We start from the raw sequence: 56,840 nt of genomic DNA, 5'->3' as shown, positions 1-56,840 counted from the left end.
GCCAGGGCCGCGCCGAGGTTACCGATGCCGACGATCACCACGGGCCAGTCCTGCGTCAGGCCGAGCTCGCGCGAGATCTGGTAGACGAGGTACTCCACGTCGTAGCCGACGCCCCGGGTGCCGTAGGAGCCGAGGTACGAGAAGTCCTTCCGCAGCTTCGCGGAATTGACCCCGGCGGCGGCCGCGAGCTCCTCGGAGGAGACCGTGGGGACCGAGCGCTCGGAGAGCGCGGTCAATGCGCGCAGATACAGCGGTAGCCGGGCGACGGTGGCCTCGGGAATCCCTCGGCTTCGGGTCGCCGGTCGGTGAGTTCGGCCAGTTGCCACGGTGCTCCTGCGGGTAGAGCGGGGCTGCGGGCGGCCGTGCGTCCCAAGACCGCCCCGTCGACAGCAGGCTATGTCTTTGTGAACGCGTGCACAAAGATGGTGTCCGCTTTGTCCGACCAAAGTGACCGGTGTCACGCACGATTTCCCGCTCATCATGGAACCAGGTATCGGGCCGCGCCGTTCCCGCCGTACGCGCCAGTAAGGAAGTCGCGGGTGCGCCGACGTGAGCACGCGCTGTCACCCCTTACCGCTATGCCCCCGGACACCAACAAAACGCCCACGATGGTAGTCGAAACGGAAGCGTTTTCTCGAACACACCGTCGCAGGCGACAATGGTCCCCATGAGTCCGCTGCTGCGCCGCAACGCCCGCAAGAACCCCGCCGACAGCACGGTGACGCTGATCGGCAAGCCGGGCTGCCACCTGTGCGACGACGCGCAGACCGTCATCGAGCAGGTCTGCGGCGAGCTGGGCGCCGCGTGGGAGAAGAAGGACATCACCCAGGACCCGGAACTGCACCGGAAGTACTGGGAGCAGATCCCGGTGATCCTCGTCGACGGCGAGCAGCACGACTTCTGGCGGGTGGACCCGCAGCGGCTGCGCAAGGCGCTCGGCGGCTGACGGCGGGCCCGTACGCGGTCGACCGGCGGTGGCGCCATGAGCGGCGCCCGAGCCCGTACACGGCCGTGAAGCGTCCGTACCCGGCCCGCAAAGTGCCCGTACACGGCCCGTAAAAGTTCACACCGCCGCATCCCCGCCGACTCCGGTTCAACCGAACAGACTGGCTATGCTCGCGCCATGGGCGCACTGGGATGGTTGACCCGTAGGCGTTCCGCCACGGCACGCAGCGTGCTGGCGGGCGAAGCCGCGGCGGAGGCGGCGCGCAAGTCCGCGCTGGAGGCCCCCGCCGAGCCCAGCGCGGCCGTGCGACCGGCCGAGGAGCCGGAGTTCCCGGTGGTCGGCGACGCGCGGGCCGCCGCGTTCTTCGATCTCGACAACACCGTGATGCAGGGCGCCGCGATCTTCCACCTGGGCCGCGGCCTGTACAAGCGGCATTTCTTCCAAAAGCGCGAGCTCGCGCGGTTCGCCTGGCAGCAGACCTGGTTCCGGCTCGCGGGCGTCGAGGACCCGGCCCACATGGAGGACGCCCGCAACAGCGCGCTGTCCATCGTCAAGGGCCACCGGGTCTCGGAGCTGATGTCCATCGGCGAGGAGATCTACGACGAGTACATGGCGGAGCGGATCTGGCCGGGCACCCGCGCCCTGGCCCAGGCCCACCTCGACGCCGGGCAGAAGGTCTGGCTGGTCACCGCCGCCCCCGTCGAGACGGCGACGATCATCGCCCGGCGGCTCGGCCTGACCGGCGCGCTGGGCACGGTCGCGGAGTCCGTCGGCGGCGTCTACACCGGCCGGCTCGTCGGCGAGCCGCTGCACGGGCCCGCCAAGGCCGAGGCGGTGCGCGCGCTGGCGGCTGCCGAGCGGCTGGATCTGTCCCGCTGCGCGGCGTACAGCGACTCCTCCAACGACATCCCGATGCTGTCCATCGTCGGACACCCATACGCGATCAATCCGGACGCCCGGTTGCGCCGACACGCCCGTGAGCAAGGGTGGCGGCTGCGCGATTACCGTACGGGCCGGAAAGCGGCCAGGATCGGCATCCCGGCGGCGGCCGGAGTGGGCGCGCTGGCGGGCGGCGCGGCGGCCGCCGTGGCGGTGCACCGCCGCAGGCGCTGACGCGCCCCGCGTTCCCCCAGCCCCCGTCAGCCCGCCGCCTCACCACGCCGCCGGGCCGCCGACCTGCTGGTTCGTCGAGTTGACGACCGCCGTCGCGATCAGTTGACGCCGCATCACCGAGGTCCCGCCACCCCTGAGCGGAATCAGTCAATCTTTCCTTCATACCCCGCCACGGCCATGCCAGTCGCGCCAACGGCGGTTTACCACAACACGCCATGCATCCAGGCAGATCACGAATCGTTTCGATCAATTCCCGTTCAATTTTTGGTACTTGAACGAACGTCATTGGGTAACGGAGCGGGCGGAAACGATGATTTGAGCAACTGGGTGTAGCGTCGCCTGTACGAAGCGTTATTCTCCTCAGACGCAACCGGTACCCACACGTCCCTACGACGGGTGAACGGTCCCGCACTGCACGTGATGGAAGCTCTGCCTCTGGGAGTCCCGTGTACCCACACGTCGGGGTTGACACCTCGGGCCTGGCTACGCTCCGTGCGACAGTCTCCGGCTGTCTGCGCGCACTTGTCCCCACCGCGTACGCCGTCCCCGCCCTCGCCGCACCCGCGCCCGTCGGCGCCGCCAGCCCCTGTTACGCCCTGGCGGACGGCAGCGCGGCGGTCGGCAGACGGGCCCGCGTCACCACCACAACCACCCGCCGCCCCACCGTCGACAGCGACAGCCGCCGGATGATGGACCTGGTCGAGCGCGCCCAGTCCGGCGAGGCCGAGGCGTTCGGCCGCCTCTACGACCAGTACGCCGACACCGTCTACCGCTACATCTACTACCGCGTGGGCGGCCGGGCCACGGCCGAGGACCTCACGAGCGAGACCTTTCTGCGCGCCCTGCGCCGGATCGGCACCTTCACCTGGCAGGGCCGCGACTTCGGCGCCTGGCTGGTGACCATCGCCCGCAACCTCGTCGCCGACCACTTCAAGTCCAGCCGCTTCCGACTGGAGGTCACCACCGGGGAGATGCTCGACGCCAACGAGGTCGAGCGGAGCCCCGAGGACTCCGTCCTGGAGTCCCTGTCCAACGCCGCCCTGCTCCAGGCGGTCCGCAAGCTCAACCCCCAGCAGCAGGAGTGCGTCACCCTCCGCTTCCTCCAGGGCCTGTCGGTCGCCGAGACCGCGCGGGTCATGGGCAAGAATGAGGGCGCGATCAAGACCCTCCAGTACCGGGCCGTCCGTACACTGGCCCGACTCCTCCCGGACGACGCCCGCTGAACGGCCCCGGGTCACGCGGTCCGCTCATCCGGAGTGCGTAACCCCTGTGCTGCGCCGCTCGTTGTGCGGAATGCAGGCTCCTTGCGGTCCACGCCCTGCCCGCAGCCACTCACTCGATCGAGTGGCCACGTCCAGAGTGTGCAACCTTCCGGGTGTCCGGGGGAGTCCAGCGCCATAAGACGAGAGGAGGTGCCGCCTGTGATCGCGAAGGTATCGGCGCACCGGCGGGCGAACGCCTTCGCCCAGGCCCTGGAGGCCTTGGAGGACCAGCACCAGGACCTCCAGGACACGACGGCCGGGCGGCCCGGCGCACCGGCGGACGAAGCCGAGCGCGCACGGCTGCTGGCCCTGGCGAACGGGCTCGGCGAGTTGCCGGCACCGGAGTTGGACCCCGGCGTCAGGACCACGCAGCGGGCAGAGTTGATCGCCGCGATGGAAGCGGCATTCGCCGAACGCGGGTCGCGCGTCCCCGAGCAGCGCGACGGCAAAGGCACCCGCCGGACGAAGCCGTTCGCCAGATTCCGGCCCCGGTCCCGCTGGTCCAGAGGTCTCGCCGCGGGCGGGCTGACGGTGGGGGTGGCCGCGGGGGCCTTCGGCGGGGTCGCGGCGGCCAGTTCGGACGCCCTGCCCGGCGACACGCTCTACGGCTTCAAGCGCGGCATGGAAGACCTCAAGCTGAACCTGGCGGACGGCGACGTCGACCGCGGCCGGATCTATCTCGACCAGGCGTCGACGCGGATGAGCGAGGCCCGGCGGCTGATGGAGCGCGCCCGCTCCGGGCAGTTGGACCACGAGGAGCTGGGCGAGGTCCGCAAGGCCCTGTCCGGCATGCGGCACGACGCCGCCGAGGGCCACCGGCTGCTGTACAAGGCGTACGCACACGACGGTTCGCTCGGCCCCATCCAGTCACTGGACTCCTTCGCCAAGTCCCACCGCGACAGCTGGAGCCGACTGCGCAGCGCCCTGCCCGTGCAGCTCACGGACGTGAGCCACGAGGTGAGTTCGGTCCTCGACGCCATAGACGAGAACGTCGGCCCGCTGCGGTCGCTGCTGCCGACGGCCCCCGGCGCGGCGCGGAGCACCTCCGACGGCACGTCGGGCAGCGCAACGGCACGGAGTGGCGCGTCGGACCGCGACGGCGCGCTCCCGCCGTCGGCACCACCCGCCAGCGCGGGCCAGCCCCAGGGTGCCGCCCAGAGCCCCAGCCCGTCCCCGTCCGGCGGCGAGGAGAGACAGGGCCTGATCGCCGGCGCGGACGGCCTCCTGGACCCGCCGCGCGAGGCAGGTCTGCCACTGCCGTCGGCCGGAGGCGTCGGGGACAGCAGCGCCCAGCCGAAGCCGGATGTGACGATCCCGCCACTGCTCCCGGGACTCCTGCCGGACCTCGGCCTCGGCGGCGAGGAAACGCGCTAGCACGGACGCTGTGGGCCCGCTCCTCATGAGCAGCGGGCCCACAGCGTGCGTCCCCCATGCGTCACACGCGCACGTTGCCCGTGCGTCCTCCGCGCGCGTCCCCGCGCGGCGTCAGAAGAACACCGACCTGCGCTGCACCAGCAGCTTGTACAGCGTGTGCTGGATCGTCTCGCGCACCTGGTCCGTCAGGTTGAACATCAGCATCGGGTCGTCCGCCGCCTCCGGCGAATGCCCGTCCGTCGGGATGGGCTCGCCGAACTGGATGGTCCACTTCGTCGGCAGCGGCACCGCACCCAGCGGGCCCAGCAGCGGGAACGTCGGGGTGACCGGGAAGTACGGGAAGCCCAGCAGCCGGGCGACCGTCTTGGCGTTCCCGACCATCGGATAGATCTCCTCGGCCCCCACGATCGAGCACGGCACGATCGGCACGCCAGCCCGCAGCGCCGTCGACACGAAGCCGCCGCGCCCGAAGCGCTGGAGCTTGTACCGCTCCGCGAACGGCTTGCCCAGGCCCTTGAAGCCCTCCGGCATCACACCGACCACCTCGCCCCGCTCCAGCAGCAGCTGGGCGTCCTCGGCGCACGCCAGCGTGTGGCCGGCCTTCCGGGCCAGTTCGTTGATGACGGGCAGCATGAAGACCAGATCGGCGGCGAGCAGCCGCAGGTGGCGTTCGGCGGGGTGATGGTCGTGCACCGCCACCTGAAGCATCAGCGCGTCGAGCGGCAGCACGCCGGAGTGGTTGGCGACCACCAGCGCGCCGCCCGCGTCCGGGATGTTCTCGATGCCCTTCACCTCGACCCGGAAGTACTTCTCGTACACCGGACGGAGCAGCGACATCAGGACGTGGTCGGTCAGCTCGCGGTCGTACCCGAAGTCGTCCACCTCGTAGTCGCCGGTGACCCGGCGGCGCAGGAAGTTCAGCCCGCGCGCGAGCTTCCGCTCCCAGCCGCCCCCGGGCGCGCCGGAACCGTCCTGGCAGGGGCCCGCCTCGGGCTCCGGTTCCGCACCGGGCCTCCTGGGCGCGCCGTCGAGCACGTCCTCGTCGCGCTGCGCGGGCACCGGTTTCAGCGGGCTCTGCGTCCGTCCGCCGCTCCGCCCACCCGCCGCCAGGCCGGACCGCCGCCGGGACCGCGGTTCCTCGCCGAACGGGATGACCTTGGCATCCGCCATAGGGGTACGCTCCTCACTTCTGGCCGCGGTCGGCGGTACGGTCGGCGGGCAGCACCGAGGCGAGCCGGTCGACGGTGCGGGCGACGGCATCGGGCGGAAGCAGCCCGGGGCCCCGGCCGCGCACAAAGTCCGCGAAGGCGTCGGCGGTGCTGAACTTCGGTTCGAAACCTAGTGTCTCGCGCATCTGCCGGGTCGCCACCACACGGCCGTGGGTGAGCAGTCGGACCTGTTCGGGCGAGAAGTCGGTGATACCGACGAAGCGCAGCGCGGTACGGGCCCAGGTGAGGGCCGGGAGGGCAGCGGGAGGGTGGGGCGGCCCAGCCGCCGGGCGGCCTGGGAGAGCAGCAGCACCCCGTCGCCGGCGATGTTGAAGGTGCCGCTGTTGAGGGTGCCGCGGCGCGCCTCGGAGGCGGCGATCCGCAGCACCTCGATGGCGTCCTCCTCGTGGACGAACTGCAGCCGCGGGTCGTAGCCGACGACGGTGGGAAGGACCGGGAACGCGAAGTACTCGGCGAGCGGCGAGTCCGCGCAGGGCCCGAGGATGTTGGCGAAGCGCAGCACGCACACGGCGACGTCGGGGCGGCGGCGGGCGAAGCCGCGGACGTATCCCTCGACCTCGACGGTGTCCTTCGCGAAGCCCCCGCTGGGCAGCGACTTCGGCGGTGTGGTCTCGCCGAAGACGGCCGGGTCGCGGGGCGCGGAGCCGTACACGCTGGTGCTGGACTTGACCACCAGCCGCCGTACGGACGGCGACTTCTGGCAGGCACCGAGCAGCTGCATGGTGCCGATGACGTTGGTCTCCTTGACCGTGGTGCGGCTGCCGCGCGGGCCGAGCGGGGTGCCGTTGACGTCCATGTGGACGACCGTGTCGACGCTGGTCTCGGCGAGCAGCTTGCCGATCGTGGGCTGCCGGATGTCGGCCCGGACGAAGTCGGCGCCGCCGAGGTGGTGCTCGGGCGGGACGGTGTCCACGCCGATCACCCGGTCGACATCGGGTTCCCGCTGGATCCGGCGTACGAAACGGCCTCCGAGTTGACGTGCGACTCCGGTGACGAGCACGACCTTCCCCAAGATCAGCGCCTTCCTTCCGACCTCGCCCGAATCCCGGACCGGGCTGTGTCGATCACCGTATCGGCTGGATGTTGCGGCGCGATGACCCGGCACACCATTGGCCGTATAACACCGCAGCCCTCCCACCAGGTGCGGTGGAAGGGCTGCGAGGCGTGCTCAGTGCCGCTTACTTCTTGTTGCGACGCTGGACGCGCGTGCGCTTGAGCAGCTTGCGGTGCTTCTTCTTGGCCATCCGCTTGCGCCGCTTCTTGATAACAGAGCCCACGACTACCCTCGCTCACTTCGATTCACTCGGTGCGGGGCGTCCGAGCCCACACGACCTACATCGGGCCAGCCTACCCGGCACCGGGCGAACGACGTAATCCGAGGGGTGCCGTCAGGCGGACTCCACCCCCACATAGCTCTCGCGGAGGTAATCATGAACCGCTTGCTCCGGCACCCGGAAGGACCTCCCCACCCGGATTGCCGGCAGATGACCGCTGTGCACCAGGCGGTACACGGTCATCTTGGAGACTCGCATCACCGTGGCGACTTCCGCCACGGTCAGGAACACGACCTCGTTCAGAGGCCTCTGGTCAGCAGCCATGACACACCTGAACCTTCCGCACATGTCGGGCACCGGCTTCCCCTCCGGTGACTCCTGCTCGCATGCGCGCTCTTCCCCAGGTTAGGGGCGGGTGATGCGAGTGAGGAAGAGGAGTAGCGATCGCACGCCTACTGTGACAGACATGCCCGATTGAGTACATAGCGAGTAAGCGGCCGGTAGCAGTCGGACCGCGCTGTGTCGTCGAGCGGAACGACTACGGAGACCCGTCCCTCGGCCTGTCCGACGAACGGCGCCGGGTCGTCGCTGTCCGCCAGCCCGATGGCCTCAATGCCCAGCTGACCTGCCCCGCAGACCCATCCGTGGTCCCCGATGACCAGTCCGGGCAACGGGCTGCCGGCCTCCGCCGCACAGGCCAGGGCGATGCGGACCGGGAGCGGCGAATGGGTGTGGGCGCCGGGCTCACTCGCCGACGCACGCACGCCGGGTTCGCGCACCAGCGCGACTCCTCGTACGTAGGCGAGGCGGTGCGTACGTAGCCCGAACCGGGTCGTTATGTCGATACATCTCCCCTGCGCCGGGGTGAGGACACAGCAGCCCGCCGCCGAGAGGGCCGCCGCCAACGAGGCGTAGAACCCCAGGAGTCGGTGGGGGTGCCCGGTGCCGAGCAGCACGGGCGCGGCGGCCACCGCCGCAGCCCGCAGCCGCCCCGCGAAGGCGTCCAGCGCCTCGATCGTACGATCCGGATCGATCACATCATGGCCGGACGTCAGCCTCGGATCGACCGAGACGCCACACCGGTCGCCCATCAAATGGAGTAATTCGATAAACGACCAGTCACGTTCGGGCTCGATGCCGATCAGCGCGCGGGGGTCCCGCGCCGCGAACAGCCGATAGCGGCGCAGACTCTGCTCGCGGGTCGTCGCCACGGGCCCGGCGAGCCGCGCCGCCAGCAGATGCGCACGCAGCGCGGCCGTACTCAGCACCCCACCGATGCTGGCGGATCACCCGCCCCACACGTCGCGGAATGCCCGATTCCCCCACGGTTGGCGTAACGGCCGCACCCCGTGAGCCGTGCGGCCACGGCGGCACCCCCACGTGACGCGCCGTCGTCACGGCGGCCGGTCCGCCGATTCCACCCCGTCAGGGCAGCAGTCCGTGGTGCGGGAACACCGCCCGCCGCGTCGCCAGAATCGCCTGGTCCAGCCGGTCCCCCGGGTCGTACCCCGACTCCGCGAAGTCCCGCCACCGCGGCTGCCGCCCGTCCGTCATCCGCAGCGGCCCGGCCTGTCGCGTCCGCCGGTACACCTCCTGCCGCCACTCCTGCGGCACCTCGGACTCCGGCGCCACCGGCCGGCCCGCCGCGATCGCCACCAGATGCGTCCACGTCCGGGGTACGACCTCGACCACCGCGTATCCCCCGCCGCCGAGCGCCACCCAGCGCCCGTCGGCGTACCGGTGCGCCAGGTCGTGGCAGCTCTCCGCGACCGCCCGCTGCGCGTCCACGCTCACCGCCAGATGGGCGAGCGGGTCCTCGACGTGGGTGTCCGCGCCGTGCTGGGTGACCAGCACCTGCGGGCGGAACGCCGCCAGCAGCTCGGGCACCACCGCGTGGAAGGCCCGCAGCCACCCCTCGTCACCGGTCCCGGCGGGCAGCGCCACGTTCGCCGCCCCGCCCGGGGCCGCCTCGCCGCCGCTCTCCTCGGGCCAGCCGGTGGCCGGGAAGAGCGTGCGCGGATGCTCGTGCAGGGAGATCGTCAGCACCCGCGGGTCGTCCCAGAACGCGGCCTGCACCCCGTCGCCGTGGTGCACGTCCACGTCCACGTACGCCACGCGCTGCGCGCCCAGCTCCAGCAGCCGCGCCACCGCCAGCGACGCGTCGTTGTAGATGCAGAATCCGGACGCGCTCCCCGGCATGGCGTGGTGCAGCCCGCCCGCGAAGTTCACGGCGTGCTGGGCCGTGCCCCGCCAGACCGCCTCGGCCGCCCCGACGGACTGACCGGCGATCAGCGCCGACACCTCGTGCATGCCGGCGAACGCCGGATCGTCCGGGGTACCGAGGCCGTACGAGCCGTCCGCGCTCTTCGGATCGGCCGAGACACGCCGTACCGCCTCGATGTAGTCCGCGCGGTGCACCAGCCGCAGCGTCGACTCGCCCGCCGGCGGCGCGGCCACCACCTCCGCGGCCCGGTCGAGCCCGTACGCCCGGACCAGTCCCATGGTCAGCGCGAGCCGTACCGGGTCCATCGGGTGCCCGGCGCCGAAGTCGTAGCCGGTGACTGCCTCATCCCACATCAACTGTGCGCGGCCGCTCATGACCGCCACCGTAGCGGGCGGGCTCGGTCGTATACGAGCGCGAATACCGCAGCGTCGCCAGCACGACCACCATCGGCACGAGCATCGCGCCCCGGTAGCTCCACGCCTCGCCCAGGGCTCCCACCAGCGGGGAGCCGACGAGGAAGCCCACGTAGTTGAAGATGTTGAGACGCGCGACGGCGGCGTCGGAGGACCGCGGGAACAGCCGCCCGGCGGCGGCGAAGGTCTGCGGCACGATCACGCACAGGCCGAACCCGAGCAGTGTGAAGCCGAGCAGCCCGGCCCACGCGCCGGGAGCGACCGCCACCACCGCGAACCCGCAGGCCGCGAGCACCGCCCCGGCCCGCACCACCGTGACGGCGCCGACGCGCCGCACGGCCAGGTCGCCGAAGGCCCGCCCGACCAGCGTGGTCGCCATGTAGAGGTTGTACGGGACGGTCGCGAACTGCTCGGACCCGTGGAGGACGTCCTCCACGTACTTGGCGCTCCAGTTGGAGACCGTCGCGTCACCGATGTACGCGAACGCCATCACCAGGCACAGCGGCAGCAGGCCCTTCATCGCACCGGGCCGGGGGTCGCTGGGCATGCCGCTGCGGGGTGCGCCCTCGCTCGGACCGGACCCGTCCCTGTACCAGCGGCTGGCGGCCAGGGCGACCGGCACCAGCACGGCGACCAGCGGCGCGTACAGCACCGCAAGCGACAGGTCCTGGTGCGCCCCGACCCAGGCGAGTGACGCCCCGACGATCCCGCCCAGGCTGTACGCGGCGTGGAAGCCGAGCATGATGCTGCGCCCGTACGCCCGCTGCAGGCTCACCCCGAGCATGTTCATGGACGCGTCGAGGGCGCCGACGGACAGCCCGAACACGGCGAGGGCGACGCCGAGTTGCCAGAGCGTGCTGCCGGACCCCACGGCCAGCAGGGCGAGACCGACCACCGGCTGGATCCAGCGCAGTACGGTGCTCGGCCGAATCCGCCGTACGAGGTACTCGGTGCCGACGCTGCCCAGCCCGGCGAGTACGGGGACCGCGGCGAGGAAGACGGGCAGCGCCGCGTCGGAGACCCCGTACCGGTCCTGTAGCGCCGGAATCCGCGTCACGAGCAGAGCGAAGACCGTGCCTTGGACGAAGAAGCTGACGGCCACCGCAGCCCGGCCGTGCCGCAGCCGCGGCTCTGGCGACGTCCGTGTCATGGCTGAGGAGCGTACGGCTCTCAACAACCTGTGGGTAGAGGTTGGGTAGAGGTGCGGCAGGGTGTGACGGGGTGCTGCGGGGTGCGGCCGGGGGGCTAGGCGAGGAGCCCCGGCAGCTCCATCATGTCGGCGAAGCGGGCGCGGGCCTGGGCGAGTTCGGCGGCGGGCGTCATCGCGGTGAAGCCGTAGACGTCCATCTCGGCGGCGACGGCGGCCTGGACGCCGAGCGGGCTGTCCTCGACGACGGCACACCGGTCGGGGGCGACTCCCATGGTGCGGGCGGCGTGCTGGAACAGGTCGGGGGCGGGCTTGCCGCGTCCGACGTCCTGCGCGCTGAAGATGCGCTCCTCGTCGAAGAGTTCGTACAGACCGGTCTTGTGCAGGGCGACTCGGATCCGCTCATGGCTGCCGGAGGACGCCAGGCAGTACGGAACCCCGTCGGCCCGCAGCTTCTCCAGTACCTCGGCCACGCCGGCGACGGGCTGCAACTCCCTGCGGAAGGCGGCGAACACCCGGCCGTAGTACGTGGCGTCGAAGTCAGCCGGCAGCGACTTCCCGTAGCGCTCCTGGACGAGGTCGTGAATCCGGTGCATGGCCGAACCCATGTAGTCGCGAATCGACTCCTCGTAGGTGGTGGGATAGCCGAGTTCGGTGAGACAGGCGGCGAGGACGCGGTTGGCGATCGGCTCGCTGTCGACCAGGACACCGTCATTGTCAAAGATGATCAAGTCATAGCGCATGCGACCACCCTACAAAGCAGAAAAGCCCTGTTGGGGACCGGAGTCCCCAACAGGGCTTTCTCTAAAAATTGTTCGGCGGCGTCCTACTCTCCCACAGGGTCCCCCCTGCAGTACCATCGGCGCTGAAAGGCTTAGCTTCCGGGTTCGGAATGTAACCGGGCGTTTCCCTAACGCAATAACCACCGAAACACTATGAAGATGACACAACCGGAACCCACACAGGGGCTCAAAACGGTTCGCAACTTCAGAACCAACACAGTGGACGCGAGCAACTGAGGACAAGCCCTCGGCCTATTAGTACCAGTCAACTCCACCGGTTACCCGGCTTCCATATCTGGCCTATCAACCCAGTCGTCTACTGGGAGCCTTACCCTCTCAAGGAGGTGGGAATACTCATCTCGAAGCAGGCTTCCCGCTTAGATGCTTTCAGCGGTTATCCCTCCCGAACGTAGCCAACCAGCCATGCCCTTGGCAGAACAACTGGCACACCAGAGGTTCGTCCGTCCCGGTCCTCTCGTACTAGGGACAGCCCTTCTCAATATTCCTACGCGCACAGCGGATAGGGACCGAACTGTCTCACGACGTTCTAAACCCAGCTCGCGTACCGCTTTAATGGGCGAACAGCCCAACCCTTGGGACCGACTCCAGCCCCAGGATGCGACGAGCCGACATCGAGGTGCCAAACCATCCCGTCGATATGGACTCTTGGGGAAGATCAGCCTGTTATCCCCGGGGTACCTTTTATCCGTTGAGCGACGGCGCTTCCACAAGCCACCGCCGGATCACTAGTCCCGACTTTCGTCCCTGCTCGACCCGTCGGTCTCACAGTCAAGCTCCCTTGTGCACTTACACTCAACACCTGATTGCCAACCAGGCTGAGGGAACCTTTGGGCGCCTCCGTTACCCTTTAGGAGGCAACCGCCCCAGTTAAACTACCCACCAGACACTGTCCCTGATCCGGATCACGGACCCAGGTTAGACATCCAGCACGACCAGAGTGGTATTTCAACGACGACTCCACACACACTGGCGTGCATGCTTCACAGTCTCCCACCTATCCTACACAAGCCGAACCGAACACCAATATCAAGCTATAGTAAAGGTCCCGGGGTCTTTCCGTCCTGCTGCGCGAAACGAGCATCTTTACTCGTAATGCAATTTCACCGGGCCTATGGTTGAGACAGTCGAGAAGTCGTTACGCCATTCGTGCAGGTCGGAACTTACCCGACAAGGAATTTCGCTACCTTAGGATGGTTATAGTTACCACCGCCGTTTACTGGCGCTTAAGTTCTCAGCTTCGCCCCACCGAAATGGAGCTAACCGGTCCCCTTAACGTTCCAGCACCGGGCAGGCGTCAGTCCGTATACATCGCCTTACGGCTTCGCACGGACCTGTGTTTTTAGTAAACAGTCGCTTCTCGCTGGTCTCTGCGGCCACCCCCAGCTCAGAGTGCAAGACTCATCACCGGAAATGGCCCCCCTTCTCCCGAAGTTACGGGGGCATTTTGCCGAGTTCCTTAACCATAGTTCACCCGAACGCCTCGGTATTCTCTACCTGACCACCTGAGTCGGTTTAGGGTACGGGCCGCCATGAAACTCGCTAGAGGCTTTTCTCGACAGCATAGGATCATCCACTTCACCACAATCGGCTCGGCATCAGGTCTCACCCTGTGTGAGAGACGGATTTGCCTATCTCTCGGGCTACACCCTTACCCCGGGACAACCACCGCCCGGGCTGGACTACCTTCCTGCGTCACCCCATCACTCACCTACTACAAGTCTGGTCCGTCGGCTCCACCACTCCCCATCACTCCGAAGAGATCAAAGGCGGCTTCACGGACTTAGCATCGCCTGATTCGATGTTTGGCGCTTCAAAGCGGGTACCGGAATATCAACCGGTTGTCCATCGACTACGCCTGTCGGCCTCGCCTTAGGTCCCGACTTACCCTGGGCAGATCAGCTTGACCCAGGAACCCTTAGTCAATCGGCGCAAACGTTTCTCACGTTTGTATCGCTACTCATGCCTGCATTCTCACTCGTGAACCGTCCACAACTACCTTCCGGCGCTGCTTCACCCGGCACACGACGCTCCCCTACCCATCACAGTCCCCGTTGGGGGTATGTACTGCAATGACACGACTTCGGCGGTACGCTTGAGCCCCGCTACATTGTCGGCGCGGAATCACTTGACCAGTGAGCTATTACGCACTCTTTCAAGGGTGGCTGCTTCTAAGCCAACCTCCTGGTTGTCTCTGCGACTCCACATCCTTTCCCACTTAGCGTACGCTTAGGGCCTTAGTCGATGCTCTGGGCTGTTTCCCTCTCGACCATGGAGCTTATCCCCCACAGTCTCACTGCCGCGCTCTCACTTACCGGCATTCGGAGTTTGGCTAAGGTCAGTAACCCGGTAGGGCCCATCGCCTATCCAGTGCTCTACCTCCGGCAAGAAACACACGACGCTGCACCTAAATGCATTTCGGGGAGAACCAGCTATCACGGAGTTTGATTGGCCTTTCACCCCTAACCACAGGTCATCCCCCAGGTTTTCAACCCTGGTGGGTTCGGTCCTCCACGAAGTCTTACCTCCGCTTCAACCTGCCCATGGCTAGATCACTCCGCTTCGGGTCTTGAGCGCGCTACTAAACCGCCCTATTCGGACTCGCTTTCGCTACGGCTTCCCCACACGGGTTAACCTCGCAACACACCGCAAACTCGCAGGCTCATTCTTCAAAAGGCACGCAGTCACGACGCAAGGACAAGTCCTTGCGCGACGCTCCCACGGCTTGTAGGCACACGGTTTCAGGTACTATTTCACTCCGCTCCCGCGGTACTTTTCACCATTCCCTCACGGTACTATCCGCTATCGGTCACCAGGGAATATTTAGGCTTAGCGGGTGGTCCCGCCAGATTCACACGGGATTTCTCGGGCCCCGTGCTACTTGGGTGATTCTCAAACGAGCCGTACAGATTTCAGCTACGGGGGTCTTACCCTCTACGCCGGGCCTTTCGCATGCCCTTCGCCTATCCATACGGTTTCTGACTCGCCGACCGGCCGGCAGACCGATCAAGAGAACTCCCACGACCCCGCATGCGCAACCCCTGCCGGGTATCACACACATACGGTTTAGCCTCATCCAGTTTCGCTCGCCACTACTCCCGGAATCACGGTTGTTTTCTCTTCCTGCGGGTACTGAGATGTTTCACTTCCCCGCGTTCCCTCCACACTGCCTATGTGTTCAGCAGCGGGTGACAGCCCATGACGACTGCCGGGTTTCCCCATTCGGACACCCCCGGATCAAAGCTCGGTTGACAGCTCCCCGGGGCCTATCGCGGCCTCCCACGTCCTTCATCGGTTCCTGGTGCCAAGGCATCCACCGTGCGCCCTTAAAAACTTGGCCACAGATGCTCGCGTCCACTGTGCAGTTCTCAAGCAACGACCCGTCCCCCGTCACCCCCACACCAACGTGCAGAGTTCACCGAGGCCGGCATCGCAAAGGGACGAGCAACGCTCGCACCCTCAGACACCCAACAGCGTGCCCGACACCCCCAGCGTTCCGTCCTGTGTTCCACGCCGAAGCAGTACTAACAGTCACAACAACCGAGTGTGCCGAGTAGTCAACGTTCCACCCATGAGCTAACCGTGCGAGACATTCGCTCGCAGTCGGCCATGTGCTCCTTAGAAAGGAGGTGATCCAGCCGCACCTTCCGGTACGGCTACCTTGTTACGACTTCGTCCCAATCGCCAGTCCCACCTTCGACGACTCCCTCCCACAAGGGGTTGGGCCACCGGCTTCGGGTGTTACCGACTTTCGTGACGTGACGGGCGGTGTGTACAAGGCCCGGGAACGTATTCACCGCAGCAATGCTGATCTGCGATTACTAGCGACTCCGACTTCATGGGGTCGAGTTGCAGACCCCAATCCGAACTGAGACCGGCTTTTTGAGATTCGCTCCACCTCACGGTATCGCAGCTCATTGTACCGGCCATTGTAGCACGTGTGCAGCCCAAGACATAAGGGGCATGATGACTTGACGTCGTCCCCACCTTCCTCCGAGTTGACCCCGGCAGTCTCCTGTGAGTCCCCATCACCCCGAAAGGCATGCTGGCAACACAGAACAAGGGTTGCGCTCGTTGCGGGACTTAACCCAACATCTCACGACACGAGCTGACGACAGCCATGCACCACCTGTACACCGACCACAAGGGGGCGACCATCTCTGGCCGTTTCCGGTGTATGTCAAGCCTTGGTAAGGTTCTTCGCGTTGCGTCGAATTAAGCCACATGCTCCGCCGCTTGTGCGGGCCCCCGTCAATTCCTTTGAGTTTTAGCCTTGCGGCCGTACTCCCCAGGCGGGGAACTTAATGCGTTAGCTGCGGCACGGACAACGTGGAATGTCGCCCACACCTAGTTCCCAACGTTTACGGCGTGGACTACCAGGGTATCTAATCCTGTTCGCTCCCCACGCTTTCGCTCCTCAGCGTCAGTATCGGCCCAGAGATCCGCCTTCGCCACCGGTGTTCCTCCTGATATCTGCGCATTTCACCGCTACACCAGGAATTCCGATCTCCCCTACCGAACTCTAGCCTGCCCGTATCGAATGCAGACCCGGGGTTAAGCCCCGGGCTTTCACATCCGACGCAACAAGCCGCCTACGAGCTCTTTACGCCCAATAATTCCGGACAACGCTCGCGCCCTACGTATTACCGCGGCTGCTGGCACGTAGTTAGCCGGCGCTTCTTCTGCAGGTACCGTCACTCTCGCTTCTTCCCTGCTGAAAGAGGTTTACAACCCGAAGGCCGTCATCCCTCACGCGGCGTCGCTGCATCAGGCTTTCGCCCATTGTGCAATATTCCCCACTGCTGCCTCCCGTAGGAGTCTGGGCCGTGTCTCAGTCCCAGTGTGGCCGGTCGCCCTCTCAGGCCGGCTACCCGTCGTCGCCTTGGTAGGCCATCACCCCACCAACAAGCTGATAGGCCGCGGGCTCATCCTGCACCGCCGGAGCTTTCCACCACCATGAGATGCCTCAAGTGGTCGTATCCGGTATTAGACCCCGTTTCCAGGGCTTGTCCCAGAGTGCAGGGCAGATTGCCCACGTGTTACTCACCCGTTCGCCACTAATCCCCCACCGAAGCGGGTTCATCGTTCGACTTGCATGTGTTAAGCACGCCGCCAGCGTTCGTCCTGAGCCAGGATCAAACTCTCCGTGAATGTTTTCCCGTAATCGGGATGCACACTCGCGTTGAGCGGAACCATCGGGAGGAATAATCCCGACAGTTCACAGCGTCCTCGCTGTGTTTTGTTTCTTCAAAGGAACCTCGTCCCAGACCATCAGGCCCGGAGACGGGGTATCAACATATCTGGCGTTGACTTTTGGCACGCTGTTGAGTTCTCAAGGAACGGACGCTTCCTTCGGCTTCCCTCTCGGGCTTCCTCCGGGCGCTTCCCTTCGGTCTTGCGTTTCCAACCTTACCAGATCCGTTTCGCGTTTCCGCTCTTCGTTTCCGGCCCCCTGTTTGGAGCGGGGCGGCCTTCCTGCTTTCGCTTTCCGGCCTTTCCGACTCTATCAGACCCTTGTTCGTTCCGTTCCCGGCCCGAATTCGTTTCCGATTCCCCGTCGGAGGGGGTTGCGCCTTCCGGCGTGTTCACTACTTTAGCGGGTTTTCCTGGCGACTCATAATCAAGTCATTCGGTCCGAATTTCGGCATGCCGAAATTGATCCCGATCAGGGGCCGTGCAGTAGTGGTTTGCCGCCGGTCGCGGCGCGAGTGGCTGCCACCTCGTCCTCGCGGACTCCGTGACAACTCGGAGAACACTACATGACATGCCGACCGGCTTCAAACCCGTGGCGGTGATCTTCAAACCTGTGGCGGCGAGGTTCTTCGGGCCGTAAGGTCGGCGGCATGACGAAGCATGCGCGCACCCAGCAGTGGTGGGCCGCCTGACGGCGGCCGACCCACGACGCGCATGCGATGACACGGCCGCCGCTCCGGCGGCCGTTCGCGTTTCTCCCCTTTCGCAGCCGGCCCGCCGCAGCGGCGGCCCCTGGACCGAAGGAAGCGGGAGACTGCGATGGCAGGGACGACCCAGAGCACGGCGGCAGCGGCTGCGGCAACGGCGACGCCGACGGGGACGCGCAAGCGGATCTTCAGTGGGATCCAGCCCAGCGGGCATCTGACGCTGGGCAACTACCTGGGCGCCATGCGGCGCTGGGTCGAGGAGGACCAGCACCGTGCCGACGCGCTGTTCTGCGTCGTCGACATGCACGCGCTGACCGTGGAGCACGACCCCGCCCGGGTGCGGCGGCTCACCCGGCAGACCGCCACCCTGCTGCTGGCCGCCGGACTGGATCCGCGGCGCTGCGCCGTCTTCGTCCAGAGCCACGTGGCCGAGCACGCACGACTGTCGTACCTGATGGAGTGCACGGCGTCGGACGGCGAGATGCGGCGGATGATCCAGTACAAGGAGAAGGTCGCTCGGGAAGAGGCGCGGGGCCGCAGCGTTCGGCTGTCCCTGCTCACCTATCCGGCGCTCATGGCGGCGGACATCCTCGCCTACGGGACGGACGAGGTGCCCGTCGGTGACGACCAGGCCCAGCACATGGAGCTGACCCGGGATCTCGCGGTGCGGTTCAACCAGCGGTACGGGCCGGTCTTCACCGTTCCCCGGGCCGTTCATCCCCAGGTGGCGGCGCGGGTGATGGATCTGCGCGACCCCACGTCGAAGATGGGCAAGTCGAACGACGACACCGGCGGGATCGTCTATCTGCTGGACGAGGCGGACGTGATCCGCAAGAAGGTGATGCGGGCCGTGACGGACAGCGGCGGCACGGGGGAGGTCGGGTACGACCGGGAGGCGCAGCCGGGGGTCGCGAACCTGCTGGACGTACTCGCCGCGTGCACCGGCGGTAGGCCGCAGGTGCTGGCCGAGGAGTACACCTCGTACGGGGCGTTGAAGAAGGACACCGCCGAGGCCGTGGTCGAGATGCTCCGTCCGCTGCGCGAGCGGCACGCGGAGTTGTGCGCGGACCCGGCGTACGTCGACGAGGTGCTGCGCGCCGGGGCGGAGCGGGCGCGCGGGCTGGCCCGGCCGCGGGTCGACGCCGCGTATGCCGCGGTGGGGTTGATGCCGCCGGTGTGACGGTCGACCGGATCGGAGCTGCGCCCGACGGCGGTGGGCGCCCACTGCCGGACCAGCCGATTCGTGGGCGGGTGCCGGCCGGTGGCCGGGGTGTGCCCACCCTCCCCCGGCGCAGCGGCCGGCTACCGCGCGGCGAACGCGGCGCGGTAGCCGCGCGGGCTGGTGGCGAGGCGGGCGGCGAAGTGCTGCCGCATGGTGACCTCGCTGCCGAAGCCCGCGCGGCGGGCGACCTCGGGGATGGCCAGGTCGGTGCGTTCGAGGAGCTTCTGCGCGGCGGCCAGGCGCTGGTCCAGGAGCCAGCGCAGCGGGGTGGTGCCGGTGGTCGCGGAGAAGTGGCGGGCGAAGGTGCGGGAGGACATGCCCGCCCAGCCGGCGAGGTCGGCGACGGTGAGCGGTTCGTTGAGGTGGCGCAGGGCCTTCTCGCGTACGGACGCGAGGGCGTCGGCGTCCCGGTCGGCGGCCGGGGTCGGCCGCTCGATGAACTGCGCCTGGCCGCCGGTGCGGAAGGGCGCGGTGACCATGGAGCGGGCGATGGTCGCGGCGGTCTCGGCGCCGTGCGTCGTACGGACCAGGTGCAGGCAGAGGTCGATGCCGGCCGCCGTGCCCGCGGCGGTCCACACCCCGCCGTCCTCGATGAACAGGGCGTCCGGTTCGACGCTGACCCGGGGGTGGTGCGTACGCAGCAGGTCGACCAGGCGCCAGTGGGTGATGGCGCGGCGGCCGTCGAGGAGGCCCGCCTGGGCGAGGGTGAACGCGCCACCGCACAGCGCGGCCACGGGGATGCCCGCGGCGTGGGCCCGGCGCAGGGCCTGGAGGACGGGGGCGGGCGCGGGCGTCAGGTGGTCGTCCAGGCCGGGGACGACCACGAGGTCGGCGCGGACCAGCCAGTCGAGGCCGCGGTCCGGGGTGAGGGTGAGGCCGCCGCGCAGTGCGACGGGGGCGGCGTCGGCGGCGCAGCGGCGGAGCTCGAAGGGCGGGACGCCGCGGTCGGTGCGGTCGACGCCCCAGACCTCGGTGATGACGGAGACGTCGAAGGCGCGGATGCCGGGGATGGCTACGAGGGCGATGCGGTGGCTCCGCCGCGAGGTGTCGTGCATGGCGCTCATCCTGCCAGAGGGTGCGGCAGGAATTCATCGATCCTCGGCGTTGCCGCCACTGTGCCGGGGTGCCGTCCGGCAGCAGGATCATGGGCATGGAGATGACGCAGAGCGCGGCGCTGATTGTGGTGGACGTACAGAAGGGCTTCGACGAGGAGTCGTTCTGGGGGCGGCGGGACAACCCGGCGGCCGAGGAGAACATCGCCGCGCTGATCGACGTGTGGCAGGCGACGGGCCGCCCGGTGGCCTTCGTACGGCATGACTCGCCGAAGCCCGGGTCGCCGCTGCGGCCGGGCCAGGAGGGCAACGACTTCAAGGACGCGGTGGAGGAGCGGCGGGGCAGGGGGAGCGGGCCGGAGGTGCTCGTCACCAAGACGGTGAACTCGGCGTTCTACGGGGCGCCGGACCTGCGGGAGTGGCTCGACGCGGTGGGGGCGCGGCAGTTCGTGGTGGTGGGCATCCAGACGAACATGTGCGTCGAGACGACGGCGCGGATGGGCGGCAACCTGGGGTACGAGGTGTTCGTCCCGCTGGACGCGACGCACACGTTCGACCTGGAGGGGCCGTTCGGGTGGCGGCGGACGGCGGAGGAGTTGGCCGGGGCGACGGCGGTGTCGCTGCACGGGGGCGGGTTCGCGCGGGTGGTGACCACGGAGGAGTTGCTGGCGGCGGCCGCCGTCCGGTAGCCCTTCCCACCCGCCCGCCCTCTTCACCGGGGAGGGCTCGCCCCGGGGCGCCCGCCCTCCCTGTCACCGGGCACGCCCGGCCTGCCCTTGGGGGCGCGGGCCCGGGGGCTCGGGGCGCGGGGGCGCGGGCGTTTCCGGTGGGTCTCTCCCCTACCCCGCCCCTTCCCGCACCAGGGGGCTCCGCCCCCTGGACCCCCCTGGACCCCCGTGGTCCAGGGGGGAGGCCCCACACCCGCAGGGCGCGTGCGGGGGAGGACCCGCCGCCTGCGGCGCCATGGCCCCCCTGGACACGCGCCGGCTACGCGGTCGTGGCGCCCCCGCCACGCGAGGCGGGCGGGCACACGAGGTGCCAGAGCCGCCAGAGCCGCCAGAGCCGCCAGAGCCGAACCACTCGCCGCCGGCGGCGTTACGCGTGGCCATGAGGAGCTTGGCCCCCTGGCCCCGGGTCCGCAGCGGAGGCCCTGACACAGCGGCAACGGCGTGCCGCGGAGCGAACCACTCGGCCGCCGGAGGCTACGCGTGGCCGGAGGCCAGTTCCTGGCTGCGGTCTCGTGCCGCCTCGAGTGCGGCGATCAGTGCGGCCCGTACCCCGTGGCGCTCCAGTTCGCGGATGGCGCTGATCGTCGTGCCCGCCGGGGACGTGACCGCCTCGCGCAGCTTCACCGGGTGCTCGCCGCTGTCCCGCAGCATCACGGCCGCGCCGATCGCCGCCTGGACGATCAGGTCGTGGGCCTTGTCGCGCGGCAGCCCGAGCAGGATGCCCGCGTCCGTCATCGCCTCGACGAGGAAGTAGAAGTACGCCGGGCCGGAGCCGGAGAGCGCGGTTGCCGCGTCCTGCTGGGACTCCGGGACGCGGAGCGTCTTGCCGACCCCGCCGAAGATCTCCTCCGCGTGGGCCAGGTGCTCCTTCGTGGCGTGGCTGCCCGCGGAGATGACGGACATCGCCTCGTCCACGAGTGCGGGGGTGTTGGTCATGACCCGTACCACCGGGGTGCCCGGGGCCAGCCGTTCCTCGAAGAACGTGGTCGGGATGCCCGCCGCGCCGGAGATGACCAGCCGCTCCGGCGGGACGTGCGGGCCGAGTTCGTCGAGCAGGGCGCCCATGTCCTGGGGTTTGACGGTGAGGATGAGCGTGTCGGCGGCCTTGGCGGCCTCGGCGTTGGAGACGGCCTCGACGCCGTAGCGCGCGTGCAGTTCGGCGGCGCGCTCGGGGCGGCGGGCGGTGACCAGCAGGTCGGACGGGGACCAGCCGCCGCGGATCATTCCGCTGAGCAGCGCCTCGCCGATCTTTCCCGTGCCGAGCACGGCGACCTTCTGCGTCATGGTGCGTTCACCTCATCCGGGGCGGTACGTCGCGCTCGCGTGGCCGCGCGGCGCCTGTTCATCCTCCCATCAGGCGGCGGGGCGGGGCCGGGGCGTCCACGGATCGGTACGGGTCGCGCGGCGGCACGCCGGGCCGCCGCGCGCAAGCGGTACGGCGCATCCGGGGGAATCAGTCGCTCCGGCGTCCGCCGGAGTATTCGGACTTGACCATTCCTTTTTACTGCCTCCATGTTCACGCGTTGGTTACGTCCCGACTTGCACTTCGCCATCACCCTCTGGACAAAATGGAGTTCGGTGTCGAGACGCGTGGAGGGGGCGACATGACGACCATCCAGCGGACCGGCCGCGCGCTGGTCACTGCGGTCGTCGCCCTGTTCGCCGCGTTCCTCGCCATCGAACCGCTGGCCGCGCCTCCCGCCGGGGCCGCCGCGGACGTCTCCGCCGCCGCTCCGGTCGGCGAAGCCGACCCGGTCGGCTCGCATCGGGTGGTCAAGGACACCTGGGGCGAGCGCGGCGAGGACGCGGGCTGCGAGGGCCGCCGGGCCGGTCGCGGCCCCCTCACCGCCCCAGCCCCCTCCGGCAAGCCCAGCTGCGTCTGCGGATGCGACGCGGCCGCCACGGATTCCCCGGCCCGGGGAGTCGTGCCGCGTGCGGCGCGGCAGACCACCGTCCCGGTGTCGAGATCAGGTGAGCTGGCGGTCGCGCTCCAGACCTTCCGCTGCTGACGGACCCGCACGCCTCGTACGCCGTCGTCACACCGGCGCGCGCACGCTCCTGTGCGCCGAGCGCCCGTCACGCGCCCCGCGTACGCCGCGTGCCCTTCGCACCGCGCGGGTACCTCGCGCTCCGCGTACGCCTCGCACCTCGGGTGCGGTCCAGGACGCCGAGCGGTCCCGGTACTCCTCGTGCGTTCCGTCCTCGTCGCACGATCACCTTTCGCAGCCCACCATCCACGCAGCGATGCGCCGCATTCCCGCAGACCAGGGGCCCGGCGCGCTGGAGGCAACCCTCATGCTGAACTTCTTCGACCGATTCCGCACGGCCGGTGGCTCGCCCCACCGGGCCGCGACCGTCCGCGCCGACTTCACCGCGTCCCTCGTCGTCTTCCTCGTCGCCGTACCGCTGTGCGTCGGCGTCGCCGTGGCCAGTGGCGTACCCGCCGAGCTCGGGCTGATCACCGGCATAGTCGGCGGGCTGGTCGCCGGGCTGATGCCGGGGAGCAGCCTCCAGGTCAGCGGTCCGGCCGCCGGGCTGACCGTGCTCGTCTACGAGGCCGTGGAGGAGTACGGGCTCGGGGTGCTGGGCGTCCTCGTCCTGGCGGCCGGGGTGCTCCAGATGGCCATGGGGCTGCTGCGGCTGGGCCGCTGGTTCCGGGCGATCTCCGTGGCCGTCGTCCAGGGCATGCTGGCGGGCATCGGCCTGGTGCTGATCGCGGGCCAGCTGTACGCGCTCGCCGACGCCAAGGCGCCCAGCAGCGGGCTCGGCAAGCTCGGCGACCTCCCGAAGCTCGTGCTGGACACCGCCGGGTCCGGGGACGGGCTGCGGGCCGCCGCCGTCGGCGCCGCGACGGTGGCGGTGCTGGTGCTGTGGCCGCGGTGGCGGCCCGCCGCCCGGGTGCTGCCCGCCCCGCTGGCGGCGGTCGCGCTCGCCACGGCGGCGGTGGCGGTGCTGGACCTGCCGGTCGCGAAGGTGGAGGTCCAGGGCCTGCTGGACGCCGTGCAGCCGCCCGGCGGCGGCGACCTGGCGCGGCTCGGCGAGATCGGCGTCCTGGGGACCGTCGTGGCCTTCACGCTCATCGCGTCCGCGGAGAGCCTGTTCAGCGCGGCGGCGGTGGACCGGCTGCACGACGGGCCGCGTACGGACTACGACAAGGAGCTGATCGCGCAGGGCGCGGGCAACACGGTGTGCGGGGCCCTCGGGGCGCTGCCGATGACCGCCGTGATCGTACGGAGCGCCGCGAACGTGCAGGCGGGCGCCAAGACCAAGGTGTCGCGGGTGCTGCACGGGGGCTGGCTGCTGGTCTTCGCGGTGCTGTTCCCGGCGGCGCTGGGCGTGATCCCGGTGTGCGCGCTGGCGGGTGTGCTGGTGCACGCGGGCTGGAAGCTGATCCCGGTGCGGGACCTGGCGCCGCTGTGGCGCGAGCACCGGGGCGAGGCGGTGGTGCTCGTCGTGACCGCGGGGGCGATCGTCGTGACGAACATGTTCGAGGGTGTGCTGATCGGGCTGCTGATGGCCGTGGCCAAGTCGGCGTGGGAGACCTCGCACGTGCACGTGGAGGTCACCGGGCTGGAGAGCGACGGGCCGGTGCGGGTCCGGGTGCTGGGGAACGCGACGTTCCTGCGGCTGCCGAAGCTGCTGGACGAGCTGGAGGCGCTGCCGCGCGACCGCGCGGTGGAGCTGGACCTGTACGGCCTGCGGCACGTGGACCACGCGTGCGGGATGGCGCTGGCCGGCTGGGCGGAGCGGCACAACGCGGTGGTCGCCCCTGAGCGCATAGTGGCGTGACCCCGTCCGGGACCCCACCGCGCCAGGACCGGCGCGGCGGGGTCCGGGTCCCGCCCGCTCCGCCACCGCGGCGGCTCCGGTGCCGCCGCGGCCTTACCTGGCGGGTAATCGACGGCTTCCGCGCCGCACGAGAGGCTCTCTTCCGTACGGGAACGAGGAACCCCGGAGGGGAGCGGACCATGGCACCGAGGAACGGCACGCCGGGCGGCGACAGCGTCAGCGCGGCCACGCGCGCCACCGTGGAGGAGTACCTGAGCCGGGTCGCGGGGCGGGACCCGGAGCTCATCGCCGCGATGTACGCGGAGCGCGTCGACTGGATGGTGGCCGCCAACCCGGCGGTCCCGTGGATACGGCCCCGCTCGACGCGGGCCGACGTCGCGGGCCACTGGGCGGACCTGGACGCCCACACCGTCCCGGAGGCGGCCGAGGTCACCCTGGAGGCGTTCCTCGTCGACGGCCCTGAGGCGGTGCTGACGGGGCACGTGGCCGGGACCGTGCGCGCCACCGGGAAGACGTTCCGGTCGCCGTTCGCGCTGCGGCTCACGGTCGAGGACGGGCTGATCGTCCGGCACCACGTCTACGAGGACAGCCTGGCCGTCGCCGCGGCCTGCACCCCCGGCCCGTAGCCCGTGTGCGGCCCTCCCTCGCGGTGACCTGGGAGGTTACTGCCCGGTCACCGGACCAGCAGGCCATCCGCCTCCGGTGCCCCTTACGCTTGGCATCCGCTGAGATTTGCGTCAAGCGCCGAGGAGGACGGGACGCGGGAAGGGGTGGCCGTGCCGCTGAGTGCGGGAGATCCGGAGGTCATCGGTACCTACCGGCTGCTGGACCGGCTCGGCTCCGGTGGGATGGGCGTGGTGTACCTGGCGCGCTCGTCCTCCGGCCGGAAGGTCGCGGTGAAGGTCGTCCATGCCCAGTTCACGGCCGACGACGAGTTCCGCACCCGGTTCCGGCAGGAGGTGGCGGCCGCCCGGCGGGTCAGCGGTGCGTTCACCGCGCCCGTGGTCGACGCCGATCCGGACGCCGAGCGGCCGTGGATGGCGACCCTGTACGTGTCCGGGCCCACCCTCGCGGAGCGGCTGACGGAGGGCGGGCCGCTGGACTCGGCGGAGCTGCGGCGGCTGGCCCTGGGGCTGGCCGAGGCGCTGCACGACATCCACCGGGTGGGCGTGGTGCACCGCGACCTCAAGCCGGCGAACGTCCTGATGGCGGAGGACGGCCCGCGCGTCATCGACTTCGGCATCTCCCGGGCCGGCGACAACCAGGCGCTGACCATGACCGGCCGGGTGATGGGCACCCCGCCGTTCATGTCACCCGAACAGCTGAGCCGGCCCCGGGACGTGACCGCGGCCTCCGACGTCTTCTCGCTGGGCGCGCTGCTGGTGTACGCGGCCAGCGGGCGCGGGCCCTTCGACGCGGACAGCCCGTACATGACCGCGTACCAGGTGGTGCATGAGCCGCCCGCGCTGGAGACGCTCGCGGAGCCGCTGCGCGGGATCGTGGCGGAGTGCCTGGCCAAGGACCCCGCCGCCCGCCCGAAGCTCCCCGAGCTCATGCGGCGGCTGCGCGATCTGCCCGAGAAGGGCACGCCGCGCGTCGAGGGCGCCGCGGCGGTCACCGCCCCCACGGTGACGGACTACGAGCCGACGACCGCCGGGAAGCGGCGGCGGCGCACCTTGCTGGCGGCGGGCGCCGCGGCCCTCTGCCTCGGGATCGGCGGCTCGGCCATCGCCTACTACGCCTCCGGCAACGACGGGGTGCGGACCAGCAACGGCCCGTCGACCACGGCACGGGACATGACCATGCCCCAGGGGTGGCGGTCCTGGCAGCTGCCGCTGCCGAAGGCTGCGGGCGCGAAGCCCACCTCCTGGAACGCCAGTGATCTGAGCCCCGAATGCAAGGCGGCGGGCACCACGCTGTTCTGCGGCGGGGTCGAGCTGCCGGTCCAGCGGATCAACGCGCTCAACGGGCACGTCGACTGGCGCGCCAAGGACATGGTCATGACCAATCCGCGGGACCCGGACGACCCTCCCATGGTCAGCAGCGCCCCGTTCGGCGTCCGCGGCGGCCTGGTCTACACGCACGACGCCCCCTCCGACTCGTACCACCGGGTGGTGGCCCTGCACGCGGACTCCGGCAAGGTGGCGTGGTCGCGCAACGTGACCACCTCCGACGGCTCCCGACTGGTCGGCGACCTGGTGCTCTCCACCAATCCGGCGGACTCCGCGGTGGTCGCGCGGAACGCCGAGACCGGGGAGACCGTGTGGACCAGCCCGCTGCGCAAGGGGGACCTGTGCGAGCTCACGGCGGCCGGGGGCGTGCCCTACGCCGGCTGCTCCGACGCGGAGAGCGAGGACACCTCCAGCGTCCTCGTGCGGTTCGACAAGCGGGACGGGGAGCAGCACCGGGTCGTGGGCCTGACCGAGGACGAGCAGCTGCCGCTGGGGTCGCACGACGGGGACCTGCTGGTCCTGCCGCTCGTCGAGAACGACCTGGAGCGCAACCGCACGCTCATACGGATCGACCCGAGCACGGGAAGCCGGCGCCAGGTCAAGCTGCCCGAGCACACGATCGGCACCGGGACGCTCGTCGGCGACCGCCTGTTCTTCGTGCAGCCCAGTGGCCGCGTCACCCTGGTCGACCCGGGCACGGGAGAAGAGGTGTGGAGCACGCCGACCCCCGTGGAGCAGCTCGGCCCTCCGGTGGTCTCCCCGGACTCGCGGACGGTCTATCTGGGCACGGCGAGCGGCCGGCTGCTGGCGCTGGACCTGCGGACGGGCGACCAGCTCTGGCAGAGCCCCGCGCTGAGCGCGTCCACCGGCAGCGGGTACGGGCCACCGCCGGTGGCGCTCACGCGGAACGCTGTCGTGGGGCTGACCAGCACGGGGACGGCCTTCACGGTCGATCCGCGGAACCCGGACGTGGAGCCTTCGCCGGCGCTGACGACGCCCGCCCCCAAGCCGTCCACGTCCAAGTCCACGTCCGAGCCCGCGTCAGGGTCCAAGCCCCGAGCCGGGCTGTCTCCCCTGCGGTGACGGCCCGTCAGTCGTGACCGTCAGCCGCAGCGCACGGCCACGAAGCCGTCGCTGCCGGTCTGCACGTACGCGTCCGAGACGTACTGTCCGGGCGCGATGTTGTCCCAGATGTCGGTCGTGCCGCACGGGCCGCTGACCTTCTCCCGCGGGTCTGGCAGCGGATCGGCACCCGCACGTTGTACGCCAGGACCTTGATCAGCGGGCTGGTCGTGCTCGGCCCCCGGCGGACGTTGACCCGGTAGCCGGCGGCGACCGGATACGTCACGGCCTGCGCGGCGGTCGTGCCGACCGTGCCGTCCGCCCCCTCGGCGGCGTCCTCTCTGGCTCCTATGGCGATGTCTTCCGTGGCCATGCGGCCCCTCCCCCGTCGATCCTCATGGATATCCCGCCATGTACGGGACATGCGCAGGCTAGCAAGCCTCTCCGGGCTCGCACGTGTCATCGACTAGGCTCCGTGCGTCGCGAGTGCGGCCGAATTCACGGGGGTGGGGGAATGCCGCCGCTGCGCAACGCGGGAACGGGCCCGGAAGCGGAAGATCCGGAGTACGCCGGGCAGTACCGGCTGGAAGCGCGCCTCGGCTCCGGCGGCATGGGCGTCGTCCATCTGGCCCGCTCCGACTCGGGGCTGCGCCTCGCGGTGAAGGTCGTGCACGCGGACCACGCCGTGGACCCCGAGTTCCGGGCCCGGTTCCGGCAGGAGGTGGCGGCGGCCCGACGGGTCAGCGGGGCCTTCACCGCGCCCGTGGTGGACGCCGACCCGGACGGTGCCCGGCCCTGGATGGCGACCCTGTACATCCCCGGCCCCACCCTGGCCGAACACGTCAAGCGGAACGGCCCGTTGGAACCGGACGAGGTGCTTCAACTGGCGGCCGGGCTCGCGGAGGCGCTGCGCGACATCCACCGGGCCGGCGTGGTGCACCGCGATCTCAAGCCGAGCAACGTGCTGTTGGCCACGGACGGGCCGAAGGTCATCGACTTCGGCATCTCGCGGCCGGCCGACAGCGATCTGCGGACGGAGACCGGGAAGCTGATCGGCACCCCGCCGTTCATGGCGCCCGAGCAGTTCCAGCGGCCGCGTCAGGTGGGGCCGGCGGCCGACGTGTTCGCGCTGGGCTCGGTGCTGGTGCACGCCGCGACGGGCAGCGGCCCGTTCGACTCGGAGAGTCCGTACATCGTGGCGTACCAGGTGGTCCACGACGAGGCGGATCTGGCGGGCGTGCCGGACCGGCTCGTACCGCTGATCCGCCGCTGCCTGGCCAAGGACCCGGCCGCGCGCCCCACTCCGGACGCGCTGATGGCGGCGCTGCGCGCGGTACGCGGCCCGTACGCGCCCGCACCGCGCGGACCGGCCCCGCGGGTGCCGGCGCAGCGGGGCGCGGGGCGGCGCGGCGGCCCGGGGGCGGCGGACGCGGGCGAGGTCGGCGCCGAACCAGGCGCGGACGCCGACGCGTTGGACGACGTGGGCGACGTGGGCGACGGCGGCACCGGCGACGGCCCCGGCCTCGGGGCCCGGGTGGTGGACTGGCCCCAGGCGGGCGCGCCGACCGCGGACGACGGCCCCGCACCGTCCTCGCCGCGGCGCGGCGGAAGCCCACGCCGCGGGCGGCGCGGGGTGCGGACCTGGGTGGTGGCGGCGCTGGTGCTCGCGGTGGTGCTCGGCGCGGGCACCGTCTGGACGCTGCGCGGACTCGACTTCCTGCATCGGTCCGGCCGGCACGAGCAGCCGCGCCAGGCGGCCGGATCGGCGACGCGGCCCTGGCACGTCGGCCTCGGTACGCAGGACGCGGACGGCGACGCGGACGGGATGACCGGGGCAGACGGCACAGCTGGGGCCGGCGGGACGGGCGGGGCGGGCCCGCGGGCGGCGTACTGCGGCTACGGGCGCGGCGCGCTGTACTGCACCGGCAACGGCGTCGAGGCCGCACGGCTGGACCCGGCGGACGGCCGGGTCGTCTGGTCCCGACCGGCCGCGGACGGGGGCCGGGCCGACGGCACCGTCGGCGGCGTCCCGCTGCCGCCGGTGTTCGCCGGCGGCCTGGTGCAGGTGCTCTCACCGGACGGCACCCGCCTGCGGGGGCTCGATCCGGTGACGCACACGACGCGCTGGAACCGGGACGTGTCGGCGTACGGCGGCCGGATCTACCGCGCGGGCGAGACGGTGCTGATGGTGTCCGAGGACGGTACGGTCACGGCCATCGACGCGGCCACGAACGGGCGGCGCTGGCGGCACGGCGTCAAGGGGCACGCCCTGCCCGCGTTCCACACGGACGCCGCCGGCCGCACGGCGTACGCGTTCACCGTGGCCGGGGACGGCTCGCGGACCCTGGTCACGGCGCTCGACCCGGCGCGCGGCACCCCCGCTGGGAGCGGTGGCTCGACGGGAACCTCACCCCGGTGGGCGGTGACGGCACGGTGCTCCATCTGGTCTCGACCGACACCCGGACCCGGACCGACGCGATCGTGAGCTACGACCCGGAGAGCCGTACGGCGCGGCGGGTGCCGCTGGAGGCACCGGTGACCGCCGCGAGCGTCGCCACGAGCGGCGGCATGGCCTACGTGCTGTGCGACGACGGCGGCCTGCTGGCGGTCGACACCCGGCGTACGGACCCCGATTGGGGCCAGCGCTGGCGGCTGGAGACCTCGGTGGGCAACGCGTCGCCGCTGGTGGCGGCCGAGGACCGGCTGTACTTCTCGGCGGCGGACGGGCGGCTGCTGGCCGTGGACGCGGTGGAGGGGGAGTTGCTGGGCCAGACCCCGCCCCGCCCGGGCCCTCCGGGCCAGGGCTTCGCGGGCACGCTGCCGGCGCCGGTCGCGGCGGACGGCAGGGTGTTCGGCTCGGCCCCGGACGGCACGGTGTTCAGCGTGGACGAGCGGGCGCCGTCGCGCTGGTGACGGGGCGAAGGATTGAGTACACGTACTCAGGGCGCAGGTGGGTAGCGCACGCAAGGATGGGGGCATGACCACGCCACCCCCCGCCGGCCCGACACCGTATCCGCCCGGCTCCGGGTACCCGCAGGCGTACCCGCAGTCCTCCGGGTATCCGCAGGCCTCCGGGTACCCGCCGAGCAACGGCCATCCGCAGCCGTACCCGGCGAACACCGGCTATCCGCAGCCGTATCCGCCGGCCACGGGACATCCGTACCCGGCCCCGCCCTCCCCCGAGCCGCCGCGGAACCGCCGGGCGGTGGTGGCCGGTGTCGTCGCGTTGGTCCTCGTGCTGATCGGCGGCGCCCTCACCGCGTGGTGGCTGACGCGCGACGAGGACGGCGACGCGCCGGCTGCCCGGCCGCGGGTGGAGGACAGTTCCGCCCCGGCGGCCCGACCGCGGGTGAAGGACGAGAAGGCCGGGATCTCCTACGCGATACCCGAGGGCTGGAAGCGCGACAAGGGCGACCTGATCGACGCCTTCACCACGGCGATCGGCAAGAAGGGCTCCCATGGCGAGGGCGCCTCGGTCATGGCCGGCCGGACCGGGGGCATACCGCAGCCCCGGCTGCGGTACGAGACGGAGCGCGCGGCCTCGTCGAACGCGGAGTACTTCTGCCCGGACAGCAAGACGACGCCCCAGGAAACCAAGGCGACGACGGTCAGCGGCCGGCCCGCGCACACGGCGGTGCTCAAGGTGACCCACCCCGACTGCGGCACCCTCTATCTCCGCATGACCGTCGTCTCGGTGGACGACAGCCGCTCGGCCTTCCTCCTCGGCCTGTCCCCGCAGCAGGGGCGGGACGAGGTCGACGCCGTGCTGAAGGACGCCTCCCTGCTGTGACGGCCCCGGCCGTGGCGGCCGAGGCCGTCACGGCCGTCACGGCTGTACGGGCCGTCAGCCCAGCTTGCCCACGTCCCGCACCGCGCCCTTGTCCGCGCTGGTCGCCATCGCCGCGTACGCCCGCAGCGCCGCCGACACCTTCCGTTCGCGGTTCTTCGGGGCGTACACGCCGCCCAGCGCCGCGCGGCGGGCCGCCAGCGTGGCGTCGTCGACCAGCAGCTCGATCGAGCGGTTCGGGATGTCGATCCGGATCCGGTCGCCGTCCTCGACGAGCGCGATCGTGCCGCCGGAGGCCGCCTCGGGGGAGGCGTGGCCGATCGACAGCCCCGATGTGCCGCCGGAGAAGCGGCCGTCGGTCACCAGCGCGCAGGCCTTGCCCAGGCCGCGGCCCTTGAGGAAGGACGTCGGGTAGAGCATCTCCTGCATGCCGGGGCCGCCGCGCGGGCCCTCGTAGCGGATGACGACGACGTCGCCCTCCTTGACGACCTTGGAGAGGATCTTGTCGACGGCCTCCTCCTGCGACTCGCAGACGACGGCCGGGCCCTCGAACGTCCAGATCGACTCGTCGACGCCCGCCGTCTTCACGACGCTGCCGTCCTCGGCGATGTTGCCCCTGAGCACCGCCAGGCCGCCGTCCTTGGAGTAGGCGTGCTCGACGGAGCGGATGCAGCCGCCCTCGGCGTCCACGTCCAGGGACTCCCAGCGCTCGGACTGCGAGAAGGCGGTGGCGGAGCGGACGCAGCCGGGGGCGGCGTGCCACAGCTCGACGGCCTCGGCGGACGGCGAACCGCCGCGCACGTCCCAGGTCTTGAGCCAGTCGGCGAGGGAGGGGCTGTGCACGGTGTGCACGTCCTCGTTGAGCAGTCCGCCGCGGTACAGCTCGCCGAGGATCGCCGGGATGCCGCCGGCGCGGTGCACGTCCTCCATGTAGTACGTGCCGCCGGGGGCCACGTTCGGCGCGACCTTCGCCAGGCACGGCACGCGGCGCGAGACCGCGTCGATGTCGGTGAGGTCGTAGTCCAGCTCGGCCTCCTGGGCGGCGGCGAGCAGGTGCAGGATCGTGTTGGTCGAGCCGCCCATCGCGATGTCGAGCGCCATGGCGTTCTCGAAGGCGGCGCGGGTGGCGATGTTGCGCGGCAGGACGGACTCGTCGCCGTCCTCGTAGTACCGCTTGGTGATCTCCACGACCGTGCGGCCGGCGTTCTCGTACAGCGCGCGGCGGGCGGTGTGGGTGGCGAGCACCGAGCCGTTGCCCGGGAGGGAGAGGCCGACGGCCTCGGTGAGGCAGTTCATCGAGTTGGCGGTGAACATGCCGGAACACGACCCGCAGGTCGGGCAGGCGTTCTCCTCGATGCGCAGGACGTCCTCGTCCGAGACGTTCTCGTTGACCGAGTCGACGATGGCGTTGATCAGGTCGAGCTTGCGGACCGTGCCGTCGACGAGGGTGGCCTGGCCGGCCTCCATCGGGCCGCCGGAGACGAAGACCACCGGGATGTTCAGCCGCATGGCCGCCATCAGCATGCCCGGCGTGATCTTGTCGCAGTTGGAGATGCAGATCAGCGCGTCGGCGCAGTGCGCCTCGACCATGTACTCGACCGAGTCGGCGATCAGGTCGCGGGACGGGAGGCTGTAGAGCATGCCGCCGTGGCCCATCGCGATGCCGTCGTCGACGGCGATGGTGTTGAACTCGCGCGGCACCGCGCCCGCGGCGCGGATGGCGTCGGAGACGATCCGGCCGACCGGCGCCAGGTGCGTGTGCCCGGGCACGAACTCGGTGAAGGAGTTGGCCACCGCGACGATCGGCTTGCCGATGTCCTCGCTCGCTACGCCCGACGCCCGCATAAGGGCGCGGGCGCCCGCCATGTTGCGGCCATGAGTGACGGTGCGGGACCTCAGCTCGGGCACAGTGCTCCACTCCCTCGTGTATACGGCTGCTGCCTACTGCGAAGCGTACGCCGCGCATCCGAGATCTGGACGGGAAGTCCGGATGACGGGACAACGCGGCGGCTTGTCGAGACCACGCGGCGCCTGTCGTCACGCGGCGCTCGTCGTCACGCGGCGCTCGTCGTCACGCGGCGTCGGCGGTCACTTCTCCGTCAGGTACCGCTGGATCGTCGGACCGACCATCGCCACGATCTCATCGATCTCCGCCGACGCGATGGGATCCATCCGGATCACGTACCGCAGCATCGCGATCCCCAGCAGCTGACCGGAGGCCAACTGCGCCCGGAACTTCGGGTCCGGGATGTCGCTCAGGTCGCTCAGCTCGCCGGCCATCCGCTCCAGGAGCCGGCGCTCGATCATCTTGCGCAGGACGGCGGCGGCGGTCTCGTTGGTCAGCGCCGAGCGCAGGACGGCCAGCATGGGCGCGCGGGTGGCGGGGCTCTCCCAGATCCCGAACATCGCGCGCGCGATCCGCTCCCCCACCGCCTCCCGGCTGCCCTCGGCCACCACGTCCGGTACGGACATCGCGGGCGCGAAGCTCAGCTCGATGGCGGCGGCGAAGACCTGCTCCTTGGTGCCGAAGTAGTGGTGCACCAGCGCCGGGTCCACGCCCGCCGCCTTGGCGATGCCGCGCACCGACGCCTTGTCGTAGCCGCGCTCGGCGAACTCGGTCCGGGCGGCGTCGAGAATCCGGTCCCGCGCGGCGGGGCCGTCGGCGGCGGTACGGGCCGGCCGGCCGCGGCGGCGCGGGGCGGGGCCGGTGGCGTCGTCGGCGGGCGCGGGGCCGGTGGCGTCGTCGGCGGCCGTCATGAGCGCGGCACCCTGGTCGGCGAGGCGAGGTGCAGCCGGGTGAAGGCCAACGCCTCCGCCAGGTCCGCCTCGCGCTCCGCGCCGGACATCGCGCGGCGGGTGTTGACCTCGACGACCACGTGGCCGTCGAAGCCGGTCGCGGCCAGCCGCTCCAGGACCTCGGCGCACGGCTGGGTGCCGCGCCCGGGCACGAGGTGCTCGTCCTTGTTGGAGCCGCATCCATCCGCCAGGTGGACATGGCCCAGCCGGTCACCCATGCGGTCGACCATCTTCAGGGCGTCGGTGCGGGCCGTGGCGGTGTGCGACAGGTCGATCGTGAAGTGCCGGTAGTCGTCGCTGGTGACGTCCCAGTCGGGGGCGTACGCGAGCATCTCGCGGTCGCGGTACCGCCACGGGTACATGTTCTCGACCGCGAACCGGACATCCGTCTCGCCGCTCATCCGCCAGATGCCCCGGACGAAGTCGCGCGCGTACCCGCGCTGCCAGCGGAACGGCGGATGGACGACCACGGTGCTCGCGCCGAGCTTCTCGGCCGCCGCCTTCGCCCGCTGGAGCTTCACCCACGGGTCGGTGGACCACACGCGCTGCGTGATCAGCAGGCAGGGCGCGTGCACGGCGAGGATCGGCACCTGGTGGTAGTCGGAGAGCCGGCGCAGTGACTCGATGTCCTGGCTGACGGGATCCGTCCAGACCATCACCTCGATCCCGTCGTAGCCCAGACGGGCGGCGATCTCGAAGGCCGTCGCCGTCGACCCGGGATAGACCGAGGCCGTGGACAGCGCGACCTTCGCATCCGGGATGCGCACCACTGGCTCTGTCACGAGGGACAGCGTACGGCCGCCCGTCGGAACGGAGGGAGACGGCCGCCCGTCAAGAGGCCGGGAGATCGTCAAGACGCCGGAACGCGGTCAGGGCGCCGGGGAGACGACGAAGCCGCCGGACACGCGGTTACGGCGTCGAGAACACGGCCGAGAAACCGAACGCGGTCACGGCGTCGGAAGGTGGTCGAGGCGGCGCAGGATCACGCCCTCGCGAAGCGCCCAGGGGCAGACCTCCAGCTCCTCCACCCCGAACAGGTCCATCGCGCCCTCGGCGACCAGCGCCCCGGCCACCAGCTGGCTCGCACGGCCCTCCGACACGCCGGGCAGGTCCGCGCGCTGGACCGTCGGCATGACGGCCAGCTTCGGCACCCACTCCTCCATGGCCTGCAAGGACAGCTTGCGGGTGATGTACGGGCCGTCGGCGGAGCGCGCCGCGCCCGCGATCCGGGCCAGCTGCTTGAAGGTCTTGGAGGTGCCGACGACGTGGTCGGGCGGGCCGAGCCGGTTGAAGTCGCCGACGATCCGGGCGATCTGGGCGCGGACGTGCCGCCGCAGCGCGCGGACGTCGGTCGGCTCGGGCGGGTCGCCGGGCAGCCAGCCGGCGGTCAGCCGACCCGCGCCCAGCGGCAGGGAGACCGCCAGGGCCGGGTCCTCGTCCAGCCCGTACGCGATCTCCAGCGAGCCGCCGCCGATGTCGAGGACCAGCAGGCGGCCGGCCGACCAGCCGAGCCAGCGGCGGGCGGCGAGGAAGGTGAGCCGCGCCTCCTCCTCGCCGCTGAGCACGGTCAGTGAGACGCCGGTCTCCTCGGCGACGCGCGCCAGCACCTCGTCCGCGTTGGTCGCCTCGCGGACGGCGGAGGTCGCGAACGGCAGCACGTCCTCCACGCCCTTGTCCTCGGCCGCCACCAGCGCGTCCTTGATCACCGAGATCAGCCGCTCCACGCCGGCGGGCCCGATGGCGCCGTCCGCGTCGAGCAGTTCCGCCAGCCGCAGCTGCGCCTTGTGCGAGTGGGCGGGCAGGGGACGCGCGCCCGGGTGCGCGTCCACCACGAGCAGGTGGACGGTGTTCGAACCCACGTCGAGGACTCCGAGTCTCATGCCTGCACGCTACTGCGCCCGCTGACCGGTCATGCACGGGTCCCCGCCCGCTTAGGCTTGAGGGGTGGCGAAGACGAAAAAGGCCAAGCAGGACAAAGTGGCGAAGAAGCAGGCGAACGGGAACGGCGCCCTCCGGGACGAGGTCGGGCTGGACTTCCCGCGCGCCTGGGTCGAGTTCCCCGACCCCGCCGACGACGAGCAGGTCTTCCGCTGCGACCTCACCTGGCTGACGTCCCGCTGGACCTGCGTCTTCGGCCAGGGCTGCCAGGGCATCCAGGCCGGCCGCGCCGCCGACGGCTGCTGCACCCTGGGCGCGCACTTCTCGGACGAGGAGGACGAGCAGCGGGTGGCGGTCGAGGTGGCCCGGCTCACCCCGGACATCTGGCAGTTCCACGACGTCGGCCGCGAGACGGGCTGGACGCAGACGGACGAGGACGGCGACCGCCAGACCCGCCGGTATGAGGGCTCGTGCATCTTCCAGAACCGGCCCGGGTTCGCGGGCGGTGCGGGCTGCTCCCTGCACATCCTGGCGCTGCGGGACGGCCGCGAGCCGCTGGAGACCAAGCCGGACGTGTGCTGGCAGCTGCCGATCCGGCGGACGTACGACTGGATCGACCGCCCGGACGACACCCGGGTGCTCCAGATCACGATCGGCGAGTACGACCGGCGCGGCTGGGGCCCCGGGGGCCACGACCTGCACTGGTGGTGCACGTCGGCGACGTCGGCACACGGCGGGGGTGAGCCGGTGTACGTGTCGTACCGGCCGGAGCTGACGGAGCTGATGGGCAAGGAGGGGTACGAGAAGCTGGCCGAGCTCTGCGCGGCCCGCCTGGCCTCGCAGCTCCCCCTCCTGGCCCCCCACCCCGCCGACCCGCCCCGCTGACGCGGCCCCTGAGCCCGGCCGGCGGCCCCCTGAGCCCGGCCGTGGCCCCGGCCGAGCGGTCAGCCGGCTCGGGTGGTCAGCCGGGGCAGCGGGACGGGGCAGCGGACGACCAAGGTCGGGCGGCGAACACGCGTGCACGCCGAGCCCGGTCGTGGCCCGGCCGAGTGGTCAGCCGGTTCGGGTGGTGGGCTGCGGGGTCGGGGACGGCTCCGCCGGGGGCGGGTCGCTCGGCGTCGGGGACGGCGGGGGCGTCGGGCTCGGCGTGGGCCCCGGGGTCGGGCCGGAAGGCGCGCCGCCCTCGATCACCACCATCCCGGCCGACGGTCCCACCTCCACCCGGGCGCTCCAGCGGCCCTCCGGCTCCAGCCCGTGGTCCACGTACACCGTGAACGTCACCGACTCGCCCGGCCGCAGCACCCCGGCCGTCCGGCTCAGCTGGAGCCATCCGGCGCTCGGCGTGGCGGACCAGCGCACCGGGGACCCGCCGGACGCCGTGAGCGTGATGGCCGTCACGTCGCCGCTCGGCTGCGCGTCGACCGTCAGCCGACCCGGCCCCGGCGCGGGTCGGCCGGGGCGCGGGGGCCGCGACTCCTCGCCGCGCGAGCGGCGGTGCTCCTTACGGCGCTCGGCGCCTTCCTCACGGGTGGCTCCCGAGTCCCCCCGGGCATCCGTCCACCGCCCGCCGTCCGGACCGATCACGTCGACCGCCAGGCCGGATCCCGGGGCGCCGTCGCGCGGCCACGGGCCGAGGCTCTCGTCCTGGGCGCTGCCCGCCTCCTCGTACCGGCGGCCGTCGAGCCCGTCCTCGCTGTCCTCCCGCGACGCGACCGCGTCCGCGTCGCGGGCCTCGCCGGTCAACGGCGCGCCCCGGTACGCCGCCCACAGCGCGAGCACCGGTGCCGCGATCACGGTCGCGACCACCGTGGTGGCCATCGCGCGGCTGCGCATCCGGCTCCGGCGCGCGGCGCGGTCCTTGGGGGCCAGGGGGAAGCCGAGCCGGTCGAACCGCGGTCCCGCGCCCGCGCGGGTCGGGCGTGCCCGCAGGGCGCGCAGCATCGCGGCGTGCACCGCCGGGCGCGGCGCGTCGAGCACCGGCAGTTCGGCGGGCGCGGCGGCCGTCCCCGGCCAGGGGCCGCCCGCGGTGGCCTGCTCCGCCCGGCGGCGGCAGGCGCGGCAGTCGTCGACGTGCCGGACCAGTTCCCGGCGGAGCGCGGCGGACAGCAGCACCCGCGTGTCGCCCGCGAGCCGGGCGACGACCGGGCAGTGCCCGAGTTCCACGACGGCGAGCGCGGCGCGGGTCCGCTCGACCTCGCAGGCGGCGCTGGCCAGCAGGGCGCGGGTCTCGTCGCGCTCCCGGCCGATCACGGCCGCGACCTCCTGCGGTGTGAGCCGGTGGCGTACGGACAGTTCGAGGGCCTCGCGCTGCTCGGCGGTGGTGCCGGCGGCCTCCGGCCAGGCCAGCGCGGCGAGTTCGCGACGGCGCTGGGCGGCCGCGGCGTCGGAGGCCGTCTCGCGCGGCCCCTGCCGCGTACAGCCCGTCAGTTCGGCGAGCTTGCGCTGGCAGGCCCAGCGGGCGAGGGCGTAGAGCCAGGAGCGTTCCAGCGCCTTGTCCGCCGGGACGCGGCGGCCGCGCGCACGCTGCCGCTCGGAGACGGCGAGCGCGTCGCCGAGCGCGGCCGTCGCGGTGTCGTGATCGCACAGAACGGACAGGCAGTAGGTGAAGAGGCCGTCCAGATACGGCTCGTAGTGCGCCAAAGGGCGCTGGGTACAGCCCTGGGGCTCGGCTCCCGGAGGCTCACCCTCCGAGGGTCGACCCTCTGCAGGTCCGCCCGCTGGGGGGCCGTCCGCCGGGGGGCCGTCCGCCGGAGGGCCATCCGTTGGAGGTTCGTTTCCCCAAGATCCGTTTCCCTGAGGCGCGTTCCCCTCAGATACCTCCATGGAGGGCCCCCTGGAGAGGGGCCCCGAGACGCGGCGTCGCGCCCGGTGTGCGCCGGTGGCGTGCGTGGGGTGCTCTGACCGTGTGCTCATCACTCGGTGACGGTAGGCGGATGATGCAGACGCGCTCGGGACTCTTGGACAGGTTTAACCCTTACGGGTGACCATCTCCCTCAAAGGGGGACAGAAGATCCGACGGGGACCGTGCAACCTGCTATGTGCCCGGCGCACGTGCCCCGGCGCGTGCCGACGGCGCACAGGGCGCCCTGCCCCAGGCGGAGCGCCTCCCCGCACCGCGCGGGCCGGCCGGGTTCGGGGGCCGTACCCCCGTTGTCAGTGCCCGGCGCTAGCGTTGCGGCATGGCTGCCCGTACCTCCCGCTCGTCCGCCAAGGACCGGCCCTCCTACCGCTGCACCGAGTGCGGCTGGACCACCGCCAAGTGGCTCGGCCGCTGCCCGGAGTGCCAGGCGTGGGGGACGGTCGAGGAGTTCGGCGCGCCCGCCGTGCGGACCACCGCGCCCGGCCGGGTCACCTCGGCCGCGCTCCCCATCGGCCAGGTCGACGGCCGCCAGGCCACCGCGCGGGGCACCGGCGTTCCCGAGCTGGACCGGGTGCTGGGCGGCGGGCTGATCCCCGGGGCCGTCGTGCTGCTGGCGGGCGAGCCGGGCGTCGGCAAGTCCACGCTGCTGCTGGACGTCGCCGCCAAGGCCGCCGACGACGACCACCGCACGCTCTACATCACCGGCGAGGAGTCCGCGAGCCAGGTGCGGCTGCGCGCCGACCGCATCGGCGCGCTCAGCGACCATCTGTACCTCGCCGCCGAGACCGACCTGTCCGCCGTCCTCGGCCACCTCGACACCGTCAAGCCGTCGCTGCTGGTCCTCGACTCCGTACAGACCGTCGCCTCCCCCGAGATCGACGGCGCGCCCGGCGGCATGGCGCAGGTCCGCGAGGTGGCCGGGGCGCTGATCCGGGCGTCGAAGGAGCGCGGCATGGCCACCCTGCTCGTCGGCCATGTCACCAAGGACGGGGCCATCGCGGGCCCGCGCCTGCTGGAGCACCTGGTGGATGTCGTGCTGAGTTTCGAAGGCGACCGGCACGCCCGGCTCCGGCTGGTGCGCGGCGTGAAGAACCGGTACGGGGCCACCGACGAGGTCGGCTGCTTCGAGCTGCACGACGAGGGCATCACCGGCCTCGCCGACCCTTCCGGGCTCTTCCTCACCCGCCGCGCCGAGGCCGTGCCCGGCACCTGCCTGACGGTGACGCTGGAGGGCCGCCGCCCGCTGGTCGCCGAAGTGCAGGCGCTGACCGTCGACTCGCAGATCCCTTCGCCGCGCCGCACCACCTCCGGCCTGGAGACCTCGCGGGTGTCGATGATGCTGGCCGTGCTGGAGCAGCGCGGCCGGATCAGCGCGCTGGGCAAGCGCGACATCTACAGCGCCACGGTCGGCGGCGTGAAGCTGTCCGAGCCCGCCGCGGACCTCGCCGTGGCCCTCGCGCTGGCCAGCGCCGCCAGCGACACCCCGCTGCCCAAGAACCTGGTGGCGATCGGCGAGGTCGGGCTGGCGGGCGAGGTCAGGCGGGTGACGGGCGTGCAGCGGCGGCTGGCGGAGGCGGCCCGGCTGGGCTTCACGCACGCGCTGGTCCCGGGCGATCCCGGCAGGATCCCGGAGGGGATGCGCGTTCAGGAAGTGGCGGACATAGGGGACGCGCTCCGGGTGCTGCCCCGGCGCGTACGCCGGGAGGCCCCACGGGAGGAGGTCGAGCGCCGGTAGACTTTGCCCTGGTCTCGCCCGTACGTACGCACCACCGGACGGCCGGGGGACGGCCCGCGGCACCGACAGACTGGCGACGGAGGAGTGCAGTGGCAGCAGGCGACCGGGCGGCACCCGGCAAGGCCGATGACCTGATGCGCGCCTCGCTGAGCGCCGTCGCACCCGGCACGGCGCTGCGGGACGGGCTGGAGCGCGTCGTGCGCGGCAACACGGGCGGCCTCATCGTCCTGGGCATGGACAAGACCGTCGAGCCCCTGTGTACCGGCGGCTTCGTCCTGGACGTCGAGTTCTCCGCGACCCGGCTGCGCGAGCTGTGCAAGCTGGACGGCGCGCTGATCCTCGACAAGGACATCACCAAGATCGTGCGGGCGGGCGTCCAGCTGGTCCCGGACGCGTCCATCCCCACCGAGGAGACCGGCACCCGGCACCGCACCGCGCAGCGCGTCTCCATCCAGACCAAGTTCCCGGTCGTCTCCGTCAGCCAGTCGATGCGGCTGATCGCGCTCTACGTGGACGGGGAGCGGCGCGTCCTGGAGGAGTCGGCGGCCATCCTGTCCCGCGCCAACCAGGCGCTGGCGACGCTGGAGCGGTACAAGCTGCGGCTGGACGAGGTGGCGGGCACGCTGTCCGCGCTCGAGATCGAGGACCTCGTCACCGTCCGGGACGTGACGGCGGTGGCGCAGCGCCTGGAGATGGTGCGCCGGATCGCCACGGAGATCGCCGAGTACGTGGTCGAGCTGGGCACCGACGGCCGCCTCCTCTCCCTCCAGCTGGACGAGTTGATCGCGGGCGTGGAGCCCGAGCGTGAGCTGGTCATCCGCGACTACGTGCCGGAGCCGACCGCCAAGCGCACCCGCACGGTCGCGGAGGCGCTGGCGGAACTGGACCGGCTCAGCCACGCCGAGCTGCTCGAACTGCCCATCGTGGCGCGGGCCCTGGGCTACAGCGGCTCGCCCGAGACCCTCGACTCGGCGGTCTCGCCGCGCGGATTCCGGCTGCTGGCCAAGGTGCCGCGGCTGCCGGGCGCGATCATCGAGCGGCTGGTGGAGCACTTCGGCGGCCTGCAGAAGCTGCTGGCAGCGAGCGTGGACGACCTCCAGACGGTCGACGGGGTGGGCGAGGCGCGCGCCCGGTCGGTGCGTGAGGGACTCTCCCGGCTCGCCGAATCCTCGATTCTCGAACGCTACGTGTAGCGGTACGCGTACCGGTGGAGGCACCGGTGCGCGTACGCGTATGAACGGACGGCCGGAGCGGACGGTGCGCGCTCCGGCCACCGGTCTGCGCACCGCCGGTCTTCGCACCGCCGGTCTTCGCACTACCGGTCTGCGCACCGTCGGTCTGCGGCCGTCAGTCCTTTTCGAGGGTGAACGAGACCTGCGCGGCGCCGAGTCCGCCGACCTTCGCCTCGACGAGGTACTCGCCGGCCCCGGCGGCGGCGCCGCCCGACGGCGTGGCGCAGCCCTCGGCGCTCCGCTCGCGGTCCCACACCACCGTGCGCTTGCTCTCGCCCTCGCCGGGGACCTCGATCAGCGCGACAGCGCTGCCCTTCGGGCAGTCGTCGGACGCCCACACATGGTCGTCTTCGGAGTCCGTGATGGTGAGCGAGGCCGAGGCGCGGCCGAAGTCCACCTTGCAGGCGCTGGACGCGGAGTTCTTGACGATGATCTCGAACGTCGGCTTCTCGTCGGCCGCGTAGGAGCTCTTCACGCGGCCGCCCTTCACGCTGCGCACGGTCAGTTCGACCGCGCCGGGCTTACAGTCCGGCAGCAGCGAGTCGGCCGGTACGGCGACGCCCTCGCCGGAGCCGATGCCCTGGGCGCCGTCCGCACCGGAGCCGCCGCCGCCCGAACCGCCGCCCGCGGCACCGTCGTTGCCGCCACCGCCGCCCGAACCGCTGCCGTCCTCGTCGTCGTCCGCCTCGTCCCGCCCGCCCGGCCGATTGCTGTTCACCGGCGTGGTCGCCGAAGGCCCGGGGGTGATGGTGCTCGCGGCTCCGTCGCCGCCCGTTCCCTTGCTCTCGTCGTGCTTGCCGCCGCCCGAACCACCCAGGCTGAAGGCCCAGACGGCCAGGAGGGCGAGAAGGACGAACAGGAGCAGCGCAACTGCCCTCCGTCGCCAGTAGATGGAGGAGGGGAGCGGCCCGATCGGATTGCGCAGAGATCCCACGCGGAAACTCTACGAGAGATCCGAGGCACCACCAGCCAGTACCCGCCGCACAAGCCCCTTACTTTTCCCATCATCTGACCGGACGGCGGGGCCGCGCCCCCTGACTTTCGTCAGATACGGCCACTGACGAACGCCCGATGTGGTGACTGCGTACGGATTCGTACCGTCCTGATCCATGATGAGCACGGATCTCTACCGCGGCATCACCGACGCCGCCCACGACTCGCCCGGCTGGCTGCACCGACTGGCCGAACTCGGCACGGACGCGGGGCTGCTGCTGCTCGCGGGCGTCGCCGCCGCGGCCTGGTGGCGGGCCCGGCGCGGCACCGCGCGCGGCATGGCGCTGGCGCTGCTGGTGCCGGTGGCGACGGTGGCGGCGTATGTGTGCAGCGAGGCCCTCAAGACCGTCGTCGACGAGGAGCGCCCCTGCCGCGCGGTGACCGGAGCGGCACCGCCGATCGCCTCCTGCCCGCCACCGGGCGACTGGTCCTTCCCCAGCAACCACGCGACGCTGGCGGCGGCACTGGCGGTGGGCGCGGTGTTCGCGTGGCGGCGCACGGCGGCGCTGGCGCTGCCGCTCGCCGCGCTGCTGGCGTTCTCACGGGTGTACGTCGGCGTCCACTATCCCCACGACGTGGCGGCGGGGGCGGTGTTGGGCGCCGTAACCGCGGCGGCCTGCGCGGGACTGCTCGCCGGTCCGGCGGCGGCCCGGGTGGCGCGTATACGGACGACGGCGCGGCACCGCCGCCCCGGCGTGGCGGCACGAGTGGTGGGCCCTGGACCCGCGGCCCCGAGCACCCGACCCGTCCGATGACAGAGGACGAACCGGGACGGGGTGGTGGGGGTGGAGTGAGGTGGGAAAGACCGGCCGTGGCCGGCCGGTCAGGTGCCCGCCTCCGGGTCCGCGACCAGCCCCGCCTCGTGGGCCACGATCGCCGCCTGTACCCGGTTGCCCACCGCCAACCGGTCGAGCACCGCGCTGACATGCCCCTTGACCGTGCCCTCGACCAGATGCAGCCGCCGTGCGATCTCCGCGTTCGACAGCCCGGCGCCGACCAGCGCCAGCACCTCCCGCTCGCGGGCGGTCAACGCGTCGATCCGGGCCCGGGCCGCCGCACCGCGCGCCAGCCGCTCGCCACCGAGTTCGGCGATGACATGCCGCGCCACGGCGGGCGAGAGGAACGCCCCGCCGCCCGCCACGGCCCGTACGCCCGCGAGGAGTTCGTACGGGTCCCCGGACTTGAGCAGGAACCCGGTCGCACCGCCGCCCAGCGCGCGGGCGATGTACGCGTCCTCCGAAAAGGTCGTGAGCATCGCCACCGCCGTACCCGGCACCGCCCGCACGATCTCCTCGCACGCGGCGAGCCCGTCCAGCCGGGGCATACGGATGTCGAGCAGCGCCACATCGGGCCGGTGCGCGCGCACCGCCTCCACCGCCGCCCGCCCGTCGACGGCCTCCGCGACGACCTGGATCCCGGGATCGGCGGCGAGGATGGCGCGCACCCCGGCCCGGATCACCGCCTCGTCGTCGGCGAGAAGAACGCGTACGGATGGCGTCGCCGCCGGGTGCCCGCCGTGGGGGCGGCCGTGGAGGCCGTGCGGATCGGTCATGCCCCCAGCGTAGGCAGCGGCACGGGGCGCGGCCCCGTCCGTTAACACCGGAGGCAGCGGATCACCCGCTCGTGCTCGGGGTCGCGCTCCGCGCCGCCGCCGCACCGGGGGCACTCGAACATGGCCGCTCCCTTTAGGCCGCCGGGTCGAACTCCCCCAGCTTGGCACCGCTGAGGAAGGCGGTCCACTCCACTGTGGTGAACTCGGGCGGGAGCCTGGGGGTCATTCCTCGCGGGTCACGCGCGCGTGGTCGGTGCAGACCCTGCGGAACAGGTCATGGCCGGTGCGTCCGGTGTGGCGCAGGCACCAGAGCTGTACGGCGTCCAGGTCACCCTGGGGGCCGGATTCGACGCCGCAGCCGACCGTGACGCAGTACGCCTCCGCCGTGATGCCGCCCTCCGGTTCGTGCCGGATCCGGTGCCGGACGTAACGCATGACCGTGCGCATGCCCGAGCACGCTTCTGCCCATGGCGAGTTGGACGGCCTCCATCTCGTCGGCAAGCCGGGAGACGGGCCCGCCGCGCTCGTCGGCATTCACGTAGCACGGCTTGCCGTCCGGCGTCGGCCAGGGCAACAGCCGCGCGACGCCCGGGCTCGGCCCACTACTGCCCCGCACAAGGGTTCATCATCGCGGCATGCAGGCCGAGTGGCAGATGCGAGTTGGGCACCTGGAGTCAGCATGCGCCACCTGGAACCTCGCCCTCGACGACTACCCCCATGTGCAATCCGGCCGCGCCGACCAGCGCATCCGCACCATGTGCCGGCTCATCCGCCCCCACCTCAAGAACCGCCACGCCCGCGACCTCCACGACCGCGCCCGAACCGTCGCCCCGGCCCTCGCCCGACCTCGCCCTCACCGGATCGGGGGAAGGTCACGGCGGACGGGCGCACCGGCAGCCGCTCGCGGACGTGGTCGACACCGCGCGCGTTCCAGGCGCCGATCACCTCGCCGTCGACGGTCAGCGTGCTGTCGACGACGATCGCGGGGCCGAGGCCGGAGTTGGTGAGCCGGAGACCCGCTCTGCCTCCCACCGGCCAGCCCCGGTGCAGCTGGAGTATCGGGCGCACCGAGTGGCGGTTGTGCTGCCGCATCGCGTGGGTCTGGTAGACCGAGACGACCAGCGACGCGACAGCGATCACGACGGCGCATATCGCGGTGACGGTCTCCGCGTTCATCCCGTCCCCTCGGGGGAGTCCCCTTCCGCGAGGTCGAGGGCGGTGAGGTCGAGCTTCCGCAACCGCTCGGGGTCGGCCAGGACGTCGATGGCCAGGATCTTCCCTCCGGTGACGGTGAAGGCCATGACGGACAGCGGCCGTCCGTCCGTGGCGACGACGACTCCGGCGGCTCCGTTGACCAGCGCCGGCCGTACGAACGGGGAGAGCTGTCCGAAGGTGACCGCTTGCGAGGCGACGGTCCGGGCACCGTTGAGCACGACCGTGAGACTGGCGCCGGCCCCACCGTCGGACCGCAGGACGACGTCGGGGTCGAGCACGGCGACGAGAGCGCCGAAGTCGCCGTCGCGAGCGGCGGCGAAGAACGCGGCGACGGCCTCGCGCTGGCGGGCGAGATCAGGATCGGGCGCCGGCGCCTGGCCCTGCACCCGGCGGCGGGCGCGGCTGGCGAGCTGCCGCGCGGCGGCCGTGGACTTCTCGATCACCGGGGCGATCTCGTCGAAGGGCACGGCGAACATGTCGTGCAGCACGAAGGCGAGCCGTTCGGCCGGTGACAGCGTTTCGAGAACCACCAGCAGCGCCAGCCCGACCGAGTCGGCCAGCAGCGCTTCCTGCTCGGGGTCGATCCCGTCCTCATGGCTGATGACCGGGTCGGGTATGCGCAGCTCAAGGGGGTCCTCGCGGCGCTGCTCGCGCGAGCGCAGCACGTTCAGGCACACGCGCCCCACCACCGTCGTCAGCCACCCGCCGAGGTTCTCCACGCTGTCGGCGTCGGTGCGGCTGAGTCGCAACCAGGTGTCCTGGACGGCGTCATCGGCCTCGCTCACCGAGCCGAGCATCCGGTAGGCCACCGCTCTCAGACGGGGCCGGTGCTCCTCGAAACGCTCTGCGAGCAAGAGGCTCTCGTCCACGTGTCACATTCCTTCCGCGCGGCGGGACATAGCAGTAGATCCACGAAACGTAGCCGCTGCGGCCGGGAGATCCACTCCCGGGCCGAACGAGTTTGGAGAAGTCATGACGTCACCCATCCTGGTCACGGGCGGCACCGGCACGCTGGGGGGCCACGTCGTCCCGCTGCTGCGGGCGGCCGGCCGCGACGTGCGGGTGCTCAGCCGGCGCGCCCGCGAGTCCGCGGACGGCGTCGCGTACGTGACCGGTGACCTGCTCAAGGGCGAGGGGCTCGAAGCCGCGCTGGACGGCATCGAGACCGTCCTGCATCTCGCGGGCGGCCCCAAGGGCGATGACGAGGCGACCCGGAACCTGGTGCGGGCCGCGTCGCGAGCCGGGGTGCGGCACCTGGTGTACATCTCGGTCATCGGGGCGGACACGCTCCCGCTGGGCTACTTCAGAGCCAAGCTGGGCGCGGAGCGGGCCGTGGCCGACTCAGGCCTGCCGTGGACGACGCTGCGTGCCGCCCAGTTCCACGACCTGACGTTGAAGGTGGTGCGGGGGATGGCGAAGCTGCCCGTGGTCCCGGCCCCGGGCGGACTCCGGTGGCAGCCGGTGGACGCGCGCGAGGTGGCGGCCCGGCTCGTGGAGCTGGCGCTCGGCGAGCCGGCCGGCCTGGTGGCCGACCTGGCCGGGCCGAAGCTGTACGGGCTGGACGAGCTGACCCGCGGATACCTGCGGGCCAGCGGCAAGCGCCGGTTGATGATGCCGGTGCGGATACCGGGGAAGGCGGGCCGCGCGTACCGGGCCGGGGAGAACCTGTCTCTCGAGGGGGCCGCCGTGGGCGAGCGGACCTGGGAGGACTTCCTGGCGGAGCGGGTGGGTTAGGGGGGTGTTCGGTGGGGCTTCCCCTTCGGACACGCCCTGCCCGGCGCTCCGACGGCGGTCCGCTACTCCTCCGTACGCGCCGACGGCACGCCCGCCGCCCCCGGCACCACCGTCTTCGACACCAGACGCCCTTCCCGGAAGCACAGCCGGAAGTGGTCCACACTGACGAAGAGTTCGCCACTCGCGCGGTAGTAGCGGCAGTCCGCCCCGGGTGGGGGCGCCGGGGCACGTTCCGTAGGTGGGTCGGTGGCGGTCAAGTCCGGGAGTACGGGCTCGACCTCGGCGTAGGGCCGGCCGATGCGCAGCGCCGCGAAGTCGTCCGGGTCCATCACCGCGTGGGTGCGCGTGTACGCGTACCAGCCGAACGCCCCGGCAACGACGAGCACGGCCAACGCGCCCGCCGCGCACAGGGAGACGACCAGGCCGCGCCGGGTGGCCCTGCGGGCCTGCGCGTACGCGTGCGCGGCGGGCGGTTCCGGCACGGGCTGCGGCTCGGCCGTGATGGGGGCGGCGGCCTGGCCCGTGCCGTGCGGCAGACGGGCCAGCACGCGGAAGCCGCCGTCGTCGTGTGGTCCTGCCGAGAACGTGCCTCCCAGCAGGCGGACCCGTTCGCGCAGGCCGAGCAGCCCCGTCCCGGTGCCTGCCTCGATGCCCGGCCCGGCACCTGCCCCCGCGCCCGGCCCGGTGCCCGGTGCCGCGGAGACCGGGGTCGTCCCCGCAGCGGCACCCGGCATCGGCATCCGCACCGGCGTCCGGGTCGGCGTCCGGGTTGGCATCGGCTTCCGCATCCGCGGCGGCGGGCCGTTCGTGACCGTCACCACCGTCTCCGCCCGCTCCTGAGCGATCGTCACCGTCACCTCCGCCCCCGGCGCGTGCTTCGCCGCGTTCGTCAAGGACTCCTGGACGACCCGATACGCGGCCCGCTCGGCCAAGGGCGGCACCCCGCCGCCGGCCCCGCGCCCATCCGCCGCCTCGTCCCCGATCCCGCTCCCCCTCACCCGTACCGCCCCCACCAGTCGCACCGGAAGTCCGGACTCCGCCGCGCGCCCGACCAGGGCCGCCACGCTCTCCCCCGCCGGGGCGAGCGGCGCCGCGTCCGCGTCCCGCAGCAGGCCGATGACCTCCCGCAGCCGCTCCGTCGCCGCCGACGCCGCCGCCCGCAGTTCCCCCGCCGCCGCGCGGTGCGCCTCGTCGAGGCCGGGAGCCACCTGGAGCGCGCCCGCGCGCAGCGCGATCAGGCTCAGGTCGTGGCCGAGGGAGTCGTGCATGTCCTGGGCGATACGGGCGCGCTCGCGCAGCCGCACGCGGTCCGCGACGATCTCCTGCTCGCGCTCCAGCTGCGCGGCGCGGCTCCAGCCCGCCGCCACCAGCGCGCGGTCCTGCCGCCGGTGGCGCCCGACGAGCCAGGGGAAGACCGCGCCGAACAGGAGCGTGACGATCAGCAGCAGCCAAGCGACGACCGGGTCCTGGGGCGGGCGGGTGAGGACCAGGACGGTCCCGGCCGCCGCCACCGCGCCGAAGGCGAGCAGCGCGGGGCGCGCGGACGGCGCCCGGCGGCCCAGCAGGTAGGCGACGACGGAGAGCGCGGGGCCGTACGAGATCGTGAACAGGGCCGGGGAGGTGAGCAGGCTCCCGCCCGCGACCAGCAGGAGCGCCGCCACCGGGTGCCGCCGGGCCCCGGCCACCGCCACGGCGAGCAGCAGCAGCCCGGCCGCCGTCCGCCACCAGGGGCGCGGTACGCCGAGTCCGAACTGGTCACCGCAGAGAACGGGGACGGCGAGCAGCCCCCACAGCAGGGCGTCGCCCACCACGCGCCGACGCCGAGCACCGATGCCGATACCGACCACGGGTCCCCCATCCCGTCCTTCGCCCCACCAGGACCGCCCCCGGTCCCGACCACGTACGACGCTACAAGCGGCCGCCGCCCCGCCGCCCCTGCCGAAAGTCAGGTCCCAGGAGAGATCACCCACGAGAGATCCAGGGCGATCAGGCGAGATCACGAGAGAGGCTCGCGGCACGCGGAGGCGAACGTTTCCCGGGCGGGTGGGCGCGTGTCAGGATCGTTCATGACATGACTGCCACGCCCGCGCGCCCCGCCGCCACCGACGTATCCGACGCCCCCGACGTGCCCCACGTACCCGGCCCGGACGTGTCCGGCCCGGATGTGCCCGGTCCCACCGCCCCCGGCCCGGACGTGCCCGGTCCCGCCGTGCCCGGCCCGGACGCCCCCGGTCCCGTCCTCCACGCCCCCGTCATCGACTGGTTCGACGCGCACGCCCGCGATCTGCCCTGGCGGCGTCCCGAGGCGGGCGCCTGGGGGGTGATGGTGAGCGAGTTCATGCTCCAGCAGACCCCGGTCAACCGGGTGCTGCCGGTCTACGAGCAGTGGCTGGCCCGCTGGCCGCGGCCCGCCGATCTGGCCGCCGAACCGCCGGGCGAGGCCGTGCGCGCCTGGGGACGGCTCGGCTATCCGCGGCGCGCGCTGCGGCTGCACGCCGCTGCCACCGCCATACAGGAACGGCACGGCGGTGACGTACCGGGCGACCACGCCCAGCTGCTCGCGCTGCCGGGCGTCGGCGAGTACACCGCGGCGGCCGTGGCCTCCTTCGCGTACGGCAGGCGCCACGCGGTGCTGGACACCAACGTCCGCCGGGTCTTCGCGCGCGCGGTCGGCGGGCGGCAGTACCCGCCGAACGCCACCACCGCCGCCGAACGGAAACTGGCCCGCGCCCTGCTCCCCGACGACGAGTCGACCGCGGCCCGCTGGGCCGCCGCCACGATGGAGCTGGGCGCGCTGGTCTGCACGGCCCGTACGCCGGACTGCGCGCGCTGCCCGATCGCCGGGCACTGCGCCTGGCGGCGGGCCGGTTCCCCGGCGCACGACGGGCCGCCGCGCCGCGGCCAGACCTACGCCGGTACGGACCGGCAGGTGCGCGGCAAGCTGCTCGCCGTGCTGCGCGAGGCGGTCGAGCCGGTGCCGCAGGCCGTACTGGACCGGGTATGGGACGAGGCGGTGCAGCGGGCCCGCGCGCTGGACGGGCTGGTCGCGGACGGACTCGTGGAGCCGCTGCCGGGCGGCCGCTACCGGCTGCCGCTGACCTGACCGTCGGCCCGCCGTCGGGCCACCGTCGGCCCACCGCCGTCCGGCTCGACCCGGCCCCGCGGGGCCCCGTTTGTGACACGCCTGTGACAGTCCCCGCACCCGTCCAGAACAGTCCTTCGCTCCCGCCCCGGCTGTTACACAATCTATGGCTGGCTGTGCGACGGCCGCAGTCCTTCCGTACGCAATGCCGCAACAGCGCCTCCGTAAGTTCCTCATCGCGCCGCAGAAGACCGGCGGCACACAACGTGGGGAACGAGCGGAATGGAGGCTGCGACATGAGCGGCAAGGTGCTGGACTTCGAGGAGTACGTACGCAACCGGCAGGACGCGCTGCTGCGCAGTGCGCGCCGACTGGTCCCGGACCCGATCGAGGCACAGGACCTCCTCCAGACCGCTCTCGTGCGCACCTACGGCCGCTGGGACGGCATAGCCGACAAGTCCCTCGCCGACGCCTATCTGCGCCGGGTGATGATCAACACTCGTACGGAGTGGTGGCGGGCCCGTAAGCTCGATGAGGTGCCGACGGAGCAGCTGCCCGACGCCCGTGTCGAGGACAGCACCGAGCAGCACGCGGACCGCGCGCTGCTGATGGACATCCTCGGCGTCCTCGCTCCCAAGCAGCGCAGTGTCGTCGTGCTGCGACACTGGGAGCAGATGAGCACGGAGGAGACGGCGGAGGCCCTGGGAATGTCCACCGGTACGGTCAAGAGCACCCTGCACCGTGCGCTGGCCCGGCTCCGGCAGGAGCTGGAGAACCGCAACCTGGACGAGCGCGCCCTCCGCGGTCGCATGTCCGGCGAACGGCACGCGTCCGACGAACGGAAGCAGGAGCGGTGCGCGGCCTGATCCAGGCCGTTCCCGGCAAGACCGCCCTGCTCACGGGCGGTTCCCTCGTCGCGCTCGTCGCCGCCGGCGGCCTGGTGCTGGGCGGCTGCGACTTCAACAGCGACGGGGTACGCAACGAGGGGCAGGCGCAGACCGCGAAGGGCTCCGGCTCGGCCCCGGACTCCTACGGCAGTGAGCCCACGGCCGAGGCATCGGCCTCGCCGAAGCCGACCGGCGGCGCGCGCCCCAAGAAGATGAACGCGGTCGAGCTGGTGAAGCTGGTGAAGGCCGACCCGAAGGTCAACGCCGAGCTCAAAGACAGCCTCAAGCCGTGCGAGGGCGACAAGTACCCGGTGGACTGGACGTACGGCGCGCTGACCGGCTCCGCGCGGACCGATATCGTGGTCAACGTGCTGACCTGCGGTGACGGCATGGGGATCGGGGCGTACGTCTACCGCAAGCACGGCGACACGTACGAGAACGTCTTCGCGGACGAGGAGCAGGCGCCGCTCTTCGCGGACCCCGTCGGCAAGGGCGAACTGCACGTCTACAAGCAGCTCTACGCCGCGGACGCCTCCGTGGACGCTCCCAGCGGCGAGGAGCAGATCGTCTACCAGTGGTCGGCGGACCGTAACCGGTTCGAAGAGACCAAGCGGTGGACCACGGACTACAACAGCAACGGGGACGGCGAGGAAGACCGGCCCACGGTCGGCGACGGAACGGAAGGCTGACAGCGGCGGTGGCCGAAACCCATGTCCTCTTCGTCGAGGACGACGACGTGATCCGCGAAGCCACCCAGCTCGCTCTGGAGCGGGACGGCTTCGTGGTGACGGCCGCGCCGGACGGGCTGTCCGGCCTCGAGGCGTTCCGGGCGCACCGGCCCGACATCGCGCTGCTCGATGTGATGGTGCCGGGCCTGGACGGGGTGAGCCTGTGCCGCCGGATCCGCGACGAGTCGACCGTTCCGGTGATCATGCTGTCGGCGCGGGCCGACTCCATCGACGTCGTGCTCGGCCTGGAGGCCGGCGCCGACGACTACGTGACCAAGCCGTTCGAGGTGACGGTGCTGGTCGCCCGCATCCGGGCCGTACTGCGCCGCTTCGGGCACGCGAGCGGGCCGGGCGGGGCCGGGCAGGCGGCCGAGCCGGAGGACGACGGGGACGGGGTGCTGCGCTTCGGCGACCTGGAGGTCGACCCGGAGGGCATGGAGGTGCGCAAGGGCGGCAGGACGGTGGCGCTGACCCCGACCGAGATGCGGCTGCTGCTGGAGTTCTCGGCGGCGCCGGGCACCGTCCTGTCCCGCGACCGGCTGCTGGAGCGGGTGTGGGAGTACGGCTGGGGTGGTGACACCCGGGTCGTCGACGTCCATGTGCAGCGACTGCGCGGCAAGATCGGCCAGGACCGGATCGAGACGGTCCGCGGCTTCGGCTACAAACTCAAGCCGTGACCGAGGAGCGAGGAACGCGATGAGCAGACGCGTGAGCCGCTCCGGCCCGCGGTGGTTCCGCTCCGGCCTGCGGTGGAAGGTCAGTATCGCCATCGCCGCCGTGAGCGCGCTGGTCGCCGTGGCGCTGAGCCTGGTGGTGCACAACGCCGCCCGGGTCTCGATGCTGAACATGAGCCGCGACGTGATGGACGAGCGCGTGGTGGCCGCGCAGAAGTCGTTCGAGAAGACGGGCATCGCCCAGTTCGGTGCCAAGATCAACGACGCGCGGCTGCCGACGGCCCTGAAGAAGGCGACGGCGAAGGACCAGCGCGCCACCTATCTGCAGGACTCCGGCTCCGGCGCCCCCGAGGTGTGGGCGTCGGTCCCGCTGCCCGACGGCCGGACGCTGTCGGTGCACGAGCGCTTCGAGGACCGCTTCGAGGTGCTCAAGGACCTGGACCGGGCGCTGATCATCGGCTCGGTGTCGGTGGTGCTCGGCGGCATCGCGCTGGGCGTGCTCATCGGCGACCAGCTCTCGCGGCGGCTGCGCAAGGCCGCCATGGCGGCCCGCAAGCTGGCCGAGGGCGACTCCGAGGTACGGGTCCGGGAGGCGATCGGCGGCCGGGTACGGGACGAGACCGACGATCTGGCGCGCGCGGTGGACGGCATGGCCGAGGCGCTCCAGCAGCGGCTGGAGGCCGAGCGGCGGGTCACCGCGGACATCGCGCACGAGCTGCGGACCCCGGTGACGGGGCTGCTCACGGCCGCCGAGCTGCTGCCGCCGGGCCGCCCCACCGAGCTGGTACGGGACCGGGCGCAGGCGATGCGCACCCTGGTCGAGGACGTGCTGGAGGTCGCCCGACTCGACGGGTTCGCCGAGCGCGCGGAGCTCCAGGAGATCGACCTGGCGGAGTTCGTGGTGCGCCGGGTGCGGGTGGCGGCGCCGGACGCGACGGTGACGGTGCTGCGGGACGCGCACGTCAGCACCGACCCGCGGCGGCTGGAGCGGATCCTGGGCAACCTGCTGGCCAACGCCGCCCGGCACGGCAAGCCGCCGTTCGAGGTGACGGTGGAGGGCCGGGTGCTGCGGGTCCGCGACCACGGCCCCGGCTTCCCGGAGACGCTGCTGAAGGACGGGCCGAGCCGGTTCCGTACGGGCAGCAAGGACCGGGCGGGCAAGGGCCACGGGCTGGGGCTGACCATCGCGGCCGGTCAGGCGCGCGTGCTGGGCGCCCGCCTGACCTTCCGCAACGCCGAACCGCTGGCCGAGGGCCGGGAGGGCGCGGTGGCGGTGCTGTGGCTCCCGGAGTCGGCGCCGACCAACACGGGCAGCTTCCCGGTGATCCACGTACCGGACTGAGGCGGCCGACGAGGGCCGATCGCCCGTCCAGCGCCGGGCTGAGCCCCGCACCGGACTGAGACGGTCGGCCACGCACCGGGCTGAGGCCCGCACCGGACTGAGGCCCGCACCGAGCTGCGGTCCGCACCGGACTGAGACGGTCAGCCACGCACCGGGCCGAGGCCCGTGCCCGGACCTCGGCGGCGGCCCGTCAGGCGCGTTCGGCCGTCCCCGACGGGACGGGCTCGGCCGCGTCCTGGTCGGCCTCCGGCCCGGCGGGGCTCGCCTCCCGCCCGTCAGGGCCCGGCTTCGGCTCGCTGCCGCGCAGCGGGATCTCCTTGATGAACCAGGCGGCGGCGAAGCCGATCAAGCTGATCAGCGTGCCCCACAGGAAGACCTGGTGGGTGCCGTCGGAGACGGCGTGCAGGTAGGCGTCCTTGATCGCGGCCGGCAGCTCGGCGATGCTGTCGGGGTCCATCTGGGCGCCGCCCGAGGTCATGTCCGCGGCCTTCTCACCGGCCCGCCCGACCATCGTGTCGTGCACCTGGTGGGTGAAGATCGCGCCGAAGAGCGCGACGCCGAAGGAGCTGCCGATCGTGCGGAAGAGCGTGGCGGCGGAACTGGCGACGCCCATGTCCTTCATCTCGACGCTGTTCTGCGCGATGAGCAGGGTGACCTGCATCAGCAGGCCCATGCCCGCGCCGAGCACCGCCATGTAGAGGCCGGACGTGACGCGGCTGGTGCCGGTGTCCATCTGGGCGAGCAGCAGCAGCCCGGCCGTGATGAGGGCGCCACCGGCCACGGGGAAGATCTTGTAGCGGCCGGTGCGGGTGGTGACGCGTCCGGCGACCAGCGACAGCAGCGTCAGGCCGAGCATCATCGGCAGCAGCAGAAGACCCGAGTTGGTGGCGGAGGCGCCCTGCACGGTCTGCTGGAACAGCGGCAGGAAGGTCATCGCGCCGAACATCACGAAGCCGGTGAGAAAGCCGATCAGGGTGATGAGCGAGAAGTTGCGGCTGCCGAAGATGTGCAGCGGCAGGACCGGCTCGGCGACCCGCCGCTCCACGGCCACGAAGGCGGCGAGGGCGGCGACGCCCAGCACGGCGAGCCCGATGATCTGCGCGGAGCCCCAGGCGTACTCGTTGCCGCCCCAGGTGGTGATGAGGACCAGCGAGGTGATGCCGATGGCCAGCAGGGCGGCGCCCGCGTAGTCGATACGGGCGCGGGAGCGGCGAGCGGGCAGGTGCAGCACGGTCGTGATCATGGCCAGCGCGACGGCGCCGAGCGGCAGGTTGATGTAGAAGCTCCAGCGCCAGCCGAGGTGGTCGGTGATGGCGCCGCCGGCCAGCGGTCCGCCGACGGTGGCGACGGCCATGACGGAGGCCATCATGCCCTGGTACTTGCCGCGCTCGCGGGGCGGGATCAGCTCCCCGATGATCGCGAACGCGCCGACCATCAGACCACCGGCGCCCAGGCCCTGGACGGCGCGGAAGCCGATCAGCTGCCCCATGCTCTGCGCCATGCCGGAGAGCGCGGAGCCGGCCAGGAAGACCACGATCGAGGTGAGGAAGATGCCCTTCCGCCCGAACATGTCGCCGAGCTTGCCCCACAGCGGTGTGGAGACCGCGGTGCCGAGGGTGTAGGCGGTGACGACCCAGGAGAGGTGGTCCAGGCCGCCGAGTTCCCCGACGATCGTCGGCATCGCGGTGCCGATGATCATGTTGTCCAGCATGGCGAGCAGCATCGCCATCATGAGCGCGAACATGATCAGGCGCACGTTGCGCGGCTGTTGTTGCAGCTGTTGTTGCGGCTGTTCATCCGACATGCGGTATTCCCCCTGAGACGTGACCGGGTGCGCGTACGGGCGACAACACCGGCGCCGGACTTACTTGCCGACCGGCTAGTTGCGTACACTGGGGACGGTAGAGCGGCCACTAGCCGGTCGTCAAGTAAGTAAGTGGGAGGCATCGTGGCCAGCGCGCAGCCGCACCGAGGCCGGGGGGACACCCGCCAGCGCATCCAGGACGTCGCCCTGGAACTCTTCACCGAGCGCGGCTACGACAAGACCTCGCTCCGCGAGATCGCCGAGCGGCTGGAGGTCACCAAGGCCGCGCTGTACTACCACTTCAAGACCAAGGAGGACATCGTCCTCAGCGTGGTCGAGGACCTCGGGCGGCTGCTGGACGAGCTGATCGAGTGGGGCCAGGCCCAGCCGCGCACCCTGGAGACCAAGAAAGAACTGCTGCGCCGCTACAGCGAGGCGCTGGCCGACGCCACCCCGGTCTTCCGCTTCCTGCAGGAGAACCAGGCGACCGTACGGGAACTGAGCATCGGCGGAGCGTTCAAGGAGCGGCTGGTCACCCTGTCCGACCTGCTCAGAGCGCCGGACGCGGCACTGACCGACCACGTCCGCACCACGGCCGCGATGTTCACCATGCACGTGGGGCTGATGGCACTGCACGACATCGAGGGCGACGCCGAGGACAAGCGCAAGGCCGTCCTCGAGGTCGCCCTCGATCTGCTTACGGAGGCTCACCGGTCCCGGTGAGGCACTCCGGTGCTCACATGCCCACGCCGTGGCCGCGCAGGAACTTCAGCGGCTCGACCGCCGTGCCGTAGTTCGGCGTCGTACGGACCTCGAAGTGCAGGTGCGGGCCGGTGGAGTTGCCGGTGCTGCCGGACAGGCCGATCTCCTGCCCCTTGCCCACCGTCTGGCCGACGTGCACCTTGACCTGCGACAGGTGCGCGTACTGGGTGTAGGTGGCGCCACCGTGCCGGATCACGATCGCGTTGCCGTACGCCGGCCCGTCACCGCCGCCGTTCGGGCCCGCCTTGACGACGACGCCCCCGTGGGCGGCCTTCACCGAGGTACCGGTCGG

General features: G+C 71.6%; 45 protein-coding genes, 3 rRNA genes and 4 pseudogenes (2 of these 52 only partly in view). 24 read left to right on the top strand and 28 right to left on the bottom strand.

From position 1 onward, the window contains the following. Window positions 1-326 carry the beginning of a redox-sensing transcriptional repressor Rex gene (locus Q3Y56_RS19905; protein WP_304463230.1) on the bottom strand. The gene continues 466 nt to the left of window position 1, outside the view, so 326 of the gene's 792 nt are visible here — the first part of the coding sequence; the start codon lies at window positions 324-326; its stop codon lies off the left edge, out of view. Between the two features lie 341 nt (window positions 327-667). On the opposite strand from Q3Y56_RS19905, the gene Q3Y56_RS19900 reads away from it, so the two are divergent. From Q3Y56_RS19900 to Q3Y56_RS19885, 4 genes are all read left to right on the top strand, one after another. Next, window positions 668-946: a glutaredoxin family protein gene (locus tag Q3Y56_RS19900; protein ID WP_304463229.1), complete on the top strand. Its 279-nt coding sequence runs from the start codon at window positions 668-670 to the stop codon at window positions 944-946. A gap of 177 nt (window positions 947-1,123) precedes the next feature. After that, the gene (locus tag Q3Y56_RS19895; RefSeq protein WP_304463228.1) at window positions 1,124-2,059 is read left to right on the top strand and encodes an HAD family phosphatase; all 936 of its coding nucleotides are present in this window, start codon (window positions 1,124-1,126) and stop codon (window positions 2,057-2,059) included. 446 nt (window positions 2,060-2,505) lie between these two features. Next, the gene (locus Q3Y56_RS19890) at window positions 2,506-3,282 is read left to right on the top strand and encodes an ECF subfamily RNA polymerase sigma factor, BldN family (protein ID WP_304463227.1); all 777 of its coding nucleotides are present in this window, start codon (window positions 2,506-2,508) and stop codon (window positions 3,280-3,282) included. Window positions 3,283-3,480: 198 nt separating this feature from the next. Further along, window positions 3,481-4,695 carry a DUF5667 domain-containing protein gene (locus Q3Y56_RS19885; RefSeq protein ID WP_304463226.1) on the top strand — a complete coding sequence of 405 codons (1,215 nt, stop codon included), beginning with the start codon at window positions 3,481-3,483 and terminating at the stop codon, window positions 4,693-4,695. Between the two features lie 111 nt (window positions 4,696-4,806). Here Q3Y56_RS19885 and Q3Y56_RS19880 read toward each other — a convergent pair whose 3' ends face one another. The 11 genes and pseudogenes from Q3Y56_RS19880 to Q3Y56_RS19830 all read right to left on the bottom strand — a co-directional run bounded on the left by Q3Y56_RS19880 (window position 4,807) and on the right by Q3Y56_RS19830 (window position 16,933). Continuing rightward, window positions 4,807-5,865: a lysophospholipid acyltransferase family protein gene (locus Q3Y56_RS19880; RefSeq protein ID WP_304463225.1), complete on the bottom strand. Its 1,059-nt coding sequence runs from the start codon at window positions 5,863-5,865 to the stop codon at window positions 4,807-4,809. A gap of 13 nt (window positions 5,866-5,878) precedes the next feature. After that, window positions 5,879-6,936: pseudogene (locus tag Q3Y56_RS19875) on the bottom strand (NAD-dependent epimerase/dehydratase family protein). Between the two features lie 166 nt (window positions 6,937-7,102). After that, window positions 7,103-7,201, bottom strand: coding sequence for a 30S ribosomal protein bS22 (locus tag Q3Y56_RS19870; protein WP_003948845.1), 99 nt, complete (start codon window positions 7,199-7,201; stop codon window positions 7,103-7,105). A 111-nt stretch (window positions 7,202-7,312) separates the two neighbouring features. After that, on the bottom strand, window positions 7,313-7,522 hold the full coding sequence (locus Q3Y56_RS19865; protein ID WP_014144137.1) for a helix-turn-helix domain-containing protein: 210 nt from the start codon (window positions 7,520-7,522) through the stop codon (window positions 7,313-7,315). A 128-nt stretch (window positions 7,523-7,650) separates the two neighbouring features. Further along, the gene (locus Q3Y56_RS19860) at window positions 7,651-8,466 is read right to left on the bottom strand and encodes a phosphatase (RefSeq protein ID WP_304463224.1); all 816 of its coding nucleotides are present in this window, start codon (window positions 8,464-8,466) and stop codon (window positions 7,651-7,653) included. 157 nt (window positions 8,467-8,623) lie between these two features. Next, complete coding sequence (locus Q3Y56_RS19855) at window positions 8,624-9,796, bottom strand: acetoin utilization protein AcuC (protein ID WP_304463223.1); 1,173 nt, start codon at window positions 9,794-9,796, stop codon at window positions 8,624-8,626. After that, window positions 9,765-11,009, bottom strand: a complete 1,245-nt coding sequence (locus Q3Y56_RS19850; protein ID WP_304463222.1) for an MFS transporter — start codon at window positions 11,007-11,009, stop codon at window positions 9,765-9,767. Before Q3Y56_RS19850 ends, Q3Y56_RS19855 begins: the two co-directional genes overlap by 32 nt. 71 nt (window positions 11,010-11,080) lie before the next feature. Continuing rightward, entirely contained in the window at window positions 11,081-11,725 is a 645-nt protein-coding gene (locus Q3Y56_RS19845) for an HAD family phosphatase (RefSeq protein ID WP_304463221.1), read from the bottom strand. Between the two features lie 70 nt (window positions 11,726-11,795). Continuing rightward, window positions 11,796-11,912: ribosomal RNA gene (gene rrf, locus Q3Y56_RS19840) — 5S ribosomal RNA — on the bottom strand. A gap of 87 nt (window positions 11,913-11,999) precedes the next feature. Continuing rightward, window positions 12,000-15,122 (bottom strand): 23S ribosomal RNA (locus tag Q3Y56_RS19835). 282 nt (window positions 15,123-15,404) lie between these two features. Beyond that, window positions 15,405-16,933: ribosomal RNA gene (locus Q3Y56_RS19830) — 16S ribosomal RNA — on the bottom strand. Together the 16S, 23S and 5S rRNA genes form the textbook arrangement of a ribosomal RNA operon. An 861-nt stretch (window positions 16,934-17,794) precedes the next feature. Between Q3Y56_RS19830 and trpS the strand changes: the two genes are divergently transcribed. After that, entirely contained in the window at window positions 17,795-18,862 is a 1,068-nt protein-coding gene (trpS, locus tag Q3Y56_RS19825) for a tryptophan--tRNA ligase (RefSeq protein ID WP_304463220.1), read from the top strand. A 122-nt stretch (window positions 18,863-18,984) separates the two neighbouring features. Here the strand turns inward: trpS and Q3Y56_RS19820 are convergent, their stop codons facing one another. Beyond that, on the bottom strand, window positions 18,985-19,968 hold the full coding sequence (locus Q3Y56_RS19820; protein WP_304463219.1) for a GlxA family transcriptional regulator: 984 nt from the start codon (window positions 19,966-19,968) through the stop codon (window positions 18,985-18,987). Window positions 19,969-20,054: 86 nt separating this feature from the next. Here Q3Y56_RS19820 and Q3Y56_RS19815 point away from each other — a divergent pair, with 86 nt between their 5' ends. After that, a complete protein-coding gene (locus Q3Y56_RS19815) occupies window positions 20,055-20,645 on the top strand; it encodes a cysteine hydrolase family protein (RefSeq protein ID WP_304463218.1) in 591 nt (196 codons plus the stop codon). A 513-nt stretch (window positions 20,646-21,158) separates the two neighbouring features. Here the strand turns inward: Q3Y56_RS19815 and proC are convergent. Next, window positions 21,159-21,968, bottom strand: a complete 810-nt coding sequence (proC, locus tag Q3Y56_RS19810; RefSeq protein WP_304463217.1) for a pyrroline-5-carboxylate reductase — start codon at window positions 21,966-21,968, stop codon at window positions 21,159-21,161. A gap of 320 nt (window positions 21,969-22,288) precedes the next feature. Between proC and Q3Y56_RS19805 the strand changes: the two genes are divergently transcribed. The 4 genes from Q3Y56_RS19805 (at window position 22,289) to Q3Y56_RS19790 (ending at window position 27,508) form a co-directional block, all read left to right on the top strand. After that, on the top strand, window positions 22,289-22,693 hold the full coding sequence (locus Q3Y56_RS19805; protein WP_304463216.1) for a hypothetical protein: 405 nt from the start codon (window positions 22,289-22,291) through the stop codon (window positions 22,691-22,693). A gap of 286 nt (window positions 22,694-22,979) precedes the next feature. Then, a complete protein-coding gene (locus Q3Y56_RS19800; protein ID WP_304465694.1) occupies window positions 22,980-24,473 on the top strand; it encodes a SulP family inorganic anion transporter in 1,494 nt (497 codons plus the stop codon). A gap of 179 nt (window positions 24,474-24,652) precedes the next feature. After that, a complete protein-coding gene (locus Q3Y56_RS19795) occupies window positions 24,653-25,099 on the top strand; it encodes a nuclear transport factor 2 family protein (RefSeq protein ID WP_304463215.1) in 447 nt (148 codons plus the stop codon). A 150-nt stretch (window positions 25,100-25,249) separates the two neighbouring features. Beyond that, the gene (locus tag Q3Y56_RS19790) at window positions 25,250-27,508 is read left to right on the top strand and encodes a serine/threonine-protein kinase (protein ID WP_304463214.1); all 2,259 of its coding nucleotides are present in this window, start codon (window positions 25,250-25,252) and stop codon (window positions 27,506-27,508) included. Window positions 27,509-27,528: 20 nt separating this feature from the next. Here Q3Y56_RS19790 and Q3Y56_RS19785 read toward each other — a convergent pair. Beyond that, a pseudogene (locus tag Q3Y56_RS19785) lies at window positions 27,529-27,860 on the bottom strand (SH3 domain-containing protein). A 141-nt stretch (window positions 27,861-28,001) separates the two neighbouring features. On the opposite strand from Q3Y56_RS19785, the pseudogene Q3Y56_RS19780 reads away from it, so the two are divergent. Further along, window positions 28,002-30,400, top strand: a pseudogene (locus tag Q3Y56_RS19780) (PQQ-binding-like beta-propeller repeat protein). Between the two features lie 64 nt (window positions 30,401-30,464). Further along, complete coding sequence (locus Q3Y56_RS19775) at window positions 30,465-31,277, top strand: hypothetical protein (RefSeq protein WP_304463213.1); 813 nt, start codon at window positions 30,465-30,467, stop codon at window positions 31,275-31,277. Between the two features lie 54 nt (window positions 31,278-31,331). Here Q3Y56_RS19775 and ilvD read toward each other — a convergent pair whose 3' ends face one another. The 4 genes from ilvD to Q3Y56_RS19755 all read right to left on the bottom strand — a co-directional run bounded on the left by ilvD (window position 31,332) and on the right by Q3Y56_RS19755 (window position 35,950). Then, window positions 31,332-33,182, bottom strand: coding sequence for a dihydroxy-acid dehydratase (gene ilvD / locus Q3Y56_RS19770; protein ID WP_304463212.1), 1,851 nt, complete (start codon window positions 33,180-33,182; stop codon window positions 31,332-31,334). Window positions 33,183-33,362: 180 nt separating this feature from the next. After that, a complete protein-coding gene (locus Q3Y56_RS19765) occupies window positions 33,363-34,031 on the bottom strand; it encodes a TetR family transcriptional regulator (RefSeq protein ID WP_304463211.1) in 669 nt (222 codons plus the stop codon). Next, a complete protein-coding gene (locus Q3Y56_RS19760) occupies window positions 34,028-34,852 on the bottom strand; it encodes a sugar phosphate isomerase/epimerase (protein WP_304463210.1) in 825 nt (274 codons plus the stop codon). Before Q3Y56_RS19760 ends, Q3Y56_RS19765 begins: the two co-directional genes overlap by 4 nt. Before the next feature lie 165 nt (window positions 34,853-35,017). Next, complete coding sequence (locus Q3Y56_RS19755) at window positions 35,018-35,950, bottom strand: Ppx/GppA phosphatase family protein (RefSeq protein WP_304463209.1); 933 nt, start codon at window positions 35,948-35,950, stop codon at window positions 35,018-35,020. Window positions 35,951-36,014: 64 nt separating this feature from the next. Here Q3Y56_RS19755 and Q3Y56_RS19750 point away from each other — a divergent pair, with 64 nt between their 5' ends. After that, window positions 36,015-36,833, top strand: a complete 819-nt coding sequence (locus Q3Y56_RS19750; RefSeq protein WP_304463208.1) for a hypothetical protein — start codon at window positions 36,015-36,017, stop codon at window positions 36,831-36,833. 168 nt (window positions 36,834-37,001) lie between these two features. On the opposite strand, the gene Q3Y56_RS19745 is transcribed toward Q3Y56_RS19750, so the two are convergent. Continuing rightward, window positions 37,002-38,588, bottom strand: a complete 1,587-nt coding sequence (locus Q3Y56_RS19745; protein ID WP_304463207.1) for a sigma-70 family RNA polymerase sigma factor — start codon at window positions 38,586-38,588, stop codon at window positions 37,002-37,004. A gap of 539 nt (window positions 38,589-39,127) precedes the next feature. Here Q3Y56_RS19745 and radA point away from each other — a divergent pair. Further along, on the top strand, window positions 39,128-40,543 hold the full coding sequence (gene radA / locus Q3Y56_RS19740) for a DNA repair protein RadA (RefSeq protein WP_304463206.1): 1,416 nt from the start codon (window positions 39,128-39,130) through the stop codon (window positions 40,541-40,543). A 134-nt stretch (window positions 40,544-40,677) separates the two neighbouring features. Next, window positions 40,678-41,736 (top strand): DNA integrity scanning diadenylate cyclase DisA, encoded by a 1,059-nt coding sequence (gene disA / locus Q3Y56_RS19735; RefSeq protein ID WP_304465693.1) that lies wholly within the window; start codon window positions 40,678-40,680, stop codon window positions 41,734-41,736. A 154-nt stretch (window positions 41,737-41,890) separates the two neighbouring features. Here the strand turns inward: disA and Q3Y56_RS19730 are convergent, their stop codons facing one another. Continuing rightward, entirely contained in the window at window positions 41,891-42,709 is an 819-nt protein-coding gene (locus Q3Y56_RS19730; protein WP_304463205.1) for a hypothetical protein, read from the bottom strand. Window positions 42,710-42,884: 175 nt separating this feature from the next. On the opposite strand from Q3Y56_RS19730, the gene Q3Y56_RS19725 reads away from it, so the two are divergent. Then, window positions 42,885-43,523 (top strand): phosphatase PAP2 family protein, encoded by a 639-nt coding sequence (locus tag Q3Y56_RS19725; protein ID WP_304463204.1) that lies wholly within the window; start codon window positions 42,885-42,887, stop codon window positions 43,521-43,523. 68 nt (window positions 43,524-43,591) lie between these two features. On the opposite strand, the gene Q3Y56_RS19720 is transcribed toward Q3Y56_RS19725, so the two are convergent. Together Q3Y56_RS19720 and Q3Y56_RS19715 are read right to left on the bottom strand one after the other, a co-directional pair. Beyond that, entirely contained in the window at window positions 43,592-44,320 is a 729-nt protein-coding gene (locus Q3Y56_RS19720) for a response regulator transcription factor (RefSeq protein ID WP_304463203.1), read from the bottom strand. 222 nt (window positions 44,321-44,542) lie between these two features. Continuing rightward, window positions 44,543-44,767 (bottom strand): hypothetical protein, encoded by a 225-nt coding sequence (locus Q3Y56_RS19715; RefSeq protein WP_304463202.1) that lies wholly within the window; start codon window positions 44,765-44,767, stop codon window positions 44,543-44,545. Window positions 44,768-44,931: 164 nt separating this feature from the next. Here Q3Y56_RS19715 and Q3Y56_RS19710 point away from each other — a divergent pair. Next, window positions 44,932-45,159: pseudogene (locus tag Q3Y56_RS19710) on the top strand (hypothetical protein); the annotation flags it as partial. Here the strand turns inward: Q3Y56_RS19710 and Q3Y56_RS19705 are convergent. After that, window positions 45,101-45,496 (bottom strand): hypothetical protein, encoded by a 396-nt coding sequence (locus Q3Y56_RS19705; RefSeq protein ID WP_304465913.1) that lies wholly within the window; start codon window positions 45,494-45,496, stop codon window positions 45,101-45,103. The pseudogene Q3Y56_RS19710 and the gene Q3Y56_RS19705 sit on opposite strands and share 59 nt — an antisense overlap. Then, complete coding sequence (gene sigJ, locus Q3Y56_RS19700) at window positions 45,493-46,404, bottom strand: RNA polymerase sigma factor SigJ (protein ID WP_304463201.1); 912 nt, start codon at window positions 46,402-46,404, stop codon at window positions 45,493-45,495. The genes Q3Y56_RS19705 and sigJ overlap by 4 nt, the downstream gene beginning before the upstream one ends. Before the next feature lie 103 nt (window positions 46,405-46,507). Between sigJ and Q3Y56_RS19695 the strand changes: the two genes are divergently transcribed. After that, window positions 46,508-47,269, top strand: a complete 762-nt coding sequence (locus Q3Y56_RS19695) for an SDR family oxidoreductase (protein ID WP_304463200.1) — start codon at window positions 46,508-46,510, stop codon at window positions 47,267-47,269. A gap of 62 nt (window positions 47,270-47,331) precedes the next feature. Here the strand turns inward: Q3Y56_RS19695 and Q3Y56_RS19690 are convergent, their stop codons facing one another. After that, a complete protein-coding gene (locus Q3Y56_RS19690) occupies window positions 47,332-49,080 on the bottom strand; it encodes a sensor histidine kinase (protein WP_304463199.1) in 1,749 nt (582 codons plus the stop codon). Window positions 49,081-49,340: 260 nt separating this feature from the next. Here Q3Y56_RS19690 and Q3Y56_RS19685 point away from each other — a divergent pair, with 260 nt between their 5' ends. The 5 genes from Q3Y56_RS19685 to cseC all read left to right on the top strand — a co-directional run bounded on the left by Q3Y56_RS19685 (window position 49,341) and on the right by cseC (window position 53,982). Further along, the gene (locus Q3Y56_RS19685) at window positions 49,341-50,372 is read left to right on the top strand and encodes an A/G-specific adenine glycosylase (protein WP_304463198.1); all 1,032 of its coding nucleotides are present in this window, start codon (window positions 49,341-49,343) and stop codon (window positions 50,370-50,372) included. A gap of 275 nt (window positions 50,373-50,647) precedes the next feature. Further along, the gene (locus Q3Y56_RS19680) at window positions 50,648-51,217 is read left to right on the top strand and encodes a SigE family RNA polymerase sigma factor (protein WP_304463197.1); all 570 of its coding nucleotides are present in this window, start codon (window positions 50,648-50,650) and stop codon (window positions 51,215-51,217) included. Then, on the top strand, window positions 51,205-51,927 hold the full coding sequence (locus Q3Y56_RS19675) for a hypothetical protein (protein ID WP_304463196.1): 723 nt from the start codon (window positions 51,205-51,207) through the stop codon (window positions 51,925-51,927). The genes Q3Y56_RS19680 and Q3Y56_RS19675 overlap by 13 nt, the downstream gene beginning before the upstream one ends. Before the next feature lie 8 nt (window positions 51,928-51,935). Next, window positions 51,936-52,643 (top strand): two-component system response regulator CseB, encoded by a 708-nt coding sequence (gene cseB, locus Q3Y56_RS19670; RefSeq protein WP_304463195.1) that lies wholly within the window; start codon window positions 51,936-51,938, stop codon window positions 52,641-52,643. Window positions 52,644-52,662: 19 nt separating this feature from the next. Then, window positions 52,663-53,982: a two-component system sensor histidine kinase CseC gene (gene cseC, locus Q3Y56_RS19665; protein WP_304463194.1), complete on the top strand. Its 1,320-nt coding sequence runs from the start codon at window positions 52,663-52,665 to the stop codon at window positions 53,980-53,982. Between the two features lie 190 nt (window positions 53,983-54,172). Here the strand turns inward: cseC and Q3Y56_RS19660 are convergent, their stop codons facing one another. Continuing rightward, window positions 54,173-55,786: an MDR family MFS transporter gene (locus Q3Y56_RS19660; RefSeq protein WP_304463193.1), complete on the bottom strand. Its 1,614-nt coding sequence runs from the start codon at window positions 55,784-55,786 to the stop codon at window positions 54,173-54,175. A gap of 144 nt (window positions 55,787-55,930) precedes the next feature. Here Q3Y56_RS19660 and Q3Y56_RS19655 point away from each other — a divergent pair, with 144 nt between their 5' ends. After that, window positions 55,931-56,509, top strand: coding sequence for a TetR/AcrR family transcriptional regulator (locus tag Q3Y56_RS19655; protein ID WP_304463192.1), 579 nt, complete (start codon window positions 55,931-55,933; stop codon window positions 56,507-56,509). Window positions 56,510-56,522: 13 nt separating this feature from the next. On the opposite strand, the gene Q3Y56_RS19650 is transcribed toward Q3Y56_RS19655, so the two are convergent. Beyond that, window positions 56,523-56,840: the 3' portion of a M23 family metallopeptidase gene (locus tag Q3Y56_RS19650; protein ID WP_304463191.1), read on the bottom strand. 438 nt of this gene lie beyond the right edge of the window; 318 of the gene's 756 nt are visible here — the last part of the coding sequence; its start codon lies beyond the right edge, outside the window — the gene reads right to left on this strand; it ends in the stop codon at window positions 56,523-56,525.

It is taken from the genome of Streptomyces sp. XD-27 (assembly GCF_030553055.1).
Lineage (GTDB): Bacteria > Actinomycetota > Actinomycetes > Streptomycetales > Streptomycetaceae > Streptomyces.
Note: the sequence above shows the minus strand (reverse complement) of the source record. Positions and strands in the feature narration are given on the sequence as shown.

Excerpts from the sequence above, each read along its gene's own strand:
- Q3Y56_RS19900 (WP_304463229.1), top strand. The coding sequence starts at position 668 with ATGAGTCCGCTGCTGCGCCGCAACGCCCGCAAGAACCCCGCCGACAGC.
- Q3Y56_RS19895 (WP_304463228.1), top strand. The coding sequence starts at position 1,124 with ATGGGCGCACTGGGATGGTTGACCCGTAGGCGTTCCGCCACGGCACGC.
- Q3Y56_RS19880 (WP_304463225.1), bottom strand. The coding sequence starts at position 5,865 with ATGGCGGATGCCAAGGTCATCCCGTTCGGCGAGGAACCGCGGTCCCGG.
- Q3Y56_RS19865 (WP_014144137.1), bottom strand. The coding sequence starts at position 7,522 with ATGGCTGCTGACCAGAGGCCTCTGAACGAGGTCGTGTTCCTGACCGTG.
- Q3Y56_RS19855 (WP_304463223.1), bottom strand. The coding sequence starts at position 9,796 with ATGAGCGGCCGCGCACAGTTGATGTGGGATGAGGCAGTCACCGGCTAC.
- Q3Y56_RS19845 (WP_304463221.1), bottom strand. The coding sequence starts at position 11,725 with ATGCGCTATGACTTGATCATCTTTGACAATGACGGTGTCCTGGTCGAC.
- trpS (WP_304463220.1), top strand. The coding sequence starts at position 17,795 with ATGGCAGGGACGACCCAGAGCACGGCGGCAGCGGCTGCGGCAACGGCG.
- Q3Y56_RS19820 (WP_304463219.1), bottom strand. The coding sequence starts at position 19,968 with ATGAGCGCCATGCACGACACCTCGCGGCGGAGCCACCGCATCGCCCTC.
- Q3Y56_RS19815 (WP_304463218.1), top strand. The coding sequence starts at position 20,055 with ATGGAGATGACGCAGAGCGCGGCGCTGATTGTGGTGGACGTACAGAAG.
- proC (WP_304463217.1), bottom strand. The coding sequence starts at position 21,968 with ATGACGCAGAAGGTCGCCGTGCTCGGCACGGGAAAGATCGGCGAGGCG.
- Q3Y56_RS19805 (WP_304463216.1), top strand. The coding sequence starts at position 22,289 with ATGACGACCATCCAGCGGACCGGCCGCGCGCTGGTCACTGCGGTCGTC.
- Q3Y56_RS19800 (WP_304465694.1), top strand. The coding sequence starts at position 22,980 with ATGCTGAACTTCTTCGACCGATTCCGCACGGCCGGTGGCTCGCCCCAC.
- Q3Y56_RS19795 (WP_304463215.1), top strand. The coding sequence starts at position 24,653 with ATGGCACCGAGGAACGGCACGCCGGGCGGCGACAGCGTCAGCGCGGCC.
- Q3Y56_RS19775 (WP_304463213.1), top strand. The coding sequence starts at position 30,465 with ATGACCACGCCACCCCCCGCCGGCCCGACACCGTATCCGCCCGGCTCC.
- Q3Y56_RS19765 (WP_304463211.1), bottom strand. The coding sequence starts at position 34,031 with ATGACGGCCGCCGACGACGCCACCGGCCCCGCGCCCGCCGACGACGCC.
- Q3Y56_RS19755 (WP_304463209.1), bottom strand. The coding sequence starts at position 35,950 with ATGAGACTCGGAGTCCTCGACGTGGGTTCGAACACCGTCCACCTGCTC.
- radA (WP_304463206.1), top strand. The coding sequence starts at position 39,128 with ATGGCTGCCCGTACCTCCCGCTCGTCCGCCAAGGACCGGCCCTCCTAC.
- disA (WP_304465693.1), top strand. The coding sequence starts at position 40,678 with ATGCGCGCCTCGCTGAGCGCCGTCGCACCCGGCACGGCGCTGCGGGAC.
- Q3Y56_RS19725 (WP_304463204.1), top strand. The coding sequence starts at position 42,885 with ATGATGAGCACGGATCTCTACCGCGGCATCACCGACGCCGCCCACGAC.
- Q3Y56_RS19720 (WP_304463203.1), bottom strand. The coding sequence starts at position 44,320 with ATGACCGATCCGCACGGCCTCCACGGCCGCCCCCACGGCGGGCACCCG.
- Q3Y56_RS19715 (WP_304463202.1), bottom strand. The coding sequence starts at position 44,767 with ATGCGCACGGTCATGCGTTACGTCCGGCACCGGATCCGGCACGAACCG.
- Q3Y56_RS19705 (WP_304465913.1), bottom strand. The coding sequence starts at position 45,496 with ATGAACGCGGAGACCGTCACCGCGATATGCGCCGTCGTGATCGCTGTC.
- Q3Y56_RS19695 (WP_304463200.1), top strand. The coding sequence starts at position 46,508 with ATGACGTCACCCATCCTGGTCACGGGCGGCACCGGCACGCTGGGGGGC.
- Q3Y56_RS19685 (WP_304463198.1), top strand. The coding sequence starts at position 49,341 with ATGACTGCCACGCCCGCGCGCCCCGCCGCCACCGACGTATCCGACGCC.
- Q3Y56_RS19680 (WP_304463197.1), top strand. The coding sequence starts at position 50,648 with ATGAGCGGCAAGGTGCTGGACTTCGAGGAGTACGTACGCAACCGGCAG.
- cseC (WP_304463194.1), top strand. The coding sequence starts at position 52,663 with ATGAGCAGACGCGTGAGCCGCTCCGGCCCGCGGTGGTTCCGCTCCGGC.
- Q3Y56_RS19660 (WP_304463193.1), bottom strand. The coding sequence starts at position 55,786 with ATGTCGGATGAACAGCCGCAACAACAGCTGCAACAACAGCCGCGCAAC.